39 protein-coding genes and 1 pseudogene (1 of these 40 running past the window's edge) are annotated in these 57,671 nt (G+C 73.7%); 22 read left to right on the top strand and 18 right to left on the bottom strand.

The window, feature by feature from the left end; all coding sequences use genetic code 11:
- The 7 genes from ABTY61_RS15825 to ABTY61_RS15795 all read left to right on the top strand — a co-directional run.
- Nucleotides 1-2,527 carry the 3' portion of an SDR family oxidoreductase gene (locus ABTY61_RS15825; protein WP_350505550.1) on the top strand. The gene continues 1,658 nt to the left of window position 1, outside the view, so the window shows 2,527 of its 4,185 coding nt (coding positions 1,659-4,185); its start codon lies beyond the left edge, outside the window; the stop codon is at nucleotides 2,525-2,527.
- 86 nt (nucleotides 2,528-2,613) lie between these two features.
- On the top strand, nucleotides 2,614-3,939 hold the full coding sequence (locus ABTY61_RS15820; protein WP_350505549.1) for an aspartate aminotransferase family protein: 1,326 nt from the start codon (nucleotides 2,614-2,616) through the stop codon (nucleotides 3,937-3,939).
- A complete protein-coding gene (locus tag ABTY61_RS15815) occupies nucleotides 3,936-4,805 on the top strand; it encodes a TauD/TfdA family dioxygenase (protein ID WP_350505548.1) in 870 nt (289 codons plus the stop codon). The genes ABTY61_RS15820 and ABTY61_RS15815 overlap by 4 nt, the downstream gene beginning before the upstream one ends.
- The gene (locus tag ABTY61_RS15810; RefSeq protein WP_350505547.1) at nucleotides 4,793-5,572 is read left to right on the top strand and encodes an SDR family oxidoreductase; all 780 of its coding nucleotides are present in this window, start codon (nucleotides 4,793-4,795) and stop codon (nucleotides 5,570-5,572) included. The genes ABTY61_RS15815 and ABTY61_RS15810 overlap by 13 nt, the downstream gene beginning before the upstream one ends.
- Before the next feature lie 3 nt (nucleotides 5,573-5,575).
- On the top strand, nucleotides 5,576-6,328 hold the full coding sequence (locus tag ABTY61_RS15805) for a methyltransferase domain-containing protein (protein ID WP_350505546.1): 753 nt from the start codon (nucleotides 5,576-5,578) through the stop codon (nucleotides 6,326-6,328).
- A 116-nt stretch (nucleotides 6,329-6,444) separates the two neighbouring features.
- The gene (locus ABTY61_RS15800) at nucleotides 6,445-7,131 is read left to right on the top strand and encodes an alpha/beta fold hydrolase (protein WP_350505545.1); all 687 of its coding nucleotides are present in this window, start codon (nucleotides 6,445-6,447) and stop codon (nucleotides 7,129-7,131) included.
- A gap of 65 nt (nucleotides 7,132-7,196) precedes the next feature.
- Nucleotides 7,197-7,520 carry a hypothetical protein gene (locus tag ABTY61_RS15795; protein ID WP_350505544.1) on the top strand — a complete coding sequence of 108 codons (324 nt, stop codon included), beginning with the start codon at nucleotides 7,197-7,199 and terminating at the stop codon, nucleotides 7,518-7,520.
- Nucleotides 7,521-7,565: 45 nt separating this feature from the next.
- Here the strand turns inward: ABTY61_RS15795 and ABTY61_RS15790 are convergent, their stop codons facing one another.
- Both ABTY61_RS15790 and ABTY61_RS15785 read right to left on the bottom strand, forming a co-directional pair.
- Complete coding sequence (locus tag ABTY61_RS15790) at nucleotides 7,566-7,793, bottom strand: hypothetical protein (protein WP_350505543.1); 228 nt, start codon at nucleotides 7,791-7,793, stop codon at nucleotides 7,566-7,568.
- Nucleotides 7,794-8,412: 619 nt separating this feature from the next.
- Complete coding sequence (locus ABTY61_RS15785; RefSeq protein WP_350505542.1) at nucleotides 8,413-8,967, bottom strand: TetR/AcrR family transcriptional regulator; 555 nt, start codon at nucleotides 8,965-8,967, stop codon at nucleotides 8,413-8,415.
- Here ABTY61_RS15785 and ABTY61_RS15780 point away from each other — a divergent pair.
- The 6 genes and pseudogenes from ABTY61_RS15780 (at nucleotide 8,917) to ABTY61_RS15755 (ending at nucleotide 14,374) form a co-directional block, all read left to right on the top strand.
- Nucleotides 8,917-10,476 carry an MDR family MFS transporter gene (locus ABTY61_RS15780; protein WP_350505696.1) on the top strand — a complete coding sequence of 520 codons (1,560 nt, stop codon included), beginning with the start codon at nucleotides 8,917-8,919 and terminating at the stop codon, nucleotides 10,474-10,476. The two genes, ABTY61_RS15785 and ABTY61_RS15780, sit on opposite strands and share 51 nt — an antisense overlap.
- Nucleotides 10,477-10,707: 231 nt before the next feature.
- Nucleotides 10,708-10,851 carry a polyketide synthase docking domain-containing protein gene (locus ABTY61_RS15775; RefSeq protein WP_350505541.1) on the top strand — a complete coding sequence of 48 codons (144 nt, stop codon included), beginning with the start codon at nucleotides 10,708-10,710 and terminating at the stop codon, nucleotides 10,849-10,851.
- Between the two features lie 7 nt (nucleotides 10,852-10,858).
- Nucleotides 10,859-10,966, top strand: a pseudogene (locus ABTY61_RS41995) (beta-ketoacyl synthase N-terminal-like domain-containing protein); the annotation flags it as partial.
- Between the two features lie 419 nt (nucleotides 10,967-11,385).
- Nucleotides 11,386-12,729: a GH1 family beta-glucosidase gene (locus tag ABTY61_RS15765; RefSeq protein ID WP_350505540.1), complete on the top strand. Its 1,344-nt coding sequence runs from the start codon at nucleotides 11,386-11,388 to the stop codon at nucleotides 12,727-12,729.
- Between the two features lie 243 nt (nucleotides 12,730-12,972).
- The gene (locus ABTY61_RS15760; RefSeq protein ID WP_350505539.1) at nucleotides 12,973-13,227 is read left to right on the top strand and encodes an NfeD C-terminal domain-containing protein; all 255 of its coding nucleotides are present in this window, start codon (nucleotides 12,973-12,975) and stop codon (nucleotides 13,225-13,227) included.
- Between the two features lie 13 nt (nucleotides 13,228-13,240).
- Nucleotides 13,241-14,374: an SPFH domain-containing protein gene (locus ABTY61_RS15755; protein WP_350505538.1), complete on the top strand. Its 1,134-nt coding sequence runs from the start codon at nucleotides 13,241-13,243 to the stop codon at nucleotides 14,372-14,374.
- Between the two features lie 171 nt (nucleotides 14,375-14,545).
- Here the strand turns inward: ABTY61_RS15755 and ABTY61_RS15750 are convergent, their stop codons facing one another.
- Together ABTY61_RS15750 and ABTY61_RS15745 are read right to left on the bottom strand one after the other, a co-directional pair.
- The gene (locus ABTY61_RS15750; RefSeq protein WP_350505537.1) at nucleotides 14,546-14,752 is read right to left on the bottom strand and encodes an NAD(P)-binding protein; all 207 of its coding nucleotides are present in this window, start codon (nucleotides 14,750-14,752) and stop codon (nucleotides 14,546-14,548) included.
- Between the two features lie 302 nt (nucleotides 14,753-15,054).
- The gene (locus ABTY61_RS15745; protein WP_350505536.1) at nucleotides 15,055-17,310 is read right to left on the bottom strand and encodes an MMPL family transporter; all 2,256 of its coding nucleotides are present in this window, start codon (nucleotides 17,308-17,310) and stop codon (nucleotides 15,055-15,057) included.
- Between the two features lie 142 nt (nucleotides 17,311-17,452).
- Between ABTY61_RS15745 and ABTY61_RS15740 the strand changes: the two genes are divergently transcribed.
- The 7 genes from ABTY61_RS15740 (at nucleotide 17,453) to ABTY61_RS15710 (ending at nucleotide 37,622) form a co-directional block, all read left to right on the top strand.
- Nucleotides 17,453-18,124, top strand: a complete 672-nt coding sequence (locus tag ABTY61_RS15740; protein WP_350505535.1) for a TetR/AcrR family transcriptional regulator — start codon at nucleotides 17,453-17,455, stop codon at nucleotides 18,122-18,124.
- 524 nt (nucleotides 18,125-18,648) lie between these two features.
- Nucleotides 18,649-21,207, top strand: coding sequence for a hypothetical protein (locus tag ABTY61_RS15735; RefSeq protein ID WP_350505534.1), 2,559 nt, complete (start codon nucleotides 18,649-18,651; stop codon nucleotides 21,205-21,207).
- Complete coding sequence (locus ABTY61_RS15730; RefSeq protein WP_350505533.1) at nucleotides 21,200-25,918, top strand: DUF6603 domain-containing protein; 4,719 nt, start codon at nucleotides 21,200-21,202, stop codon at nucleotides 25,916-25,918. The genes ABTY61_RS15735 and ABTY61_RS15730 overlap by 8 nt, the downstream gene beginning before the upstream one ends.
- Before the next feature lie 101 nt (nucleotides 25,919-26,019).
- Nucleotides 26,020-27,192, top strand: coding sequence for a Kelch repeat-containing protein (locus ABTY61_RS15725; RefSeq protein ID WP_350505532.1), 1,173 nt, complete (start codon nucleotides 26,020-26,022; stop codon nucleotides 27,190-27,192).
- A complete protein-coding gene (locus ABTY61_RS15720) occupies nucleotides 27,189-30,491 on the top strand; it encodes a hypothetical protein (RefSeq protein WP_350505531.1) in 3,303 nt (1,100 codons plus the stop codon). The genes ABTY61_RS15725 and ABTY61_RS15720 overlap by 4 nt, the downstream gene beginning before the upstream one ends.
- Nucleotides 30,473-35,788, top strand: coding sequence for a hypothetical protein (locus ABTY61_RS15715; protein WP_350505530.1), 5,316 nt, complete (start codon nucleotides 30,473-30,475; stop codon nucleotides 35,786-35,788). The genes ABTY61_RS15720 and ABTY61_RS15715 overlap by 19 nt, the downstream gene beginning before the upstream one ends.
- Entirely contained in the window at nucleotides 35,781-37,622 is a 1,842-nt protein-coding gene (locus ABTY61_RS15710; RefSeq protein WP_350505529.1) for a hypothetical protein, read from the top strand. The genes ABTY61_RS15715 and ABTY61_RS15710 overlap by 8 nt, the downstream gene beginning before the upstream one ends.
- 77 nt (nucleotides 37,623-37,699) lie before the next feature.
- On the opposite strand, the gene ABTY61_RS15705 is transcribed toward ABTY61_RS15710, so the two are convergent.
- The 7 genes from ABTY61_RS15705 to ABTY61_RS15675 all read right to left on the bottom strand — a co-directional run bounded on the left by ABTY61_RS15705 (nucleotide 37,700) and on the right by ABTY61_RS15675 (nucleotide 47,363).
- Nucleotides 37,700-40,333 carry an acyl-CoA reductase gene (locus ABTY61_RS15705; RefSeq protein WP_350505528.1) on the bottom strand — a complete coding sequence of 878 codons (2,634 nt, stop codon included), beginning with the start codon at nucleotides 40,331-40,333 and terminating at the stop codon, nucleotides 37,700-37,702.
- Nucleotides 40,330-41,496 carry a LuxE/PaaK family acyltransferase gene (locus tag ABTY61_RS15700; protein ID WP_350505694.1) on the bottom strand — a complete coding sequence of 389 codons (1,167 nt, stop codon included), beginning with the start codon at nucleotides 41,494-41,496 and terminating at the stop codon, nucleotides 40,330-40,332. The genes ABTY61_RS15705 and ABTY61_RS15700 overlap by 4 nt, the downstream gene beginning before the upstream one ends.
- Before the next feature lie 11 nt (nucleotides 41,497-41,507).
- Nucleotides 41,508-42,653 carry a GNAT family N-acetyltransferase gene (locus ABTY61_RS15695; protein ID WP_350505527.1) on the bottom strand — a complete coding sequence of 382 codons (1,146 nt, stop codon included), beginning with the start codon at nucleotides 42,651-42,653 and terminating at the stop codon, nucleotides 41,508-41,510.
- A complete protein-coding gene (locus ABTY61_RS15690; protein ID WP_350505526.1) occupies nucleotides 42,650-44,005 on the bottom strand; it encodes an MFS transporter in 1,356 nt (451 codons plus the stop codon). The genes ABTY61_RS15695 and ABTY61_RS15690 overlap by 4 nt, the downstream gene beginning before the upstream one ends.
- Complete coding sequence (locus ABTY61_RS15685; RefSeq protein WP_350505525.1) at nucleotides 44,002-45,264, bottom strand: phenylacetate--CoA ligase family protein; 1,263 nt, start codon at nucleotides 45,262-45,264, stop codon at nucleotides 44,002-44,004. The genes ABTY61_RS15690 and ABTY61_RS15685 overlap by 4 nt, the downstream gene beginning before the upstream one ends.
- A gap of 707 nt (nucleotides 45,265-45,971) precedes the next feature.
- Complete coding sequence (locus ABTY61_RS15680; protein WP_350505524.1) at nucleotides 45,972-46,595, bottom strand: LURP-one-related/scramblase family protein; 624 nt, start codon at nucleotides 46,593-46,595, stop codon at nucleotides 45,972-45,974.
- A gap of 189 nt (nucleotides 46,596-46,784) precedes the next feature.
- Nucleotides 46,785-47,363, bottom strand: a complete 579-nt coding sequence (locus ABTY61_RS15675) for a hypothetical protein (RefSeq protein ID WP_350505523.1) — start codon at nucleotides 47,361-47,363, stop codon at nucleotides 46,785-46,787.
- Nucleotides 47,364-47,548: 185 nt separating this feature from the next.
- Between ABTY61_RS15675 and ABTY61_RS15670 the strand changes: the two genes are divergently transcribed.
- Nucleotides 47,549-48,535 carry an ArsR/SmtB family transcription factor gene (locus ABTY61_RS15670; protein WP_350505522.1) on the top strand — a complete coding sequence of 329 codons (987 nt, stop codon included), beginning with the start codon at nucleotides 47,549-47,551 and terminating at the stop codon, nucleotides 48,533-48,535.
- 30 nt (nucleotides 48,536-48,565) lie between these two features.
- Here the strand turns inward: ABTY61_RS15670 and ABTY61_RS15665 are convergent, their stop codons facing one another.
- The 4 genes from ABTY61_RS15665 to ABTY61_RS15650 all read right to left on the bottom strand — a co-directional run bounded on the left by ABTY61_RS15665 (nucleotide 48,566) and on the right by ABTY61_RS15650 (nucleotide 54,066).
- Complete coding sequence (locus ABTY61_RS15665; protein ID WP_350505521.1) at nucleotides 48,566-49,729, bottom strand: alpha-hydroxy-acid oxidizing protein; 1,164 nt, start codon at nucleotides 49,727-49,729, stop codon at nucleotides 48,566-48,568.
- A gap of 17 nt (nucleotides 49,730-49,746) precedes the next feature.
- Nucleotides 49,747-51,864 (bottom strand): trehalose-6-phosphate synthase, encoded by a 2,118-nt coding sequence (locus ABTY61_RS15660; RefSeq protein WP_350505520.1) that lies wholly within the window; start codon nucleotides 51,862-51,864, stop codon nucleotides 49,747-49,749.
- Between the two features lie 40 nt (nucleotides 51,865-51,904).
- Nucleotides 51,905-52,849 carry a carbohydrate kinase family protein gene (locus ABTY61_RS15655; RefSeq protein WP_350505519.1) on the bottom strand — a complete coding sequence of 315 codons (945 nt, stop codon included), beginning with the start codon at nucleotides 52,847-52,849 and terminating at the stop codon, nucleotides 51,905-51,907.
- An 89-nt stretch (nucleotides 52,850-52,938) separates the two neighbouring features.
- Nucleotides 52,939-54,066 carry an NADH:flavin oxidoreductase gene (locus ABTY61_RS15650; RefSeq protein ID WP_350505518.1) on the bottom strand — a complete coding sequence of 376 codons (1,128 nt, stop codon included), beginning with the start codon at nucleotides 54,064-54,066 and terminating at the stop codon, nucleotides 52,939-52,941.
- A gap of 196 nt (nucleotides 54,067-54,262) precedes the next feature.
- Between ABTY61_RS15650 and ABTY61_RS15645 the strand changes: the two genes are divergently transcribed.
- Complete coding sequence (locus ABTY61_RS15645) at nucleotides 54,263-54,889, top strand: hypothetical protein (RefSeq protein ID WP_350505517.1); 627 nt, start codon at nucleotides 54,263-54,265, stop codon at nucleotides 54,887-54,889.
- A gap of 83 nt (nucleotides 54,890-54,972) precedes the next feature.
- Here the strand turns inward: ABTY61_RS15645 and ABTY61_RS15640 are convergent, their stop codons facing one another.
- The 3 genes from ABTY61_RS15640 to ABTY61_RS15625 form a co-directional block, all read right to left on the bottom strand.
- Nucleotides 54,973-55,728 carry a G1 family glutamic endopeptidase gene (locus ABTY61_RS15640; RefSeq protein ID WP_350505516.1) on the bottom strand — a complete coding sequence of 252 codons (756 nt, stop codon included), beginning with the start codon at nucleotides 55,726-55,728 and terminating at the stop codon, nucleotides 54,973-54,975.
- Nucleotides 55,729-55,900: 172 nt separating this feature from the next.
- Complete coding sequence (locus tag ABTY61_RS15635) at nucleotides 55,901-56,281, bottom strand: winged helix-turn-helix transcriptional regulator (RefSeq protein WP_350505515.1); 381 nt, start codon at nucleotides 56,279-56,281, stop codon at nucleotides 55,901-55,903.
- 209 nt (nucleotides 56,282-56,490) lie between these two features.
- Nucleotides 56,491-57,057, bottom strand: coding sequence for a dihydrofolate reductase family protein (locus ABTY61_RS15625; protein ID WP_350505514.1), 567 nt, complete (start codon nucleotides 57,055-57,057; stop codon nucleotides 56,491-56,493).
- Nucleotides 57,058-57,671 lie beyond the last annotated feature (614 nt).

Here is a 57,671-nt window from a genome sequence, read left to right as displayed (position 1 = left end):
CGTGATCGGCCTCGGCGGGGACTCCATCCTCGCCATGCGCACCATCGCCCTGCTGCGGCGCTCCGGACTGCGGGTCGCCTACGAGGACTTCTACCGGCACCCCACGGCGGCCGCCCTGGCCGGGGCGGCGGAGCCGGCGGCCCCGGCCCTCCCGGCGCCCCGCCGCAGCGGCGGCGGGCAACTCGCCCCCGCCCAGCGCTGGCTGTACGGCCTGCGGACCGTCCAGGACGTACGGCACTGGAACCAGTCGGTGCTGCTGCGCTGCCGCACCGCCGTCGACCCCGCCTCCCTCGCGGCGGCCCTGGCGGCCGTCCTGGAACGCCACCCGGCGCTGCGCCGGCCCGTCGGCCCGGACGGCCCCGGCGAACCGCTCGCGGTCGCCGACCTCGACCCGCTCTCCCACTCCCGCATCCCCCGTGCCTCGGGCGCGATCGCCGACACCGTCGCCGGGGTCTGCACCGGACTCCACCGCAGCCTCGACCCGTCGGCCGGACGGCTGCTGCGCGCCCACCTGTTCACCGGCCCGCCCGGCACCGACCAGCGGCTCGCGCTGATCGCCCACCACCTGGTGGTCGACGGGCTCTCCTGGCGGATCCTGCTGGACGACCTCGCCCACGCCTACCGCGCGCTGCTCGACCGGAAGCCGGCCGACCTGCCGCCGACGGCCGACTTCTACCGGTGGGCGGCGACGGCCGCGCCGCCTCCGCCCGCCGTCGAGCCTCCTGCGTCCGTCGGCCCCGGATCCGGCCCGCCCGTCCGACCGGGCACGCTCAGCTGGACCTTGGACGCCGACGCCACCGAGCGGCTGATCGCCCGGTACGGCGGCGGGGCCGGGCTGGAGGCCGTCCTGCTCGACGCCTTCGCCGGGGCCGTCGCCCAGTGGCACGGGGAGCCCCGGCTCGCCGTGGAGGTCGAGACCCACGGCCGGGACACCACCGGCGACCAGGGCGAGTACCTGGACACCGTCGGCTGGTTCACCGCCGTCAAGCACCTCGACCTGGACCCGTCCGCAGGCCCGGAGGAGACGGCGCGCCGGCTGCGCGAGGCGCCCGTCCGCCCGATGGGCGCGCCCGGTGGACTCCCCGCCGACGGACTCCTCGCCGACGGACTCCCCGCGGACGGGCGCCCGACGATCGGGTTCAACTTCCTCGGCACCTTCCGGCTGCCCGAGGAGCCCGCGCTGGACTGGACCGTCGCCGACGAGCAGGCCGGGGCGGCCCGCTGCGCCGGGGGCGACCCGCTGTACCGGCTGCGGCTCACCGCACGGGTGGTGGAGGACCGGCTGGTCGCCGACCTGGTGTACGGCTGGCCCGCGGTGGCGCACCACGCCGCCGAACGGATCGCCGCCCGCTTCGCCGCCGCGGTCGCCGCCGGGGCGGGGACACACCCCGCGCCCCCGCGGCGCTCGCCGCTGTCCACCTCCGGGCAGCTGCTGCACGCCCGGGTGGCGCCCACCGCCCGGGCGGCCGTCCGCGAACCCGCCCGGGTGCTGCTCACCGGCGCCACCGGCTACCTCGGGCGGCACCTGCTGGACGCCTTCCGGCGGCGCGGCGCCGTGGTCACCTGCCTGGTGCGGGCCGACGACGACGCCGGAGCGGTCCGGCGGCTGGCCGGTGAGCGGGCCGCCCACGTCGTCGCCGGGGACCTCGAACGGGACGGCCTCGGCCTCTCCCCGGCCGGGCTGGCACGGGCCCGGGAGGCCCGGATCGTGGTGCATGCGGCGGCGGACGTCCGGCTGGTCGCCTCGCCCGACGACCTGGAGCGCGCCAACCACACGGCGGTGCGCCGCCTGCTCGGCTGGGTCGACGAGCACGCCTCGCGGGCCCGGCTCCACCACGTCTCCACGCTGGCCGTCGCCGGCGGGGTGGACGGCCCGCCGCGCCGGTTCAGCGAGGCCGACCTGTGGATCGGCCAGCGGTTCCGCACCCCGTACGAGCGCAGCAAGTACCGCGCCGAGCAGGCCGTCCGGGCCTGGGCGGCCACCGGGCACGCCGCCTTCCTGTACCGCAGCGGCCACATCGCCGCGCACAGCCGGACCGGCGCCTTCCAGGCCAACCCCGGCGACAACCGGATCTACCAGCTCGTCCACGGCTACCTGCTGGCCGGCGCCGCCCCCAGCCGGCCGGACACCGCCTTCGCGTTCTCGCACGTGGACACGGTGGCGGCCGGGATCGCGGCGATCGCCCTCGACCCGTACGCCGTGCCCGGCGCCTACCACGTCGAGACCCCGTACCCGACGCCGCACGACGAACTGGTGGGCTGGCTCGCCGCGCACGGCCACCGCGTCCGGCTCACCGACGACCGGACCTTCGCGGCCGCCCTCGCCCGGGCCGAGCGCCGGCACCCGACGGCCGTCCGGCTGGCCGCCGCCTGGGCCGAGCAGGAGGAACGCAACGTCCGGGTGGACTGCGCCTACACCACCGCCGTGCTGGACCGGCTGGGCGTCCGGTTCGCCGCGCCGACGCCGCAGTGGTGGACGGCCGCACAGACCTGGGCCGCCGAGGCCGGCTACCTGCCACCCCGCTGAACCCTGCCACCGCCCCGAGCCCCCCGACTCACCGAAGAGCCCACCGAAGAACCCACCGACGAACCCACTGACGAAGGCGGACTCCGTTGTCCCAGCTCTCCCCCGTGCTCAAACAGGCCACCCCCGTCGTCGCCGTGCGCGGCGAAGGCCTCCACCTCTACGACGCCGCCGGCCGCCGCTACCTCGACTTCACCTCCGGCGTCGGCGTGACCAGCACCGGCCACTGCCACCCGAGGGTGGTCGAGGCCGTCCGCGAACAGGCCGGCCGACTGCTGCACGGCCAGTACACCACCGTCCTGCACGACCAACTGCTCACCCTCACCGACCGGTTGGGCGAGGTCCTGCCGCCCGGCCTGGACTCGCTCTGCTACGCCACCGCCGGGACGGAGGCGGTCGAGGCCGCGCTGCGGCTGGTCCGGCACGCCACCGGACGGCAGAACGTGATCGTCTTCGAGGGCTCCTTCCACGGCCGCACCATGGGCGCGGCCTCGCTCACCACCGCCGGGACCCGCTTCCGGGCGGGCATCGGCCCGCTGCCGCCCGGGGTCGCGGTGGCGCCGTTCCCGGCCGCGTTCCGCCTCGGACTGTCCGAGGAGGAGGCGGTCGCCCACGCCCTGCGCGGGCTGGACGAGGTGCTGGCCACCGTCTCCGCGCCCGCCGAGACGGCCGCCCTGTTCGTCGAACCGGTGCTCGGCGAGGGCGGCTACGTCCCCGCCCCGGCCGGGTTCCTCGCCGGACTGCGCGAGCGCGCCGACCGGCACGGCCTGCTGCTGGTGCTGGACGAGGTGCAGACCGGCTTCGGCCGCACCGGCCGGTTCTGGGCCCACCAGCACGAGGAAGCCCACCCGTACGGGGCGGGCTTCCGGCCCGACGTGCTGATCACCGCCAAGGGCCTGGCCAGCGGCTTCCCGCTGTCCGCCATCGCCGCGCCGACCGAACTGATGCGGCGCGCCTGGCCCGGCTCCCAGGGCGGCACCTACGGCGGGAACCCGGTGGCCTGCGCCGCCGCCCTGGCCACCCTGGACGTGCTGCGCGAGGAACGGCTGGTCGAGAACGCGGCCGAACAGGGCGCACGGCTGCTGGACGGTCTGCGGACGGTCGCTGCCGGGGTGTCCGGCATCGGCGACGTCCGCGGTCTCGGGCTGATGGCGGCCGTCGAGTTCTGCCGACCGGACGGCTCGCCCGACCCGGAGACCGCCCGGCGGGTCCAGCAGGCGGCGGCCGACCTCGGGCTGCTGCTCCTGCTCTGCGGGATCCACCTCAACGTGGTCCGGATGATCCCCGCGCTGGTCGTCACGGCCGCCCAGGTCGACGAGGCGCTGGCGCTCTGGTCCAAGGCCGTCGCGGTCGGCGCGGCGGTCGAGGCCGGTGCGGCCGGCGCGGTCGGACCCGGGCGGGGGGAGGCGTCGTGAACGAGCACACCGTGACCGAGATCGGCTGGAGCAGCCTGGAGTTGGAGGCCCGGCGGCAGATGTGGTCGCTGCCGCTGAGCGACGGCGAGCGGCAGCTGCTGTGGGCCGATGCCCGGGCCGGGGGCTGGGGCGCGGGCGAGCCGGTGCGCGCGCGGCTGCGGACCTTCGTCCGGGAGGCCGTCGACTCGGTGGGGCTCGTCCACCTCGGCAACCTGGTCGACCCGGCGCGGCCGGAGCGGGAGGTCACCGAGGCGCTCCCCTTCCTGCTCCGCGACTACGGCCGGATCGTCCCGCAGAACGGCCGCGGCGACCTCATCTCGGTGCTGCGCGACCGCGACGGCGACGGCAACACCGAACTCGGCTTCCACTGCGACACCTGCGACCTGCTCGTCCTGCTCTGCCTCCAACCCGCCTACCACGGAGGTGGGTTGACCAAGCTCGCGAGCGCCCGGCACGTCCACGACCTGATCGGCCGGGAACGGCCGGACGCCCTGACCACCCTCGGCGAGGACTGGACCTTCGACCGGACCGGCCGGGCGGGCCCGCAGCTGGTCGTCACCCCGATCCTCTACCCGAGGAAGGACGGCACGATCGGCTGCTACTACCAGACCCGCACCGTCCGCTCCTCGCCGGACCGCGGCGGGCCGAGTCTGACGGACCGTCAATGGGAGGCGCTCGGCGTGCTGGACGAGGTGCTGTACCGGCCGGAGATCGCCTTCGGCCTGCCGATGGCCGCCGGGGACCTGCTGATCATCCGCAACAGCCGGGTGCTGCACGGCCGTTCGGCGTACATCGACGAACCCGGCCGGTACGCCCGGCGGATGCTGCGGATCTGGCTCAACGAGGGGGAGACATGGACGCCGTGAACCGACCGCTCGGGAAGGTCGCCCTGGTCACCGGCGGCGGCAGCGGGATCGGCCGGGCCTCCGCGCTGGCCCTGCTCGGCGCCGGCTGGACGGTGGTGCTGGCCGGCCGCCGCAAGGACGCGCTGGAGGAGACCGCCGCACTCGCCGTCGACAGTGAAGGCACTGAACCGGAGCGGGTGTTGGCGGTGCCCACCGACATCCGCAGCCCCGAGGAGGTCGCCCGGCTGTTCGACGCCGTCCGCGACCGCTACGGCCGGCTCGACCTGCTGTTCAACAACGCGGGCGCCGCCGCCCCGCGCCGGCCCATCACCGAAACGCCCTTCCAGGACTGGAACCGCGTCCTGGACACCATCGCCACCGGCAGCTTCCTGTGCGCCCGGGAGGCCTTCCGGCTGATGAGCACCCAGCACCCGCAGGGCGGCCGGATCATCAACAACGGCGCGCCCTCCGCACACGTGCCGCGTCCCAACTCCTCCGCCTACACCGCCGCCAAGCACGCCGTCCACGGCCTCACCAAGGTGCTCGCCCTGGACGGCCGTCCGTACGGCATCACCTGCGGCCAGATCGACGTCGGCAACGTCAGCCCGCCGGACGGTGCCCCGCAGCCCGCCGCGATGCAGGCCGACGGGACCATGGCGGTGGAGGCGACCATCCCGGTCGAACGCTTCACCGAGGCCCTGCTGCTGATGGCCTCGCAGCCGCCGGGCACCACCATCCAGTCCCTGGTGGTGCTGCCGGCCACCATGCCGTTCCTCGGGAGGGGGTGAGCCGTGCTGGTCAGCGCCCGTTCCTTCGCCGAGTACCGCGCGATGTTCGCGCTCACCGACCGCGACCTCGACCAGCGCGTCCTGGACTGCCCGGGCGGGGCGGCGAGCTTCGTCGCCGAAGCCGGGCGGCGGGGGATCGACGCCGTCGCCGTCGACCGCGAATACGCCGTGCACCGGGAGGAGTTGGGCCTGCTGGTCGAGCGGGAGAGCAGGTTCAAGCGGGAGCTGCTGGTCCAGGAGACGGCGGGCTTCACCCCGTCCTGGTACGCCGACACGGACGACCTGATCCGGCAGTGGAGCGCCAACGCCCGGCTGTTCCGGGCCGACATCGCCGCCCGCCCGGAGCGCTACGTCGCCGGGGCGCTGCCCGAACTCCCCTTCCCGGAGGCCTCCTTCGACCTGGTGCTCAGCTCGCACCTGGTCTTCTCGTACGGCAACCGGCTGGGCGAGGAGTTCCACCGGGCCGCACTGCTCGAACTCGCCCGGGTGGCGCGGCGGGAGGTCCGGCTCTTCCCCTTGATGGTGTACGACACCCGCGAGCGGTACGGGGGGCTGGAACGACTGCGGGAGGAACTGGCCGGGGCCGGGATCGGGAGCCGGGTGGAGCGGGTGGCGTACGAGTTCCAGCCGGGGGACGGCGAGATGCTGGTGCTCTCCTGCGCCGGGTACCGCGCACCGCCCGCGGCGGCGCCCCCGGCCACCGCCGTCGACCCGGTGCGGTGGCGGCACCGGGAGGCGGCACGGCCGGGGGAATGAATTGCCGCGAGCAGTCATCGGCCGGATACTCGCCGTAGTGGGCCGCGGTGGTGGATCGCCGCGGTGGACAGCCGTAGGTGGATCGCCGTGGAGCGGTACCGACGAAGGAGAAGATCATGGCCGGCAAAGCCAGCATCGTTTTCGCCCACGGGCTCTGGGCCGACGGGTCGTGCTTCAGCAAGCTCATCCCCGCGCTCCAGGCCGAGGGCCACGAGGTGTACAGCTCGCAGCACGGCCTCGACTCGCTCGAGGGCGACGTCGCGTGCGTCACCCGGGCCATCGAGCACGTGCCGGGCCCGGTCGTGCTGGTCGGGCACTCCTACGGCGGGACCTTGATCACCAAAGCCGGCGTCCACGACCGGGTGGGCGCCCTGGTCTACATCGCCGCGCTCGCTCCGGACGAGGACGAGACCTCGCAGGGCCAGCAGGAGAAGTTCGCCCCCATGCCCGTCTTCGGCCAACTCGACATCGCCGACGGCCGCATCTGGCTCCGCGAGTCGGGCCTCGGCGACTTCTGCGGCGACCTGCCGGCGGACGAGCAGAAGCTCGTCCTCGCGACCGGCGCCGTGCCGGTCGTCGACCTGTTCAACCAGCAGGTCCCCGGCACCGCCTGGCGCACGAAGCCGAGTTGGTACATCGTCGCCAACCACGACCGCACCGTGAACCCCGACCTGGAGCGGGCCGCTGCCGAGCGCATGGGCGCCAAGACCTTCGACATCGACAGCAGCCACGTGCCGATGCTCTCCCACCCCGACTTCGTCCTCGACGTCATCCGCGACGCCGCGAAGTCCCTGGAGCCGTAGGGCCCGTCCTGGGCCGGCGGCCCCGGAACCTGGTGCCGGACGGCATTGTCCGACAAGATGCTCCGGTGGCGAACTTCACCCGTATCTGGACGATGACCCGCACCAACTTCCACGCCGCCGACCCGGTCGAGCGGTGGACCGCCCGCGCGGCCTGGGCCCTCCTGACCGCGACGGCCTGGCTGCTGGTGATGTTCACGACCGTCTTCGGCGCCGAAGTCGCCGGAGTCCCCATGGGCACCGTCGGCCGACTGGCGGTCGTCCTCACGGTGGCCGTCCCCGTCGTCTCCGTGCTCGCCGTCACCTCCCGCCCGGACGGCCGCGCGGGGGCGCCGGCCCTGACGATCCTCCTCCTGCTGGCGGCCGTCGTCCTCGTCGTCACCTTCATCTGAGCGGGGCCGGAGGCGTACGCCCGGTGGTGAGCGCCTGGCGCACGCTCATGTGTGTTCGGCCAGGGCGGCCTTCTGGATCTGGATCAGGAACTCGGCGTTGCCCCCGGTCTGCCGGAGCCGGTCGACGAGCTTCTGCAGCTCCGCGAGGACCATTCGCTCCAGGTCGACGGCCGTGGCCGGGCGGGGTTCAGAGGGTTCGGGCGGCGCCGAGTCGTCCGGGGCGGCTGCCCCGGCCTCCGATTCGGCGCCGAGCAGACCGGTGGCTTCGCTCATGAGGAGCCTCTTCCGTGGGACGGGCGGTCGTGGGGTCGCGGTCCAGGTGCCGGGTGTGCTCCGGAGGGCGCGGGGAAGCGCCCGGGGTCGGATGGCCTGCGCTCGACACCCCCGTGGGACAGATCGATCAACCGGGCACAACGGAACGGGACTTCGGAGATGGGGGGTTCATCGCCGCCCCGCGTGCGCGGCGGGGCTTGGGGCGAGTGGCGTCTCGGCGGACGGTGCCTCATGGGAGCGAGCACCTGGGTGTCCGACTCATCGTAGCGACGTGTGACCCGCCAGGGCGACGGTATCGCGGCGGAGGGCCGTCCGCTTCATACCTGCTCGGGCCGAAGGTCGGTGACGTGTCGTCAGCTATGGAGGCGCCCGTTGTGTCGGTGGCCGGGGCCGTCACCGCGGCGACACCGGTGGTGAATCGGCCGAGGACGCGGCGGAACGTGGTGGTGCCCACGGACAGGGCCTGCTCGCTCACGCGCGTCTCCCGGCGGTCCTCGGTTCCTGCGGTCTGGCCGGCTCAGGCTTCCAGGAGGTTCTGGGGACGGCCCTAAGGGGGGACTGAGGCGGGCCGTCCCCGCCCGGTGCGGCAGGGACGGCCGGCCCAGTGGGTGGCGGTCGGTCAGGCGACCTTGGCCCGCAGGCCGTCGCAGAGCACCGCGAAGATGCGCCGGGGCAGATCGGGGTCGCTCTGCTGGCGCTGGGTCGCGATGATGGTGCCCGCGACGAGGGCCATGATGTCGACGGTGTGGATGTCGCCGCGCACCGCACCGGCGGCCTGGGCTCGGGTGAGCAGGGCGCCGATGGCGGCGCGGAGTTCGATGCTGGCCGGGGTGCCGGGTTCGGCGATGTCGATGCCGGCTCCGGCCATCGCGTCGACCAGGTCGCGCTTGGTGCGGCCCTCCTCCACCATGTGGGCGAGGAAGCCGTAGAAGGCCTCGGGGGGCTCCTCGGCCGCTGCCAGCTTGCGGGCCTCGGCGGTCAGGTTCTCGACGCGTCGCAGGAACACCGCCTCGTAGAGTGCCTCTTTGGTGGCGAAGTGCCGGTACACCGTGCCGGCGCCGACGCCCGCGCGACGGGCGATCTCGTCGAGGGGCACCAGCTTGCCCTCTTCGGTGAAGGCGGCCTGGGCTGCTTCCAGGACCTTCGCCCGATTGCGGCGCGCATCGGCCCGCAAGGGCCTGGCGTCCGTCGTCTCCTTGGCCTTCTGCTGGCCATGCTGCTGGCGATGCTCGACGCCATGATCGTCAGCACGGCGCTGCCCGCCGTGGTCGGCGACCTGGGCGGCTTCGACCAGCTGGCCTGGGTGGTGGCCGTCTACCTGCTCACCTCCACGGTGTCCACACCGATCTGGGGCAAGCTGGGCGACCTCTACGGTCGTAAGCCGCTCTTCCTGGTGGCGATCGTCATCTTCCTCGTCGGCTCCGTCCTCTCCGGTCTGGCGCCGAACATGACGCTCCTGATCGTCTCCCGTGCCGTTCAGGGCATCGGGGCCGGCGGTCTGATCATCGGCGTGATGACGATCATCGGCATCCTCGCCAAGCCCGAGGAGCGCGGCCGCTACCAGAGCTACATCGCCGCACTCAGTGCGGTCGCCACCATCGGCGGGCCGCTCGTCGGTGGTGCTCTCACCGACCACCTGTCCTGGCGGTGGGCGTTCTACATCAACCTGCCGATCGGTCTGGTCGCGCTGCTGCTGATCTCGGCGAAGCTGCGGCTGCCGCACACCCGGGTGAGCCACAAGATCGACTACCTGGGCGCGCTGCTGCTGACCCTGGTGACCACCGCGGCCGTGCTGATCTCCGTCTGGGGCGGGACCACCTACGACTGGACCTCGCCGCAGATCCTGCTGCTCGCCGTGGTCGTAGTCGTCGGCATCGTCGTCACCATCGCGGTCGAGCGCCGCGCCGCCGAGCCGATCCTGCCGCTGCAGCTGTTCTCCAACCGGGACTTCACCGCCAGCCTGGCGCTCGGCTTCCTGGTCGGCATCGCCCTGTACGGGTCGATCACCTTCCTGCCGCTCTTCCTGCAGAACGTGCAGCACGCCTCCGCCACCAGCAGCGGTCTGCTGCTGCTCCCGGTGCTCGGCGGACAGCTGGTGACGTCCGTCTTCAGCGTGCGGGCGCTCAAGGGGCCGGGCCAGTACCGTCCGTTCTCCGTGATCGGCGGTGCGGCGCTGGCGGTCGGCGCCCTGCTGCTGGCGATGCTCGACGTGAACTCCGGCCACCTGGTGACCGCGCTGTCGATGGTGGTGTTCGGCATCGGTCTGGGGTTCCTGTTCCAGAACGTCCTGGTGATCACCCAGAACAGCGTCACCCCGAAGGACATCGGCGCGGCCAGTGGCGCCCTGACGTTCTTCCGCTCGGTCGGCGGCACCTTCGGCGTCGCGCTCTTCGCGGCGGTGTTCAACAACCGACTGCACGACGGCCTGGTGTCCAAGGTCTCGGCCGACCAGCTCGACGAGCTCACCGAGAACGGCGGACGACTCGGCTCCGACGCGCTCCAGGCGCTGCCGGAGGCGGCTCGCACCGCCTACGTCGAGGCGGTGGCACACGCCAATCAGGGCGTCTTCGGCTGGGCCCTGGTGTTCGGCGTGCTGGCCGTGATCGCCGGGCTCCTGCTGCGCGGAGCCCGCCAGGAGAAGGCGGCGGAGAAGACCGCGGACGCCACCACAGCCCGGGCCTGACGCACCCCCCGAGCAGAGGGCCCGAAGGCCCGCGCCCGCCACGACGTGTTCCGACACGCCGCGGCGGGCGCGGGCCGTTTTCCCGTTTCCGGCCGGCGGCGTCTCCCCGCCCGTCCGGCCCGTCGATTCAGCGGGTCTGGAAGCGCCCGTTTGGCCGACTCCGTAAGGCTTCTGTCCCATCTGACGGGCTGAGGAGGCACGGGCCAGGCGGCGAACGATCACGACCGGGAGATGCTCGACGCGCTCAAGTGGGCGACGACCGAACTCCACCGCACCAGAGAGCGGCTGGCCGACGCCGAGGCCTGGCGTCACGACCCTGTGGCCGTCGTCGCAGCCCGTACCGCCCGAGTACGAGGGCTTCATCGGCAACGGTAGTGCCGCGAGCATCGCCTCCGGACGGATCGCGTACACCCTCGGACTGGAGGGGCCGGCGATCACCGTCGACACCGCGTGCTCCTCCTCGTTGGTCGCGATCCACCTGGCCGCACGGCCGGAGCCGGAAAGCGGGCAGAGCACGAACGTCGGGGGACCGGACAGCAGTCCCTCAGCGGCGGGCGGGATGGTACCGGGCTGATCAGTCACCGGGATCTACCGTCTCGTCGGTCTTAAGGCACGCGGCGCTTCGGGAACGTGCCCGAGCAACTCCGCGGCGCCCGCGCGCGGACGCACGGGTGCCGCGAAGCCGAGCGACCATCGTCGGCGTGCTGCCTAAACCGGCCCTAACTGGGCTCTTGGCCTGAGGCCGATTCGTGGCCCGGGAGAGGCGGCCGGCGTCAGTCCGCCTGGCCGATCGTCGGGCGGGTCCGGGGCCGCTGGAGGGCGCGACCTGTCGGTGGTGGGTGTCCTCTGGTGTTTCGGTTCTCCGTCAGTAACATGAGTACTCCTCATGTTCTCTGCCGGGAGGCTGCCATGCCGGACCGCTACGACCTGCCGGCGGGGTTCCGCTGGGGTGCCGCCACCGCCGCCTACCAGATCGAGGGGGCGGTGGCGGAGGACGGCCGCGGCCCGTCCGTCTGGGACACCTTCGCTGCGCGGCCCGGCGCCGTGCGGGACGGACACACAGGTGCGGTGGCCTGCGACCACTACCACCGCTACTCCGAGGACATCGCCCTGATGAAGGGCCTCGGCCTCGACGGCTACCGCTTCTCCATCGCCTGGTCCCGCGTCCTGCCCGCCGGCAGCGGCCCGGTCAACCCGGCCGGCCTGGCCTTCTACGACCGCCTGGTCGACGCGCTCCTGGAAGCCGGCATCACCCCGCTGCCCACCCTCTTCCACTGGGACCTCCCGCAGGCCCTGGAAGACGGTGGCGGCTGGCTCAACCGCGAGACGGCGTATCGATTCGCCGACTACGCGGCCGTCGTCGCCGACCGCCTCGGCGACCGCGTCCCCGCCTGGATCACCCTCAACGAGCCCTTCGTCCACACCGTCTTCGGCTACGCCCTCGGCACCCACGCCCCCGGCCGCGCGCTGATGTTCGAGGCCCTCCCGGCGGCCCACCACCAGCTCCTCGCCCACGGGTTGGCCGCCTCCCTGCTCCACGAGCACGGCCTGGAGGTGATGCTCTCCAACAACCTCACCCTCGTCGAGCCGGCCACCTCCTCGGCCGAGGATGCCGCCGCCGCAGCGGCCTACGACGCCCTGCACAACCGCCTGTTCACCGACCCCGTCCTGCTCGGCCGCTACCCCGACCTCTCCGCCCTCGGCGTCCCCGACGACATCTTCGGCGCCGTCCGCCCCGGCGACACCGACCTCATCCACACCCCCGGCCTCGACGGCCTCGGCCTCAACTTCTACAACCCCACCCGCGTCGCCGCCCCCACCACCCCGGGCCTCCTCCCCTTCGACCTCGTCGACATCCCCGAAGCCCCCCACACCGCCTTCGGCTGGCCCGTCGTCCCCGACGCCCTGCGCCAACTGCTCCTCCGGCTAAGGGACTTCTACGGCAAGGCCCTCCCGCCCATCACCGTCACCGAGAACGGCTGCTCCGTCGACGAGTCCACCATCCCCGACCAGCCCCGCATCGACTACCTCGCCACCCACCTCGACGCCCTCGCCACCGCCATCGCCGAAGGCGTCGACGTCCGCGGCTACTACACCTGGTCCCTCCTCGACAATTTCGAATGGGCGGAGGGGTTCAATCAGCGCTTCGGCCTCGTCCACGTCGACTTCGCCACCCAGCGGCGCACGCCGAGGGCCTCCTACGCCTGGTACCGCGACCTGATCGCCGCCCACCGTGCCCGGTGCGGGAGGTAGGTCGAGTGAGAGAACTCGCCGTGGCCAACCGTTTTGACACTGCGTCAGTACTGATGTGTGTGCCGTGGAGGCCCCGGTGCGGCCGAACGCACTCGTGCATATCCCTTCGACAGCGTGAGCGTCACGTGACACCCTGGAATCAGCGTTGCTTCGGTACGGTAAGCCGGTCGTGCGCCTGTGCGCCGCCGACGCGAGCTGCTGCCAGGGTGGTCGCGCGACGTTCGACAAGAGAAGGGGTCGCCGATGGTGTCGGACCAGGCCGTGATCGGTTGCCCCGGGGTGTTGGTGATCGGCACCAGGGGAGCCGCCGGCCCTGGTGAGGTCCTGGTGAAGATCAGGGGCGGTTCGGAGTCCTTCCTCGCCTGGTCGGAGGGGCCCCTGCCGAAGGGGACGCCCGTCCTGGTGATCGAATCGCGTGGTACGCGCCAGGTCGACGTCATCGAGTGGACCGACCCGACCGACGACCCGTGGGCCGACCGTGCCGACGGCATTCGCTGAGGAGACAACCAGGATGTTCGGCTATCGTGTTCCCGCCCCCGACGAGGCGATGCTGATCTCAGGCGGACAGCGGGGCCTTGCGGGTGCGCCGTTCCGTGTGGTGACCGGACACGGCACGTTCGTGCTGCCGGTCTTCCGTAAGGTCCGCTTCCTGACTCTGGCGATGTGCGAGGCGGAGGTCGCGGAGACCTGCGTCACCAAGCAGGGCATTGCGCTGACGGTACGGGCGGTGATCGCGTTCAAGGTCGGCAACGACAGCGAGAGCATCGTCAACGCCGGCCAGCGCTTCCTGTCCGACCAGGATCAGATGTCCGTGCTGACCGGCCGGATCTTCGCCGGACACCTGCGTGCCATCATCGGCTCGATGACGGTCGAAGAGATCGTCACTGAGCGGCAGAAGCTCGCCACCGAGGTCCTGGACACCTCGAAGGCTGAGATGGCGAAAATCGGACTGATCGTGGACTCGCTTCAGATCCAGTCGATCGATGACGGAGATACCGGTTACATCGTCGCGATGTCGGCCCCGCATCGGGCGGCCATCCAGCGGCAGGCCCAGATCGCCCAGGCGCAGGCCGCCCAGGCCGCAGCGGAGGCGGAGCAACAGTCTGCCCGGCAGCAGGCCGAGTACGCTCGGCAGACGGCGGTGGTGAAGGCGCAGTACAGCGCCGAGGTGGACCAGGCGCAGGCGCAGGCCGCCCAGGCCGGCCCGCTGGCGCAGGCACACGCGCAGCAGGAGGTGCTGGCGGCACAGACCGAGCTGGCCCAGCGTGCGGCGGAGCTACGCCAGCAGCAGCTGGTCGCCGAGATCGTGAAGCCGGCGGAGGCGGAGGCCGAGCGGATCCGGGTCGTGGCGCAGGCCGAGGCGGAGCGGATGAAGATCCAGGCCGAGGCGGCGGCCTCGCATGACCGGGTGGCGCTGGATCGGATGCTGATCGACCAGTTGCCGCAGATCGTCAAGGAGGCGGCGGGCGGGCTCGCGGGCGCCAACGTGAACGTGCTCAATGGCACCGACGGCTTGGGCGAGATCGCGGCGGGCCTGGTCAGCCAGGGCCTGACGATCCTGGAGTCGGTCCGCAGCGGCCTGGGCACGCAGCAGGGCCGCGTTCATCAGAACGGCGAGCGGGCCGGGCTCGAGCCGGGACAGTAGGCGGAGTTTCCGGCCGCAGCTACCGGGCCGCCGCGCCCCGGGTGCGGTTCTCGGCGGTGAGCCGCTGAGCGCGCTGCTGCGGGTGCCGTGCGTTTCCGCGGTGGCTTCGAGGTAGCCGAGGATCTCGGGCTGGGTGGCGAAGGACCGGCTCCAGGGACGCGGGGCGAAGGCCTACAGCACGGACGGCACGTCGCAGCCGCACCCGGGATAGGTGTTGTCGCGCCAGGTGCCGCCGAGGCGGCCGGCCTTCTCCAGCAACACGACGTCGTCGATTCCGGTCTGGTGCAGTGCGATCACGGCGGCGATTCCGGACATCCCGGCGCCGATGACGACGACCTCCGTCCGCTGACAACTGCCGTCAATTCCTTCGCCGGTCACCAAGTCCCCTGCCTGCGTGGGTGAATGCCTCGGCCCGGCGTCTGCCGAGGCCGTGCGAGCTCTTCCGAGGTTCGTACGGGTGCCGGGCCTCCTGCGGCACCTGCCCCTTCGGGCCGTGCCGGCCCGGACCGTGCGGCGGCGCCCGCGGACTCCTCACGGGCCGCCGGTCGCCGGCGCCGCCCGGGTGTCCTGTACGGCCGGTACGCAGAACGCAGGGCCGGCGACGAGGTGAGTGGCGGGGCGGCGCGTTCCGCGGCAGCGGGCCGCGGGTGTCGTGGGGCGCCCGCGGCCCGCTGCTGGGACTAGCCGACCACCGCCGGGGAGCGGGGCGCCTCGGTGGCGGCCTTCGGCTGGTAGAACTCGGTGTGTCCTTCGACGTGGAGGTGGGGCAGGCGGCGGTCCAGCCAGGTGGGCAGCCACCAGTTGCCGCGGCCGAGGAGGTGCATCACGGCCGGTACCAGCAGCAGTCGGACCAGCGTCGCGTCGATCAGGATGGCCGACCCCATGCCGACGCCGATGACCTTGATCGGCAGGTCGGGTGCCGGGACGAAGGCCGCGAACACGGCGACCATGATGGCCGCCGCCGCGGTGATCACCCGCGCGGTGCCCGCCAGTCCGCTGACGATGGATTCCGCGTTGTCGCCGGTGCGCAGCCAAGCCTCACGCATCCGACTCACCAGGAAGACCTCGTAGTCCATCGAGAGGCCGAACAGGACGGCGAAGGTCAGCACCGGGACGAAGGCCGGCAGCGGGGTGGGGCTGTCGATGCCGATCAGGCGGCCGGCGGTGCCGCCTTCGAGGACGAGGGCGACCACGCCGTACGCGGCGCCGACGGAGAGCAGGTTCATCACCGCGGCCTTGAGGGCGACGGCGAGGCTGCGGAAGGCCACCAGGAGCAGGAGCATCGACACCGTGACCACGCCGCCGACCAGCAGCGGGATGCGGCGGGCGATGTTGTCGGTGCTGTCGATCGCGCTGGCGGTCGCCCCGCCGACGTGCACCCGGACGTCGGGGCCGACCGCGGCCGGGATGACGTGGTCGCGGAGGTCGCGGACCAGGGTCTTGGTGGCGCTGGACTGCGGACCGCTGTCCGGGACGACGGTGAGCAGCAGCGAGCGGCCGCCGGAACCGGGCACCGGAGGGGTCACGGCCGTGACGCCGGGCACCGCCTTCAGCGCGGTGGGCAGCGAGGCCGTCGCGTCGGCGGGGGTGCCCGGTGCCAACTCGGCGACCAGGACCAGCGGTCCGTTGCTGCCCGGTCCGAAGCCGGCGGCCACCGTGTCGTACGCCAGCCGGTTCGAGCGTCCGGCGGGGTCGTTGCCCGCGTCGGGAAAGCCGAAGCGCACGCCGAGGAACGGCGCCGCGAGCGCCAGCAGGACGACGACCCCGGTGAGGGCGCCGAGGATGCGGTGGCGCTCGACGAGCCTGCTCCAGCGCAGCCAGCCGGCGCCCGCCGGGCTCTCGCCCCGGGTGGCGCGGCGCTGGGGCAGGGGCAGCCGGAGGCGCTCGATGTGTCGGCCGAGGTAGCCGAGCAGGGCGGGGAAGAGAGTGGCGGACGCGGCGATCACGACGAACACGGAGAGGATCGCCGAGACCGCGGCGCCGCGCATGAACGACAGGCCCATCGCGAACAGCCCGAGCATGCTGACCACCACGGTCATGCCGGCGACCACGACCGCGCGGCCCGCGGTGTCCAGCGCGGCGACGGTGGCGGCCTCGGGTTCGAGCCCCTCGGCGCGCCACTCGCGGAACCGGGTGACCAGCAGCAGCGCGTAGTCGATGCCGACGCCGATGCCCAGCATCGCGGCGAGCGAGGTCGACCAGTCCGGGACCGGCATGAGTGCGGCGAGTACCGGCAGCAGGGCGCTGCTGACCGCGAGTCCGCCGAGCGCGGTGAGCAGCGGCAGGCCGGCGGCCACGACCGAGCCGAAGGTGATCACCAGGATCACGGCGGCGGCCGCGATGCCGATGCCCTCCGAGCCGATCGCGCCCTGCTCGGCCTGCTGGACCGTCATGCCTCCGAGGTGGACGCGCACGCCGCCGTCGACGGGGCGGGCGAGGTCGAGCAGCCGCTGGGTGTCCGCCTTCGGCATGTCGGGGGCGACGGCGACGTCCAGGTGGATCTGCCCGAGGGCGGTGCGGCCGTCGGCCGACACCTTGCCGCGCGGGCCGTACGGGTCGTCGATGCCGCTGACGTGCGGCACCTCGGCCATCCGGGCGAGCAGGGCCTTGACCCGGTCGCGGGTGGCGGCGTCGGTCACGCTGACGTCGGAGGTGAGCACCAGGCTGATCGATTCACCGCCCAGTCCGGGGAAGTCCCGTGCCAGCAGCTGCTGGGCCTGCTTGGAGTCCGAGCCGGGCGCGGTGTAGTCGGCGCTGTACTTGGCGCCGAGGCCGGCCGAGAGGCCGAAGGCCGCGCCGGCGGCGAGCAGCCAGAGCAGCACCGTGCGGCCCCGGTTCCGGAAGCTCCAGCCGGCTATTCGGCCGAGCGGGCCGGGTCTGTGTGGCCCGCTCTCCCCGGCGGCTGTCCGCCGCTCCTCGCGCAGTCCCTGGGACATGTGGTCCTCCGTACGTCGTCAGGGGCCCCGTCCCCCCGGCAAAGCGTTACGCTTCATAACGCGTCTTATGGCGCGTAACGTTTCCCTCGACGGGTACGGATTGTCAACGCGGTGACTGGCGCAGCGAGCCGATGGAGATGCGATGACGGGCGGGTCGACGGATGAGAGCAGGGGGCGCAGCCGCCGTGAGCGGCTGCGCGCCGACACCGTGGAGGAGATCAAGCACGCGGCCCTGGCCCTGATCGTCGAGCGCGGCGCCGCGAACCTCCGCTTCACCGACATCGCCCGCAGCATGGGGATGACCCCGCCCGCGTTGTACCGCTACTTCGCCGACCGGGACGAGCTGCTCACCGCCCTGGTCGCCGACTCGTACGACAGCCTGTCGGACGCGTTGACGCAGACGCGCGGGACCGTGCCGGCGGACGACCTGGACGGACGCTTCGTGGCCACCTGCACCGGCTACCGCACCTGGGCGCAGCGGAATCCGGAGCGCTTCGCCCTCATCTTCGGCTCCCCCGTGCCCGGGTACGCGGCCCCACCGGACGGACCGACCGTGGTGGCCGGTCGGCGGGCGATGGAGCACATGCTCGAACTCGTCGCCGACACGGCCGAACGCGGCCGGCTCGGCAGCCCGCTGGTGCCGGACGCGGCGGAGGCACTGATGCTGGCCTGGGCCACCGTGCACGGCTTCGTCACTCTTGAGGCACACGGCCACTTCCACACGCTCGACCAGGACGCGCGGGACCGCCTCTTCGCAGTCCAGGCGGGGGTTGCCGCGCGCACCGCGGGCCTGTCGCCGGCCGTGGGCCAGTGACGATCGAGGCCCGCGCGGCAGGCGGCCATGGTCCGGGCGGCGGGGACGGCGCCATCCGCGACGACTGCGCCTTTCCGACGCGCCTTTCCGACGCGCCGGCCGTCCAGTCTCGGTGCGATCGCCGAGCACCGGCGCGGCATCGTTCACCATCGGTGATCACTCCGGCGCCGATGCCGATCTCGCCGTGGAGGTAGACCAGGTTCCGGCTTCCTCGGCGGCACCCTCCGGGACGTCTTCCTCGGATCCGCCGCACAGGTGCGCAGCCGGATCAACACCAATGCCCTTGCCGCGGTGCGGGAGAGCCTCGGCTGGAGCGGGTCGCGAACCGGCGTGAACAGAGCATGAATCGTTGCCGCTCGGACCTCGTCCGATCGTGATCGAACGGGGAATTACCCTTTCAGGGAATTGACTTGACGGTTCGTTGGAACTGTCACGGCCGGTCGGTATGGTTGTCGCGGCGCGCCGGAGACCGGATGGCGGCGCCGGTGGGCCCGACGTGTGGACGGCAGACAGGAGTCGCCGCCGTGACCGATCCCCTTCCCGACCTGCTGCTGTTTCCGCACTGCGATCTGCACATGGCGCTGACCGGCACGCCGCCGCTCACCCTGACCCTGGCCACACGGACGGTGCGCAAGCCCGCGACGGACGGCTTCGACGTCGTTCCCGTCCGGTCGGCCGACTGCGAGGTCGAGTTCTTCGCCCCGTTCAACGACAAGGGGCACCGGTTCGACGGGGTGCCGACGTACCACAAGGAGACCGGGGTGGTCACGGCCACGGCCCCCGGGGTCTTCCTCTTCCAGGCCCACACCGGGGACCAGTACCTCGTCGGCCGGCTCCAGGTCCACCGGGCGGTCGTCGGCTGGTGGTTCGGCAACGACTCCCTCACCACCGCGCTCGACGCCACCGTCGCGCACGCCCAGCCGTCGCTGTACGCGAAGTTCAGCGACGACGCCGGTGTCGGCACGGACCTGATCGGCGACATCACCGGGCACGGGTACGTCCAGCTGGTGCCGGCCGACTCCCGGCAGCTCGCCGTGACGCCGACCGGCCGGGTCCGGGGCGTGACCGCCACCCAGCCGGGCGCCCCCTGGATGCTCTCGGGCCTGTTCCCGGGCCTGGGCGGGGCGCAGCTCCTGCCGGTGCAGGTCGTCGACTACGGCGCGCAGCACGCGCTGACGCAGGAATGGGGCGCCAGGGACTTGACGGGCCTCGACCGCAAGCACAACGTGCTGTTCCTCGCCGAGGGGTTCCGCGAGCAGGAGCGCGCGAAGTTCGACTCCATCGTCACCAGGACGATCCACGAGCTGTTCGAGAAGCCCGCGCACGAGCCGTACGGGATGCTGCGGGACGGTTTCAACGCCTTCACCTCCTTCACCCCCTCCCAACAGCACACCGTCACCTGCGGGTTCCGGGTCGCGGCGGGCGCGGAGACGGTCGAGGCGGGCCGGGCGAAGGGCGTCGGCTTCCCGATCCCGTCCAATGCGATCGGCGGCGGCACGCTGTACACCCTGGAGGAACTGGTCCACCTGGTGGGGCTGCCGATGCGCGGGGACCAGCGGGCGAACCTCCGGGCGACGTGGAAACAGCAGGACCTGGACGTCGACCCGGCCAAGGTCAGCGATGGCCTCATCACGGCCTGGAAGCAGCACCAGTCGGTCGGGATCCTGCACGCCCGCGACACCCTCTTCGGCTTCCAGCTGGGCGGCCGTCTCGCCGACCGTTCCTCCGGAACGGGCCTGGTGCGCAAGCCCGCCGACGACGGCGTGGGAACCCCGGGGGTCAAGGAGTTCGTCGCCAGGCTGTACGAGTTCTACCAGAGCGGGCCGACCCGGAGCGTGACCTTCGACCCGCGCCGGCACCCGCCGGAGCTGTACATGAGCGCGGGGGTGGTCAACCCCGCCAACACGCTGCTGCGCTACGTCCGGAGCCTGAGGGCCGCCGACCCGGCGGTGGCGGTCGGCGACCAGTGGCAGCCCGACGACACCAGGTACCAGCCCAGCCGGGGCCTGATCGCCATGATCGTCAACGACGGCGTGGACGGCGGGACCAACATCAACGGCCGGACCGTGACGGCCCAGACGGTCAACAAGTCCCAGGGGCTCTCCTACGTCTACGCCGATGCGACGGACCGGCGGGAACTGCGCCGCGACCCACCGTCCGACATCGCCGTGGACATCGACGGCATCATCGGGACGGTCGCCCACGAGTTCGGCCACAGCTTCAACCTGTCCGACGAGTACGAGGAGTTCGACGGCGGAGGCAGCGACGCGAACCGGACTGCGGACCTGTTCGGCGACAACGTGTCGGTGTTCGGATTCCTGCGGATCGGCCCGGGCACGGACCCGCAGGACCGGCGGATCGACGCGGACAAGGTCAAATGGCTCCAGCTGCCCCGCATCCGCACCGCCGCGGTCCTGCTGGCCGACTCGGTGAACGTGACCAGCCCGGTCCAGGGCATCAAACTCTCCATCGGCACCCGCGACACGGCGCAGTGGCAGCAGGCCCAGACGCTCTTCACCGAGGTGCGGCTGCGGGACTTCGGCCTGACGGCGTACGGCCGGCAACTCCCGCTGGACACCAGCCCCGCCCACTACCTGGACGGGCTGGTCGTCGGCAAGGTCCTCCCGGCGGAGGGCGCGATCATCCTCACCAGGGCGGGCAGCACCCCCTTCCCGACGTTCCGGACGGGATCGATCGTCTTCGTGCCGCTGAAGGACAGCCAGCACCAGCCGCTCCGCGTGGTGGAGCCGGAGGTCCTCACCTTCCTCCGGAACAACCCCGGTCCGCTCAACCTGGACCCGGACACCAGGAAGCGGAACCCCGACGAGGACACCCCCGTCGACATCCCGGGCTTCAGCCCGCCCTGCAAGAGCGCCCGGCTGATCGGGATCTACGAGGGCGGCGACACCTACTCCGCCTCCCACTACCGGCCGACCGGTCGCTGCAAGATGCGCAGCAGCGCCCAGGACTTCTGCCACGTCTGCGCCTGGCTGATCGTCAACCGGGTCGACCCCGCCTTCCACGCGCTCCTCGACAGGAAGTTCTACCCGGAGTCCAAGGAGGAGGCGAAGAAGCATGAGTGAGCCGGGCACCTTCGAACGGATCCTGGCGGAGGTCGGGCAGGCGCTGCTGCCGCTGCGCGACGCGCTGGCCACCCCGGCGGCGTTCGCCGGGCTGCTGCGCCGCCTGGGCTGGAGCGTCACGGACATCCCGCAGCCCTTCGTCGACCTGCGCAACGCCGTCGAGACGCTCTACGACAGCCTGCACACCCTGCTGGGCGACGGCGGGTTGAACGTCGACGGCACGGTCGGCGACGGCGGGGCCGCCGCGTCGGCCTCCTTCTCGCCGGACGACGTGAAGCGGGCCCTCGGCGCCGTCCAGGCGCTCATCAAGGGCATCCACGCGATCACCGACGCACCGGCCTCCGCCATCCCCGACGCGCTGCGCGCGGACGGCTTCCTCACACTCTTCCCCGGCCAGCTCCTCGACTTCCTGATCGTCACCTACCTGCAGCGCTACCACCCGAACCTGGGCTTCGCCCTGCGCAGCCTCGGCGTGGTCAAGGCCCGGTACACCCCGGCGGCCGGCTCCCGCCCGCCGTACGTGCACCTCGGCCTCGACCTCGGCGACCTGCCCCGGGCGCTCGCCGACCCCTCACAGGTGCTGAAGGACGCCTTCGGCTGGGGCACCGCCGACTTCGACCACCCGGCGCTGCTCTCCCAGCTCGACAACCTGCTGCGGACCGTCGGCGCCAACGTCGAGACCCGGCCGGTCCCGCCGTCGACCGCGCTGGCCGTCCAGGGCTCCCCGCCGGACCCGTTCGGGCCGCCGCCCACCACGCTGGCCGCCGTCCTCTTCCAACGCGTCCGGCCCTCGGCCGGGATGGCCGCCGCGGTCCGGCTGCTGCCGCTGCCCGCCGCCGACAGCGCCCCGCCGGGCCTCGCGCTGCTGCCCTCGTTCACCGGCCGCCAGGGCTTCCGCTTCGAGCTCGGGCCGGACATCGCCGTCACCATCCGGGGCGACCTGGACCTCCAGGGCGGCGTCGCGCTGCTGGTGCGCCCCGGCCGGGGCGTCGAGATGGTGCTCGGCTTCGAGTCGCCCACCGGACCGGTCCACGCCAAGGGCTCGATCGACGTCCAGGTGGAGCGCTCCGGCCCGACCGGCCGGCCGCAGGTGCTGTTCGGCCCGGCCGACGGCACCCGACTCCAGCTGCGCCGGATCTCCGGCGCGGGCGGGGTCCGGCTGGTCGGGGACGCCGTCGACTTCTTCGCCGAATTCGGCCTGGAGGGGCTGGAGTTCGTCCTCTCGTCGGCCGGCGCGGACGGCTTCGTCGGCGCCGTCCTGCCGGCCGGCGGGTTCACCGTCGGCGCGGACCTCACCGTCGGCGTCTCGTACCGGCAGGGCTTCTACTTCCGCGGCACCTCCAATCTGGAGATCCAGCTCCCGACGCACCTGGAGCTCGGCCCGCTGGAGATCCAGGGCCTGACGATCTCCGCCTCGCCCGGCCCGGACGGGCTGCCGATCGGCCTCGGCGTGTCGTTCCGCGCCCAACTCGGCCCGGTCACCGCCGTCGTGGAGCAGATCGGCCTCTCCGCCGACATCGCGTTCCGGTCCAAGGGCGACGGCAACCTGGGCCCGGTCGACCTCTCCTTCGGGTTCAGACCGCCCAAGGGCGTGGGCCTGGCTGTGGACGCCGGGCCGGTCAAGGGCGGCGGGTACCTGTACTTCGACCCCGACCACGGCGAGTACGCCGGCGCCCTCGACCTCGAGTTCGCCGGACTGGTCGAGCTCAAGGCGATCGGCCTGATCAGCACCCGGATGCCCGACGGCGGCGACGGCTTCTCGCTGCTGATCGTGATCACCACCGACTTCGGCGCCACCGGCATCCAACTCGGCTACGGGTTCACCCTGTTGGCCGTCGGCGGGCTGATCGGACTCAACCGCGGGATGAACCTGAAGGCCCTGGCGGAGGGCGTCCGGACCGGCTCGGTCGAGTCGGTGATGTTCCCCCGGGACGTCATCGCCAACGCCCCCCGGATCCTCTCCGACCTGCGCCGCTTCTTCCCGCCCGAGCAGGGCCGGTTCCTGATCGGGCCGATGGCGAAGATCGGTTGGGGGACCCCGACCCTGGTCAGCGTCTCGCTCGGGGTCGTCGTCGAGATCCCGCCCGGGAACATCGCCGTCCTCGGGGTGCTGCGGTGCGTCCTGCCCAGCGCGGACCTGCCACTGCTGGTGCTCCAGGTCGACTTCGTGGGCGCGCTGGAGGTCGACAAGTCGAGGCTGTGGTTCTTCGCCGAACTCTTCGACTCGCACATCCTCACGATGACCATCGACGGCGGGATGGGCCTGCTGGTCGCCTGGGGCGACTCACCGGACTTCGTCCTGACGGTCGGCGGCTTCCACCCGTCCTTCAAACCGCCGGCCCTGCCCTTCCCGGTCCCCAAGCGGCTCTCGGTGGACATCCTCAACCGCCCCGGCCAACTGATCCGGGTCTCCGGCTACTTCGCGGTCACCAGCAACACCGTCCAGTTCGGCGCGGCGGCCGAACTCCGTCTGGGCTTCGGCGGGTTCGGCGTCGAAGGACACCTCTCCTTCGACGCGATGTTCCGCTTCTCGCCGTTCGCCTTCACCATCGCGATCTCCGCCGGGGTCACCCTGAAGGCCTTCGGTGTCGGCGTCTTCGGCATCGACCTGCGCTTCGAACTCGAGGGCCCCTCGCCGTGGCGCGCGCACGGCCGCGGCTCCATCTCCCTGCTGTTCTTCGAGATCTCCGCGGACTTCGACATCTCCTGGGGCGAGGAGCACAACACCACCCTGCCACCGGTGGCCGTGCTCCCGCTGCTGGCGGGCGAGTTCGCCAAGACCGAGGGCTGGCAGACCCGGTTGCCCTCGGGCGGCACCAACCCCCTCGTCACCCTCCGGCAGCTGCCCGACACCGACCAACTGGTGCTCCACCCGCTCGGCACGCTCTTCGTCCGCCAGCGCGCGATCCCGCTGGACGTCCGCCTCGACCGGATCGGCGCGCAGCGGCCCGGCGACGGCCGACGGTTCGGCATCGCGCCCGCGCCGGACAGCGGGCTGGTCCGGGTCTCCGTCACCGGCGACAAGTTCGCGATGGCGCAGTTCCAGGACATGGACGACGCCGCCAAGCTCTCCCGGCCGGCGTACGAGAGCCAGGACGCCGGACTGGAACTGACGGCGGCCGCCGGCACCCTGCTCTCGCCGCGGGTGGTCCGCCGCAGCGCCCGGTACGACCTGCACATCATCGACAGCGGGGTGCCCACGAGCGCCGCCGCCGCCCGCCGGGTGGTCCCGATGGCGGCCCGCACCGCCGCCCCCGCGCCCAAGCGCTTCCACAACGTCAGTCCCGCGGTGTTCAACCAGCTGCTCCAGGGCAGCAGCACCAGCCGCTCGCCGGTCTCGCAGCGGGAGTCCAGGCTCCGTCAGCCCTTCCCGGCGGAGGAGACGGTACGGCTCACCGACCGGCGCTACGTCGTCGCCAACCTCCGCAACAACGTCCAGGCCCACCCGCCGGCCGGCGGCCTCGCCGCCGCGACCTTCCGCAGCCGGACCACCGCGCTGGACGCCCTCGCCGACTGGATCGGCCAGGACGGCAGCCTCGCGGACCGGCTGCACGTCATCCCGGAGGAGGAGGCGGTGGGCTCGCCGACCGCGCCGGGGAGCTGGACCTCCGCCGGCAGCCTCCCGTCCGCCGCCCGGGGCATCGAGGCGGTCCGGCTGACCAGCGGCAGGGTGCTGGTGGCCGGGGGAGCGGACGCCACCGGCGCGGCACTGGCCACCGCCGCCCTGTTCGACCCGGTCGCCGCCGCCTGGACGGCCGCCCCGCCGCTGGCGGCCGCCCGCCGAGGGCACACCGCGACCAGGCTCGGCGACGGCCGGGTGGTCGTGGTGGGCGGCCGCTCCGCCGACGGCCGGGTGCTCGGCACGGCGGAGGTCTACGACCCGGCCCCGGGCACCTGGGCAGCCACCGCCGGCGCGCTGACCACCGCCCGGCACGGGCACGCGGCGACCGCCCTGCCCGACGGCAGGCTGCTGGTCACCGGGGGCACCGGCGCGGACGGCCGGGCGCTGGCCACCGTGGAGCTGCTGGACCCGGTCGCCCGGACCTGGTCCGCCACCGGCCCGCCGATGACCGACCCCCGGACCGGACACCAGGCCGTCCTGCTGAAGAACGGCAAGGTCCTGGTGGTCGGCGGTGCGCTGCCCACCGGCGGGCCGGAGGCCGCCCTGGCCCACTGCGAACTCCACGACCCGACGACGGGCTCCTGGGCTCCGACCGGCAGCCTGCTGACCGCCCGCAAAGGCCACCAGGCCACCCTGCTCGCCGACGGCCGCGTCCTGGTCACCGGCGGCGACGCGGTGGCCGGAGCAGCGGCCGGACCGGTGGCCGACCCGGGCGGCTACGACCCGCACAGCCTCGCCACCGCCGAGGTCTACGACCCGGCCACCGGCACCTGGACGGCCCTCGGCCCGATGCCCGGCGGCCGCCGCGCCCACCGCTGCCTGGCCCTGCGCTCGGGCCTGGTCCTGGTCGTCGGCGGCACCGGCGGCCCGGCCTTCGCGGCGGGCCACCGCAACGTGACCGTCCTGGACCCGGCCACCGGCACCTGGACGGCCACCGGGCACCTCGCCGCCGGCCGGTCCGACTTCGCCGCCGTGGAGCTGACGGACGGCCGGGTGCTGGTGGCCGGCGGCACCGCGCTGGCCGGCGCCGCCGCCCCCGGCCCCGACCCGACCGAACTCGCCGCCACCGCCGAGTTGTACGTCCCCTGACGGCGGAAGCCCTGACGACGGAAGCCCACGACGGAAGCCCACGACCGAAGCCCACGACCGAAGCCCACGACGGCAGCCCTGACGACGGAAGGTTCGACACCATGACCAGCCCCACCGCGGTGGCCGCGGCGAAGTGGACCGCCGCCCACGACCTGGCCAGGGCCACCGCCTGGTACGGGCAGCACGACGGGCCGGTCGTGCTCAAGGGCACCACGAAGGTCCTGGTCGTCGGCGGCGCGGACGCGAGCGGGGCCGCCCTCGGCCAGGCCGCCGTCTACAACCCGGCCGACGACACCTGGAAGGCCACCGCCACCCAGCCCTCGCCCCGGCGCCTGCACACGGTGACCGCGCTGGCCGACGGCAAGGTCCTCGTCACCGGCGGCATCGGCGGCTCCACCGCGCCCGGCCTGGCCTCGGCCGAGGTCTACGACCCGGTGGCCGACACCTGGACCCCGGCCGGCACCATGAACCAGGCCCGCTGGGGCCACAGCGCCGTGCTGCTGCCGAACAACCTGGTCCTGGTCGCCGGCGGCACCGCCGTCCGGGCCGCCGGGACCACCCGGGCGCTGCGCTCCGCCGAACTGTACGACCCCGCCGCCACCACCGACGCCACCCGCTGGACGACGGTCGGCGACATGACCGACGCCCGCTCCGGACACCCCGCGGTGGTGCTCAAGGACGGCAGGGTCCTGGTGGTCGGCGGCACCGCCTCCGTCGGCACCGACCGGGACCCGGCGCTCGCCTTCTGCGAGCTGTACGACCCGGACCACAAGACCTGGACCCCGACCGGGAGCCTGCTCCACCCGCGCGCCCTGCACCAGGCCACCGCGCTCTCCGACACCACCGTGCTGGTGACCGGCGGCCGGGCGCCGGGCGCCGGCGACGACGGCACCTTCGACCCGCTCAGCCGGCGGACGGCGGAGAAGTACGACCTCGCCACCGGCGCCTGGACGGCCCTGAAGGACATGCCCGCCGGGCGCGCCCAGCACCGGGCCGTCGCCCTCGGCCCGGGCCTGGTCCTGGTGGCGGGCGGCACCGGCAGCGACGCCGACGAGGCCGGCTACCGCAGCGTCGTCCGCTACGACGCGGCCACCGACACCTGGACCGCCCAACCGGGGCTGCCCACCGGCCGGTGGGCCTTCGCCGCCGCGCTGCTGCCCGACAACCGGGTGCTCGTGGCGGGCGGCGCCGCCCGCTCCGGCCTGGCCGCCGCCGACCCGACGGCCACCGAACTCACCGCGGCCACCGAACTGTTCGACGGGAGCGGCGCATGACCGCGAACGGCTACTCGTTCCTGCCCTGGCTGCGCTCCGGCCTCTCCACCCGGATCACCGGCGACCCGGGCACCTCGCCCCGCGCCACCATCCCGGTCAAGCTGCTGCTGAGCGGCGAGGCCCTGGACGGCACCCCGCTCAGCCGGCCCGTCGAGCGGCCGGTGCAGCTCTACGGCCCGGGCGACGTCGTCGGCGTCGAAGCCCGCGCGATCTCCCGGCGCGAGCCGCTGCCGGGCACCACCAACATCGAGCCCAACCACCTGGCGCACATCGAGTTCTACGACGAGGACTTCCCCTGGCGCTACAGCCCGGCCGGGGCCGACGGCTCCACCGACCGCCTCGCCCCCTGGCTGGCACTCGTCGTCCTGGCCGCGAAGACCGACGCGACGGGCGCGCCCGCGGAGTTCGAGGAGGGCGGCGGCGGCGCCCCGCTGCCGTTCGTCACCGTCAAGAACCCCGCCGCGCTGCCCCCGCCGGACCAACTCGGCGCCTGGGCGCACGTCCACGTCCACGGCTCGCTGGACGACGCGGTGGTGGCCAGGGAGCTCTCCGGCCCCGGCGACCCGGTGCTGCAGGCACTCGCCGAGGTGCTGCGCACCGACCCGGACCGGGCCTGCTCCCGGCTGGTCTGCCCGCGCCACCTCCAGCACGACCGGACGTACGAGGCCTTCCTGGTCCCGGCGTTCGAGACCGGGCGGCTCGCCGGGCTCGGCCTGGACCCGGCCCTCGCGCCGGGCGCGCTGTACCCCGCCTGGGGCCCGCACTACCCCGACCGCAAGGGCGAGGGGCAACTCCCGTACTACCACCGCTGGTCCTTCACCACCGGTTCCACCGGTGACTTCCACTACCTGGTCACACTGCTGCGGCCGCGCCGCCCCGACCCGCAGGTCGGCCGCCGGGACCTGGACGTCCACCGCTCGGCCGGCCCCGGCCTGCCCCCGATCACCACCCCGGCGTCGATCGGCGGGGTGCTCCGGCTCGGCGGCGCGCTGCAGGTGCCCCGCCCGCCCGGGCAGCCGCCCGACGACTGGGAGAACTGGGACAACTGGTACGACCAGCCGGCTCCCGCCGCGCCCTACCCGCACCCCTTCCAGCAGGCGCTGGCGAACCTGGTCAACCTGGCCGACGCCTACCAGGACCGCACCCCGGCGGCCGCGCACGCCGCGCTGCCCGGCCCGCAGGCCAGGGCGCTGTCGGCCGGCGTCGACCCGGTGATCACCCCGCCGCTGTACGGCCGTTGGCACGCGCTCACCTCCAGACTGCTGATCGACGACGCCGGTCACCCGCTGCCCTCGCCCGCCAACCGCAACTGGGTGCACCGGCTCAACCTCGACCCGCGCAACCGGGTCGCCGCGAACTTCGGCACCCGGGTCGTCCAGGCCCGTCAGGACGAGTTCATGGACGCCGCCTGGGCCCAGATCGGCGACGTCCTGGAGGCCAACGCACGGATCCGGGCGGCCCACCTGGCCCGCGAGGTCGGCCACCGGCTCCAGGTCAAGCACCTGGACCCGCCGGCCGCGCCGGCCGGCGCGGTGGCACCGCCGCCGACCGGCAAGTACCTGACCCTGACCGCGCCCGCGCACCCCCGGGTCACCGCCCCCGCCGCCACCTCGGCGGCCGGACGGCTCGCCGGGACGGACGGCGGCACGGGGCTGGACGGCGGCACGGGCCAGGACGGGGGGACGGAGCAACTGGCCGTCGGCTTCCAGGTCGCGGCCAGCCAGGTCGCCGCCGCACCGCTGTCCGCCCCGATGCGGCGGCTCACCCGCCCCGGCAGCCGGCTGATGCGCTCGCTGACCTTCCCGCCGGAGCAGCCCCGCGAGGCGCTGGTGCCCCGGATGGACGCCGCCACCGGCGCGGTCACCGCCGCCGCGCCCAAGGTCAAGCCGGCCGCCCTGGTGACCCCGGGCCAGCTCGACCGGGCGCTGCACCCCGGCAGCGGCAGCGGCGTCCGGGCGGCAGCGGGGCCCGCGGGGTCCACCAACCCCGTCGGCTCCCTCCCGCACAGCCCGGACTTCGTCATCAAGGAGATCGGCGACCCCGCCCCGCCGACCACCGGCGGCACCGTGGACAGCCCGGAGGCCCAGCGGTTCAAGGACGCGCTCAACGAGCTCTACGACGGCTGGGACGCGTCCGCGGCCGTCGGACAGTCCGCCGTCCGGGAGCGGCTCGGCGTCGCCGGGACCACGGACGCGGTGCTGTCCCGCCTGCGCTCCGACACCACCGTCCCGAGGAGCCTGCTCGGTTCCGTCGACGTGCCCGACCGGCTGCGCGCCTTCGCCGAGCAGTTCATCGAGGCGATGGCCTACCCCGTGATCGACCTGCCGATGTACCAGTCGCTGATCGACCTCTCGGTGGAGGTGTTCGCACCCAACCTGAACCTGATCCCGGCGAACTCGATCACCCTGCTGGCCAACAACCGCCGGTTCATCGAGTCCTTCCTGGTCGGCCTCAACCACGAGATGGCCAGGGAGATGCTCTGGCGCGAGTACCCGACCGACCAACGCGGCACCCCGTTCCGGCAGTTCTGGGACCCGCGGGCGGTCCTCTCGCCGCCCGGCGAGACCCCCGAACAGCGCCGCGAGCGGCTGTACGACATCAAGCCGCTCCACCGCTGGGGCCCCACCGCCCTGCTCGGCCAGAACGACAACCGGCAGCAGCCCGGCACCACCCAGAAGGAGGACCTGGTGCTGGTCATCCGCGGCGAGCTGCTGAAGAAGTACCCCAACACGGCGGTGTACGCCCACAAGGCCGTCTGGCCGCTCGACGCCGACGGCAACCCGGTCACCACCGGGGAGCGCGTCCCCGCGCCGCTGCCCGACGAGGACCACCCGACCGCCGAGCTGATCCGGCTGCCGCTCTACGAGGCCAAGGTCGAACCCGACGTCCACCTGCTCGGCTTCGACCTCGACGCCGCCGAGGCCCGCGGCAATCCCCCCGGCGACCTCGGCTGGTTCTTCGTCCTCAAGGAGCGCCCCGGCGAACCGCGCTTCGGCGTCGACGAACCCGAGGGGCCGCTGCCGCCGGTCGAGGTCTGGAACGACCTCACCTGGCAGCACGTGGACCCCGACCACCTCGGCTTCCTCGAGTTCACCGACGCCACCCACGTCCCGCTGGCGCCCCTCGACGGCTCCCCCCACGACCTGGAGAAGCAGCAGCAGCGCAGCGAGGACGTCGCGCTGCCGCTCTGGTACTCCCGGCTGAGCTCGGCCGACCTCGCCTACATCCTCTTCCGGGCGCCGGTCATGGTCGCCATCCACGCACAGGAGATGCTCCCGGTATGGCCGACAACGCCCTGAGCGACGACTACCCGGTCCTGCTGGGCCCGGTACGGATCGAGACCAGGTTCACCGCGACCGAACTGCTGGTCCGCGTCTTCCCCGACGAGTGGTCGGTCGACTCCTTCGAACCCCGGCCCACCGAGGCCGAACTCGCCGCCCTCGACGCCTACTGGACGGCCCTGTGGCGCACCGGCGGCAACCCCGTGGGCGACCGGGCCGCCTGGCACGAGCTGGTCGGCCGGATCGTCGCCGGCCGGGCGACCTGGCTGCTGCGCGACCACCGGCCGGCCGACCCGGCCGACCGACCGATGCCGGTACCGGCCGGCACCACCGTGCTGGTCGTCCGCAGCGACACCGCGCTCCCCGCGGACGACCGTCAGCCGACCGTCGACCACTGGACGGCCGTCTGGCGCGCGCACGGCGACCGGGCCGCACTCCGGGCGGCCGACGCCGCGCTGCTCGCCGCCGTCGGCCCGACCAGGGCGGCGGCGATCAGCGCCCGCCGGCCCGCCGGGATCGAGACGGCCCCGCTCGACACCGGCAGCACCCCGCTGGTGGCCTTCCTGGTCGTGCCCCGCCCGCCCGCCGACGGCATCGCCCCCAAGTCCTGGACGGTCGCGGCCAGGGCGGGCCTGCTGCCCGACCACTTCCGGGTCCTGGGCTGGGCCGGCGGCCGCAAGGTCCTCGACATCGACGGGCAGCCCGTCCCGGCGAGCCTCCCGGTGAGCCCCGACCCGGCCTCCACCGAGCTGACGGTCGACGAGACCACCGGCGTGCTGACCGTCCCCGACGAACTGCGCTGGCTGACCGACTTCGGCCGGGCCGTCACGGTCGGCATGGGCTTCCGGATCCCGCTGACCGCCGACCTCGCCGGCGGACTCGACCGGCTGGTCGTGCTCGGCCTGCGCCGGCAGTCCACCCCGGACCGGTCCGCCGCCGACCTGACCGCCCTGCTCACCCGTCAGCTCCGCAGCCCCGCCGGGCTCAGCCTGCTGCCCCAGGGCACCCCCACCAACAACACCACCCAGGCACCCGCCGGCCTCGACCGCCGACAGGAGGCCGACGCGGGCCTGCGGTCCGCCGCCGGACTGCGGGCCGCCCCGGCCGGGACGGACTGGACCGCCCGCACCGACGGCCAGTGGTTCGCCGAACTGCTCGGCATCGACCCCGCCGACCTCGCCGGGATGCCCAACGCCGACGGCACCGACCAGCGCGACGCCCGCGCCGCCCACACCGCCCTGTGGCCCGCCACCTGGGGCTACCACCTGCAGACCACGCTGCACCCGGTGTTCAGCCGGGCCGTCGTCGAGCAGACCCGGCAGTTCCACCTCCGCCACGTCTCCGGCCGCGGCCCCGTCCCGGCCGTACGGATCGGCCGGCAGCCCTACGGAATCCTGCCCACCACCGCGTTCTCCCGGCTCGCCTGGCCGGACACCGCGCCCACCGCCGCCCACCGGCGCGGCCTGCACACCGTGCTCCAGGCCGCCGCCGCCGACTGGCAGACCGCCGCCGGCCAGGTCGCCCACCTCGGCGGCCGGGCCGACGACGCACACCAGCACCTGCTGGACATCCTCGCCCTGCACCCCACCTCCGCCGAGTACCACCAGCGGTACGCCCAGAGCGTCGAGGACGTCTTCAACCGGGAGAACCTCGGCGCGCTCGGCTCGACCGTGCTGCCCGCCCTGGAACGGCTGAACATGCCCGGCCCGATCCGCGCCCTGCTCACCCGCCTCGGCTACCCCGGCAGCGGCCCCGCCCAGGACCCGGACCTGATCCGCCGCCTGTTCGTCGACACCCAGCACCCGCTGCTCGCCCCCGCCGTCGACGACCGCCCGCTCTCCGAGACCGACCCGATCCGGCCCTACACCGCCGACGGCGCCAACTACCTCCAGTGGCTGGCCGCACACGCGCGCACCGACCTGGAGACCATCCGCACCGAAGCCGGCTTCCCCGCGGACGACCGGCCGTCCGCGCTGCTGTACCTGCTGCTGCGCCACGCGCTGCTGCTGGGCTGGGCGGACGCCGCCACCGAACTGGCGATCGCCGCCGGGGTCGCGAGCCCCGCCGAGACCGCCGCGGCCGACCCGGCGTTCATCCACATCAGGATCCCGGCGCCGGGCCGGACCATCCCGAGCGAGAGCCGGTTCCGGCGGCTGTACTCGCCCTCGCCGGAGATCACCGGAGACCCGCGCCGCCTGGTCGTCGACCACATCCCGCGGGTCCTCGGCACCGCCCCCGGCACCGCCCGCCTGGCCGAACAGGCCGCCGCCCTCGACCTGTTGGCCACCCTGCCCACCGCACGGCTGGAACGCGTCCTGGCCGAGCACCTGGACTGCGCCACCTACCGGCTCGACGCCTGGCGCCTCGGCCTGGCCAACGAACGGCTCGCCGAACTGCGGTACGGCCCCGACGGCACCGCCCCCGCCGGACGCGGCCTCCACCTCGGCGCGTACGGCTGGCTGGAGGACGTCCGCCCCAGCGGGACACAGCTGACCCCGGTCACCCTGACCGGCCCGCTCGCCCAGGTCTTCCAGGGCGGCCGACCACTGGTGCACGACGACCGGAACGGCGGCCACCTGCACGCCCCGTCCCCCGGCCAGGCCCGCACCGCGGCCGTCCTGCGGGCCGGCTACCTCGCCAACGGCTCACCGCAGAACCCCGGTTCGTTCGCGGTCGACCTCAGCTCCGGGCGGGTCCGGACCGCACTCGGCCTGCTCGACGGCATGCGCCAGGGCCAGTCCCTGGGCGCCCTGCTCGGCTACCGGCTGGAACGCGCCCTGCACGACGCCCACCAACGGGCCGAGGTCGACTTCCTGATCTCCGCCCTGCGCCTGAAGTTCCCGCTCCGGGCCGGCCGGATCGCGCAGACCGTCCCGCGGCAGGCCGACCAGCCCGACCCGGCCAAACCCCTCGCGATCGAACAGGTCGAGGCCCACAACGTCGTCGACGGCCTCGCCCTGGTGCGCCAGGTGACCCGCAACAACGTCCCGGCCGCATACCCCTTCGGCCTGGACGGCCTCCCCGCGGTCAACCCCGACCAGCAGGCCGTCGTCGACCAGGCCGTCCAGGACCTGCTGGACGTCCACGACGCGCTCGCCGACCTCGCCGTCGCCGAGGGCACCCACCAGGCGCTGCTGGGCAACCACGAACGCGCCTCCACCACCCTCGACGCCTACGCCAAGGAAGGCCTGCCCCCCGAACCCGCCGTGGTCACCACACCCCGCAGCGGCACCACCCTGACCCACCGCCTCGGCCTGCGGCTGACCCCCGGCCTCGCACCGGACAACGGTGTGCCGCCGTTCTCCCACAACACCCCGCGCGCCCAGGCCGAGCCCGCCGTCAACGCCTGGCTGCCCGCCCTGCTCCCGCCGCCCGGCGACGTCGTCGCCCTGGTCACCTGGACCGACCCGGTCACCGGACTGGCCCGCCGCCGCGCCGTCAGCCAGGCCGACACCGGCCTGCAGCCGATCGACCTGCTCTGGGCGCTGCGCCCGGTGGGCGAGAGCACCATGTCCGACCTCGACGACCGGATCGTCGGCGTCGTCATCGCCGCCGAGAACCCGCGGCCGGACGCCGAACTGACCATCCGCTACACCGAGCGGGTCACCGGCCCGCTCGCCGGCCAGGTTACCGGCACGGCCCCCGACACGGTCACCTTCTTCGAACTCTCCCCGCTGATCGCCGCGTTGCGCGCGCTGCTGACCACCGCCCGGCCGCTGCGCCCCAGCGACCTGGTGCCCGCCGCCGGGCCGGCCCCGGCCGACCGGGCCGCCGACACGGCCGTCTCGCTGCCCCGGGAACGCCCGGCCGCGGTACGGGCCTCGCTGGACGCCCTGCGCAAGGACGTCGAGAGCTACCTCGCCACGCTGGCGCCGCTCTACCCGGCGGACGCCCCGCCCCAGCGCCCGAAGATCCTCGCCGGCATCGACACCCTGCTCACCGGGTACGCCCGACTGGTCACCACGGCCGGCGGCTTCGGCATGGTCCGCAGCGGCTGGAGCGAACTCGCCATGTGGCGCCGCGGCGTCTTCACCGACGTGCTGGCCGCCGTGGCCGAGGCCGCGACCCGGATGGCCAAGGCGCTGGCCAAGGCCGACACGCTGCTGGCCGGCTACGACGCCCTGCCGGCCGACACCTCCGACCCGGAGCGCTTCCGGCTGCTCCAACAGGCCGAACGGCTGATCGCCACCAAGCCCACCGCACCGCTGCCGCCCCGGCCCGCACTGCTGCGCCTCGTCGTCGCCGAGCGGCGGCAGGCCTTCGACGGCAGACTGCGGTCCCTGAACGCGGAGGCGAGGACCCTCACCACGACCCTCGGCGGTCTGCTCGCCGAGGTCGCCGCCGAACTCCCGCTGACCGACTTCGACCCGACCGACCTCAGCCTCCAGCCCTTCCAGGACCGGGTCGTCCGCTACGGCCGCGACCTGCTGGACCGGGCGAACGCGCTGCGCACCGAGATCCTCGCCCGGCTCGCCGCCGCGGACCGGGCACTCGCCGACCACGACGCGGCGGTCACCGGGCCGGACCGGGTCGGGGCGGCGATCGAGGCGCTCAGGGCGCTCATCGGCCAGGACGTCCTCGCCGTACCGGAGTTCACCCCCGACCCGCAGCTCGCCGCGGACTGGAAGAAGGCCCTCGGCGACAGCGACGGACTCGTCCGACACCTCACCCGGCCCCCGTTCGGACGGGACTTCCCGGTCGACGACTGGGCGCACGGCATCGCGCGGGTCCGCGAGAAGCCCCGGCTGTGGGAGACGGCCGTCCTGCTGAGCGACGCCCTGCGCGGGCCCGGCGGACTCCTCGGCGACCTGCTCCGGTCCGCCGAACCGCAGTTGACGCCGATCCAGCTGCCGTACCGGCCGGACGACCACTGGCTGGCCATGGAGTTCGCACCCGGCACGACCATCACCGAGGACAAGGTGCTGTTCACCGCCCACTACGCACCCGACCCGCTGATCCCCCCGCCCACCCAGGTCGGCCTGCTGTTCGACGAGTGGACGGAAGTCATCCCCGCCGACCGCGAGACCACCGGGATCGCGGTGCACTACCAGGGGCCGGACTCCGAACCGCCGCAGGCCATGCTGCTGGTCGTGCCGCCGGTCCGCACCGGCAGCTGGAACACCGACGACCTGATCGCCGCGATCGGGGAGACCCTCGACCTGGCGAAGTCCCGGGCCGTCGAGCCCGAGCACCTCGACGGCACCGCGTACGCCCAACTGCTGCCGGCCACCGTCATGTCCGCCACCCGGCAGCCGATCACGATCTCCACCGACCTCGCGATCGCCAACCAGCGCTGGAAGGCCGCCCATGACTGAGCCCCGCATCGACGACCTGGCCCAGGCGCTCGCCGACCGGGCCCGTCCGGCCGTCGGGATCTGGAACCGGCTGGAGGGCCGACCGCGCACCACCGACTTCGAGCGGGCGCTCCGGGCCGAAGTACGGGACCCCCTCTGGCTGTTGACCCGGCAGTGGCAGCTCGGCGAGTTCCGGGGCAGCGACGCCGGCTCCCCGGTCACCGCGACCTACTCGATCGCCGGCGCCCGGCCCAGCCGGTTCCGCCCGGCCGGTGGGGCCGCCGAACCGCTCCCGCCGGACCGGCCGCTGGAGGCCCTGGCCGAGCGGCGCGCGGTGCCGTTCACGGCGGGCGCCGACCCGATCGCCTTCGACCTGCGGCTGGCGATCGGCCGACGGTGGCTCAAACTGCTGGGCCGAGACCCGCTGTTGGGCAGCGTGGCCTTCGACTTCCGCGGCCAGTACGTCCGGCTGTACCCGGTCGCCCTGCCCGACCCGACCCGGGACGGCGACGCCCCCAGGGTCGCCCACCCGGAGGTCTGGGCGACCCTGCAGGCCGTCGCCGGGCGCCGGATGGACGGCTACCTGCTCTACCGGCACATCAAGGGCGGCGGCCGCGCGTCGGACGGCATCAGCGACCTGCTGCACCTGCACCACCCCGCGCTCGACGCGCTCGGGGACGGCCTGGTCGCCTGGTTCGACGACCTGATCGACCAGCCGCAGGCGGACGACGCCTGGGACCCGCGCCGCCTGGAGCACCGGTTCTCGGTGGCCGGCACCGACCCCTCGGGAGCCGAGAAGGTCCTCACCGCGCAGGAGTACCACGGCGGCGAGCTGGACTGGCACGCCTTCTCGATCGACCCGACCGGCCCGGTCGGCGGCACCGAGCCGCCGCCCCCGCCGATCAAGCGCACGGTGTTCCCGGTGCCGCTCCGGTACGCGGGCATGCCGCTGCCGCGCTGGTGGGCGATCGAGGACGGCGGCACCAACTTCGCCGCGGTGTCGCCGGACAGCACGGACCTGGCCCGGCTGATCTTCCTGGAGTTCGCGCTGGTCTACAGCAACGACTGGTTCCAGCTCCCGTGCGAGCTGCCGGTCGGGACGCTGGCGTCGATCCAGGGCCTCGCGATCACCGACGTGTTCGAGCAGCGGCTGTGGATCACCCCGGCGGGCACCGGGCGGGAGGAGGACTGGCAGCGCTGGTCGATGTTCACCCTCGACACGATGGGCGCCGGTCCCGCCACCGCCGCGGACACCGGCCTGCTGCTGCCCGCGAGCGTGCCGAAGATCGCCGACGGTCCGTCGCTGGAGGAGGTGTCGCTGATCCGCGACGAGAACGCCAACCTGGTCTGGGGCATCGAACTGACCGTCCCGCAGGCCACCGGCGAGGGCCGCCGGGGCAGCGAGGCCGCCTCCGAGATCCAGGCCCACCACCTGCGACTGCACCCGCCCGCCCCACCGGACGGGCCGCTGGCGCCGATCGCCTACGAGGCGATGAACTCCGTCCCGGAGCACTGGATCCCGTTCATCCCGGTGCACGTGCCCGGCGACAACCGCACCGTCCAGCTCCAGCGCGCGGCGATGCCCGATGTCGTCGGCGTCCTGCCGCCCGTCCAGCCGAGGACCTCCCTGCTGCGCGAGGGGCTGGACGCGACGCCGCCGCACGCGTACTTCGTCAACCAGGAGGAGGTCCCGCAGTCGGGCACCCGCCTCACCGTCGCCTACCACCGGACCAGGTGGCGCGACGGGCGGGTCTGCGTCTGGCTCGGCGCCCGACGCGGCGCAGGCCGCGGCGAGGGCTCCAGCGGCCTCGCCTTCGACCTCCTCGTCGACACCCCGACGAAGGCGCCGCACTGACGGAGGCGCCGCACTGCCGGGCGACCGGCCGCGCTCGGTCGGGGGCGTGGTGCCCCGGCAGAGCGCGGCCGGCGGGGTTACGCGGTGAGCTGCCGGCGGTCGACCACCGTGCGGAGCTTGCCGCTGGTGGGCGTCCGCTCGAAGGCGGCGGAGTCGGCGGTCTCGACGGTGAAGTCGAGCAGGCCCTCGTCCACGGCCGAGCCCAGCTCGGGAACGGCGGTCAGGAACGCGGCGCGGGCGGCCGGCCCGTCCTGGGCGTACCGCCTGTCGAGCCGGACGGCGGCGCGCTCGCGGGCCCCGCCGGTGTCCAGGAGCAGTTGCAGCTCTCCCCGGTAGCCGAGTTCCTCCTGCGCCACCGCGATGAAGCGCCGGACGTTGAGGAAGTAGGTGCCGACCCGGACGACGTCCCCGTAGCGGCCGAGGAGTTCGATGCGGGGGGTGTGGCTGCCGCAGGGGCAGACGCCCTCGACGGCGCGGCCGAGGTCGCCGATCTGGTAGCGCTCCAGGCGCTGCCCGGCCCGGGTGCGGCTGGTGAAGACCAGGCGGCCGGGCTGTCCGGCGGGTGCCGGGCGGTCGGCCTCCGGGGCCAGGATCTCCAGGGTGTGCAGGTCGGTCAGGACGTGGTGGACCGAGCCCTCGGAGTGGGTGCACTGGTAGCCGAGCGGCCCCAGGTCGGTGCTGCCGTACGCGGCCGAGCGGATCAGCTCGACGCCGAACTCCTCGGTGAGCAACCGGCGTTGCTCGGCCGTGAAGTGCTCGCCGCCGTAGAACACCTTGCGGATCCCGCCGTACGCGCGCAGCACGGCGCCCTGGTCGTGGAACAGCTGCCAGAGGTAGGACGGCATGCCGAACACGGTGTCCGCCCGGTGGGTCACCAGCGCCTCGGCGGTGGCGGCGTGGTCGGGGCCGGCGGCGATCGGGAGCTGGGTGGCGTTGAGGCGCTCCAGGATCGAGAAGAAGCTGATGAAGCTGCCGTACATGCCGCCGCAGTAGAACAGGTTGGCGGCGCGGTCCCGGGCCGGGTCGAACCCGGCGGAGAGCAGGCCGTCGGCGCAGGCCCGCATCTGGGTGTCGTAGTCGGCGTTGGTGAACACCGACAGGGCCGGGGCCCCGGTGCTGCCGCCGCTGCGGAAGTGGAGGTGGGCGTGCTCGGGCGCGAGGGTGCGCAGCTGCTCCTGCACCCCGGCCTTGTCCAGCAGCGGGCCGCCCGGCGCGGCGGGGACGAAGGCCGGGGCCGCCAGGTCGTCCAGACAGGCGGTGCTGGCGAAGGCCTCGTCGGTGCGGACGCTGACGCGGCGGCTGTAGCGCTGCAGCGCGTAGACGCCGTCGTGGGGTTCGCCGTGGTAGCTGTCGAGCATCCCGCCGACGGGGGTGACCCGCAGCACGCCGGCGGCGAGCACCGCCTGCGACAGCCGGGCGACGTCGGCCCGGCTGCCGCCGATCGCGGCGGTCTGCAGGTACCGGCGCATCGGGCGCAGCACGGTCATGACGCTGGCGCGGGGCAGCGGCTTGACCCAGACACTGCGGTGCAGCGGCGAGGCGGCCAGGGCGGGGCGGGTGTCGGCGAGGACCCGCCAGGACCCGTCCTCGGCGGCCAGGACCCTGGTGAGACCGAGGTGCTCCTCCAGCCGGGCGATCAGTTCGGTGGTGGTGATCTCGGCGTGCTCGGCCGGTTCGAGGTCGGGCCGGGGCAACTCGGCGGAGGCGGCGGCGAGACGGGCCGCGAAGCGCTCGGCGAAGGCGAAGACCTCGTCCTCGCTCTCGCTCTCGCTCCGGGGGTCGGTGTCGAGGTAGATCACCTGGGGGCTTGAGCAGGCCTGCTGCTCGAAGCGGCAGACGTCGGCGGCGAGCGCGTCCAGGGTCGCCCGGTCCGACCAGGCGTCACGGGTCAGGTAGGCGAAGGAGATCCGGTGCCCCCACTCGACCAGGCGGCAGCCGGCCGGGACGAGCTCGGAGACCGAGCGGACGGCGTCCTCGCCGCCCCAGACCGCCACCGCGTCGGCGGCCCCGCAGATCAGCCGCAACCACTCGGTGCGCGCGGAGGGGAAGCGGAGCGCGATGATCCGGCGGGCGAGGGCGCCGGTCGGGTCGGCGGCGGCCAGCTCGGCGAGCAGGTGCTGGGCGAGCGGGGTGTCGGCGCTGCTGGTCTTCAGCACGTTGAGGTTCCCGGTGAGCAGGCCCTCGATCACGCTCAGCGGGGCCACGGCGGCGGCGTTGCCGGGGGCGATGTGGACCAGGAGGCCGACCGGGGCCCATGCCTCGAAGGTGGTCTCGCGCGCGTCGGGCCGGGTGAGCCGCTCGGGGCGCAGTCCGCCGAGTTCGCGGCGCAGCTTGCGTTCCAGGGCCGGGCGGGCGATCGCACCGGCGATCTCGGCGAGCGTCACCGCCGCTTCGGCCGGGTCGACGCCGCCACCGCTGCCGTGGTCGCTGCTGTCGGTGAGTTCGGCGAGCAGGCGGGCGCGGACCGGGCTGCCCGGCGTGCCGAGGGCCTCGGCGAGCTGCTGGCAGGCGCTCAACACCAGCTCGGTGGGCAGGGGTTCGGCCAGGACGCGGGCGGCGAGCCCGGGGAGTTCGGCGAGCCGGCGGGCGGCCTCCTCGTCGTCGACGAACGAGCCCTGCCAGAAGTGGGCTCCGGCCGTTGCGAGTTCGGGGTTCTTGGCGGCCACGGGGGTCTCGGCGGCCACGGGGGTCTCGGGGGCTTCCGGGTTCACGACATTCCCTTCAGGAGTTCGGCGGCGGCTGCGGCGCAGTTGCGGTTCCGGCTGACCCCGGCGCGGCCGTGGACGGTGAACCACGGGGTGGGCAGCGGGCAGGGGCATTCCTGCGCGGGGTGCAGCGAGGCGAGGTCGCCCATGACGACGCTCTGCGCCGGCACCGAGGTGATGTACGGGGAGACGAGGTGGAGGAAGCCGCGTTCGCCGTACGGCAGCGGCTCCAGGGTGCGGGTGTCGCGCACGGCCGCCCGCGACCAGACCGGGACGTGCAGGCGGTGGTGCCCGCACTCGATGTACGGCACGCAGTGCTCGACCGAGCCGAAGGTGTCGCGGATGCGGTCCGAGGGGATGCCCAGCTGCTCGGTGACCCCGGCGTAGAACTCCTCCTTGCCGATCTGCCGGTCGGTGTGGCCCTTCCAGCCGCCGCCGAGCAGGACCAGGGAGCCGGCCGGCAGTTGGAGCGGCGGCAGGCCGAGGGCGCGCATGCGCTCCAGGGTGAAGTGCAGGAACGCGGGGAAGCCCAGGATCCGGACCGGCAGGCCGTCCTCGGCGTAGCGCCGCAGCGCCTCGATGCAGCCGTGGACGTCGAACTCGTGGCCGCTGCCGGTGTGCCGCAGCGCGTGGGTGGTGTGGTTCGCCGGGGCGAAGTCGCACAGGTAGTTGTCGGTGAACGAGGTGCCGAGCTTGAGCTGCGGGGCGGGCTCGTAGCTGTACAGCAGGTAGTTGACGGGCTGGTCGGGCGTGATCCAGCCGTAGTGGTCGAAGATCCGGGCCACCATGCGCTGCGCGGAGCGGATCGTCCAGGTGTCGAAGAACATCTGCGACTTCTGGCCGGTGGTGCCGGAGGAGGTGAGGTGCAGGAACACCTCCTCCCGGGGGATGGAGAGCACCTCGTGCCGCTTGAAGAAGTTGGCGTGCACCAGGGGCGTGCGGACCCCCTCGCCGAGGGTCGGCGCCGGGGTCTCCACCGGGGCGTCCAGCAGCGACCGGAGGAACGGCGAGCGCTGGGCGTGCCAGGCGTGGGACTCGGCCATCGCGGCGGCGAACAGGGCGTCGGTCTCCGGCCCGGCCGCGTACGGGGCGGCCAGGTCGCACAGCTGCTGGACGTGCGGGAGCGCGGCGGGGTCGGGGACCTCGACCGGCGCGAGATGGGGGTTCACAGGAGGGGTGTTCACGGGGAATCCTCGGGAAGGGGCAGGTAGGTCGAGGTCCAGGCGGTCAGGTAGGCCGCCAGGTACGGCTGGAGCTGGGCGCTGACGGCTGTGGTCCGGAAGTCGATCTGACGGCTGGTGCGGGACAGCACCACGTAGTCGTGGAACCGGTCGCCGATCCGGCGCATCGCCGGGTAGACGGCGCTCGGGATGAACCCGGCGGCCAGGAAGGCGTCGAGCCCGGCGGTGTCGGCCAGCGGCAGCAGCGTCTCGACGTAGTCGGCGCCGGCGCGGGTGACGGCCGCCATCAGCGGCTCCAGCGCCCCGGTGACGGCCGCCGGGGACGGGTGCACCGCGATCAGCGAGCAGCTGGCGGCGGCCCGGTCCAGGTCGGCGTACGCCTCGAAGGCGCCGTCGGGCGGGGTGAGGACGGTGTTCGGGAGGTGCAGCGGGAAGAAGCGTTCCGCCGGGTCGGGGAAGAGCTCCAGGAACCGGCGGCGGATGAAGCCGGGGGCGCTGATCAGCTCCATCGGCGCGGTGACCGGTGCCGTCCGGTGGGCGGCCCGCGCGGGGCCGTCCGTGGTCCGCGGGCGGCCGTAGTCGACGCCGGTGCTGCGCCGGGCCGCCTCCAGCAGCGGGACCAGGGCACCGGGCACCGGGTCGACGCCCTGCCGCCGGGCCAGGACGCCGTCGGCGTGCCGGGCGAACAGCGCGAGGCTCTCGCACCCGGCCACTTCGACGGCGTTCGGCATCAGGCCCAGGGCCTGGAAGCCGTTGCGGGCGAGGACCTGTTGGGGACCGGGGGTGACCACCCGGGCGGTGGCGTAGACCGAGTCCAGCGCGCCGGTGGCGAAGGCGTCCGCGCAGACCGAGGCGGTCAGCCGTCCGGCCAGCCCGCCGCCGCGCTGCTCCGGGTGGACCGCCAGGCCCACCAGCTTGCCGATCCGGCCGCCGGGGTCGGTCTGCACCGCCACCGAACCCGCCAGCTGGTCGGCGTCCTCGGGGCGGGCGGTCAGCCAGTGGGTGTGCGGGTCGTCGATCAGTCGGCGCATCTCCTCGGGGTCACTGCCGAGCGCGACCGGGTAGCCGTGACCGTAGACGTCGAAGTAGAGCTGCCGGAGCTGTGCGACGTCCTGCGGCACCGCCGGGGCGATCGTCACGGTCATCGCACGTCCCCGATCGACTGCGGTGCGGCCGCTTCGGGGCCGGACGCCTCGGGCGCGGCAGCTTCGGGCGCGGCCGCTTCGCGCCGGCCGGTCCACCACAGCGCGGCGGCGACCGGCAGCACGCCGAGCGCCTGCACCAGGCACAGCGTCCGCGGCGAGAGGTGGTCGCCGAGCAGGCCGAAGGCCAGCGAGGACACCGGGAAGGTCGCCCCGAGCAAGGCCTGCATGACCGCGAAGAAGCCGGGCCGGTCCTCGGCCGGGACCAGCCGTTGGAACAGCGCCACGAACCGTACGCCGATCACCCCCACGGACCAGCCGGCGACCGCCATCGCTCCGACGGCCGGGGCCTGTCCGGCGGCCAGGCCGGGCAGGGCCAGCGCGGCGGCCATCAGGCCCAGGCAGCCGGCGCCGACCGCGGTCGGCGTGCCCGGGAGCCGGCCGCCCGTGAAGGAGCCCACCAGCGTGCCGGCGCCGAGGGCCGCCTCCAGGGCGGCGACGGTCGAGCCGTCTGCGTGCAGCACCGTCCGGGTGTACAGCGGCATCACCACGAACACCGCCGTGGTGAACACGTTCGCCGCGGTGAAGCAGAGCAGCACCCGGCGGATGAACGGCAGTTCGGCGAGGATCCGGCGCAGCGGCCGCCGGGCGGCGAACGGTGCGCCGTCCCCGGCCGCGGTGTCCGGTGCGTCGTCCCCGCCCGGTTCACCCGGTGCGGCCGGTGCGCCCGGGGCGGTGGGGAAGCGGGTCGCCCCGATCAGGGCGGCCGCCAGCAGGTAGGCACCGGCGCACCCGGCGACGATGCCGGCCAGGCCCGCGCCGTCGACCACCAGCGGGCCCAACAGCCCGCCGGCGAGGCCGGCCAGCGACTGGGTGGCGAGTTCGAAGCCGGTCGCGGCCTCGATGTCGGCATCCTCCACCAGCTCGGGGACGGACGTGGTCAGGCACGGGTCGAAGACCGCCTGGCAGCCGGCCAGCAGCAGTGCGGCACCGTACATGACGGCCATCGGCGGGGTCGCGGCGTACGTCCAGCCCGCCGTGCCGAGCGCGACCAGCCCGGCGACGGCCGCCGAGGCGCCCAGCACCGTGCGGTGCGGGCGGCGGGCGATGAGCGAGGCCACCAGCGGTGCCAGTGCGACGGCGGGCAGGGTGCTGACGGCGAGGAAGGCGCCCGAGGCGAGGCCGCGGTCCGAGCCCGCGGCGTAGCCGACCAGCCACCACACGGCGCCGACCTGGAACATCCGTCCGGCGGCCTGGGTGAGGACCTGCGCGGCCCAGACGGCGGCGAAGCTCCGGTTGCGCAGGACGAGCGGGCGGCGGCGGGCGGTCGCCCCGGTCGCCTCGGCGGCCGTCATGAGTGCGGCCGTTCGTCGAGGACGCGGATCAGCTTGCCGGTCCGCGCGTTGACCGCGAGCTCGTGCGGACGCACCCAGGTGACGGACAGCGGGTGGACGTGGCCGGCGGCGACCGCCTCCGGGTACAGCGGCCGCGCCGTGTGGACACCGGCCGTGACGGCGGCGGCCAGCTCGGGGAGCCCGGCGGGGTTCCGGTCGCAGGCCAGCCGCAGGACCAGCCCGTCCCGGCCGTCCCAACGGCGGATCACCAGCTGCACGCCGATCACCCGGCCCGTCGGGTCGGCGGCCCGGACGAGGTCGAGCACGTCCTGGGTGTACAGCGACACCGGCCCGACCCGGACGCCCTCCTGGGCCCGGCCGAGGATGCGGAACCGCCCGTTGGCGACATCGGTCCATTCCGCGCGGTCCCCCACGGGGTAGCGCAGTACGGGCATCAGCCGTCGCCGCAGGTCGGTCACCACGACCCGGCCCGGCACGCCCTCGGTGTCGATCGGCTCGCCGGTGTGGTCGTCGAGGATCTCCACCACCGTCTCCGGGGTGAACGCCCGGTGCACCCGGGTGTCCGGCCCCGGTACCGGCCGGCCGAGCAGCCCGGCGTCGACGGCGGCGTAGCCGATCGAGGAGACACGGGCGTTGGGGAACACTTTGCCCAGCAGCGGCTGCTGGTCCTGGTAGAGGCCCTCGCCGCCGAACAACAGCAGCTCGACCGAGGGGAGTTCGCGGCCGGAGGCCAGCAGGTGGTCGGCCAGTGCGCACAGCGTCGTCGGGGTGCCGGCCACCACCTCGACCTCGAACTGTTCCAGGGTGTGCGCGGTCGACTCCAGGGGCGCGGCCCCGCCGATCGGCAGTCGGACGTTGGAGACGGGGGAGCGGTGGAGCGAGTCGAGGATGAAGGTGTAACTGGCGTACAGGTCGCCCGCGTAGAAGAGGTCGGCGACCCGGTGCCCGGGGCGCAGCCCGGCATCGACCAGTCCGGCGCCGAAGGAGGTGGTGAACTCCCGCCACTCCTCCCGGCTGTAGAACGAGAACTTCGGCGAGCCGGTGGTGCCACCGCTCTTGAAGACGACCGCCTCGTCCAGCGGCCCGGTCAGCAGCCGGTTGCCGCGAGGCGTGTTGGCCTGCCAGAACTCGGTCTGCGGGACGACCGGGAGATCGGTCAACCGCGCGGCCGAGGCGGGTAGGCCGGCGTACAGGTCGGCGTAGAAGGGCGAGTTGTGGCGGGCGAAGCGTATGAGTTCCGCTATGGGTTGGACGGGCATCAGTTCCTGCTTTTGGGCGTGCGAGGGCGGAGCGAGGTCGCGCGGGACGCGACTTCGCCCGACGGGTCGGGGGCGATTCATGGGGCCGGTGGTCGGCGGAAATCGATTCCGCTGCGACTCATCCGGTCACGGGATGGAGAAAGGACCGCGCCCGCGCACCGGCTCAGTGGCGCGCGGACGGTTCGCCAGTTGATGCGACATCGGGGTTTGTGGGGTCACCCGCTCGCAGAAACCAAGGCTATCACCCGCATATGCCTTTGGATTCCAAGCTGACCCACCGTCAGAATGGTGCGGATACGACCCGAGTCCTTGCCGTCGGTGCGGCCCCGGTGAAAGTCGGGCGGGGAGTGAGATGGATCTCGCGATTGAGGGATCGAAGGCGTTCCGCGGTCCGATCGATCGTTTTCCGCCATTTCATTAGTTGAATTGACGACATTTCATGTGGGGGCTGCCTGATTGCGGCTCGGATGTCGGAAATGACACCCACCGTTCGGCGGGTTCGGCCTCCGCCTTTCGGCGGGGCTCCCCGGCTCCTTCACGGTCCGACGGGCACGACAGGCCCGACAGGTCCGACCGGCCTTGACGAGCCCGCCGGGCGATCGGCGTCCCGACGGCAGCAGTCGGCCCTCCTTGCGCCTCCGGGGAGGAGGTGCAAGGAGGGCCGGGTGAAGTCCTGCCGCCCGCCGGTCCACCGGCGGACCGGTGGCTCAGTCGTCCAGGACCATGGCCTCGGCGCACGCGGCGATGGTCAGCAGCAGCGCGTCGTCCTGGCCGGGGACGATCTTGACCGAGTAGTGCTCGCTCAGCAGCGACCACTCGCGGGAGACGTGCGCGATCTCCTGCTCGCCGTAGGTGATGGCGTACTGGTGGTCGGTGATGTTGCCGGTGACGTGGATCTCCGCGCCGTTCTCGAAGGTCACGGTGAACTTGTAGACCAGCGGGGAGAAGAGCGCCTTCTTCACGGTGGCGATGGTCTGCTCGCCGCGCTTGATGTAGCGGATGTCACGGAGCGTCATGATCTTCTCGGAGATCCGGTACAGCTCGTTGCCCTCGACGTCCTGGAAGGCGATCGCACCGCTGAAGCTGAACATCTTCTCGTCGACCTGGAACGCGCGCTCGCCGTTGCGCTTGATCCAGAAGTCGTGGGTGGGGGAGAAGAACTTCTCGTCGATGTCGTAGACGACGCCCTCCGGCACCGGCTGGTGGCCGTTCACCAGCTTCTGGCCCAGGTCCATCAGGAAGTTGTCGTGGTGCTCGCCGCGGCCCTGCTGCGGCGTGTCGCTGAACAGTTCCTGCGCGATGCCGAGCAGGCCGCCGAACTCGTTGCTCATGTTCTCTTCATCCCCTATGAGGTGCGTTTGCGGGGCTGATCCTAGGAACCGGATCAGGCTTGCCGACAGACCTGACCGGGGTCTGTTGCACAATCTGCACAGGGCGCGGGCAAGGTCGTTGCAGGAGGAATCCACGCAGGTCAGCAGGGGTGCCGGGGAGGCACACGAACGGCCCGGCAGGGGGCGGCGTCAGGCCGCCAGGGTCTCGCAGAGGTTCTCCACCCGGCGCTGCCGGAGCACCTGCGGCTGGCCGTCCGGGTGGATCAGCAGCGTCACACCACCGCTGAACAGGAAGTCGCCGGGGGCGTGGTACGGGTTCCCGGGGTGGATCGCGGCGCCGATGTGCGAGGAGGCCGGGATCCGCCACAGCCGGCTGCCGTCCGGCAGGTAGTCGAGCGTGCCCCGGCCGCTCTGGTCGCGCTCGACGCTGCGCCCGCTGTCCAGGTCGGTGTAGCGCAGCACCAGCGGGCCCCTGAACTGCACCCTCGCCGGTGAGCCGTCCGGGTAGCGGGCGGCGGTCCGGATCTCCTCACCGTCCGTCACGATCCCGACGTGCAGGTGGAAGTCACAGAGCGTGCCCGCCGGGTAGTCCCGGGGCTGGCTCCGGTACGGCTGCCAGCCGTCGTCGTCACTCCCCGCGGCCCCGGCGGCCGGGGCCCCGGCCAGCAGCAGGGCGGCCACCGAGGCCAGTGCGGCGAGCACGGCGGACGGACGGCGCAGACGGCGCAGACGGTTCGGGCGTGCGGACGTGCTCGGGCGTGCGGACATGGCGGCCCCTCCGGACGGACGACGGCGACGGACGCGCACCCCCTGCCGGGCACGGCGCGCAGTGGCTATCCTCGGACGCCGGGACGGCGCCCGCGATGCTTTCGGCCCCGGCCGAAACCCACCGGTAGCGCCCACCGTCGGCGCCCACCGGACACGCCGAGGTGTCGGGGGAGCGGAGGAGGCCAGTGCTGCGCATCCACTTCACCGCCGAGGACCTGCTCGGCGTCCGCTTCGCCGACGGCCCCGTGCCGCTGCTGGAACTCGGTCTCGCCGTGGCGATGCTGCAACGCCCCGACGGCGGCCCGGGTTTCGCCCGCCGACGCCGCGCCCTCGGTACCGCCCGGGTCAGGGCCGCCATGGCGCCGCTGCGGCAACTCGTCCCGCCCAGCGGCGCGGGCCCGCTCTTCCTCGACCCGCCCAGCCCGGACCTCGACCAGGGCCTGGACCTGGTCCGCCGTGCCACCGCCACCCAGGTGCGGGCGGACCTGACCCGGATCACCGCGGCCGGACTGCCCGTCACCGCCCTGCTGCGCCGCCTCGGCGACCAGGACCAGGACGCCTGGCGGTACCTGGAACGGGCGATGCGCGCCGCCTACCCGGAGCTGGTCGGCGCCGCCTGGCCGCAGCTGCGGGCCGGTTTCGACACCGACCTCGCCTGGCGCGGTCGGGTCCAGCGCGAACAGGGCCTGCGCGGGATGCTCGCCGGCCTGTACCCGGGCAGCCGCTGGCGGGGCGTCGTGCTGGAGCTCCCGGCCCGCCGCGAGCTCGACGTCCGACTCGACGGAGCCGGCCTGCTGCTCATGCCCTCCGCCCAGTGGACCGGCGGCCCGCTGGCCGGCCGGTACTCCGGCGGCACCCTCCTGGTGTACCCGGCGCTCACCCCGCTGCCGTACCTCCACCTCCCCGAGCCCGCCTCCGGGACGGCCGACGACCCGATCGCCACCCTCCTGGGCCGCACCCGCGCCGCCGTCCTGCGCCTCACCGTCGGCGAGCCGACCACCAGCCGGCTCGCCGCCGAGCTCAGGATCAGCCTGCCCACCGCCTCCGAACACACCCGAGCCCTCCGCAACGCCGGCCTGATCACCACCGCCCGCGCCGGCCGCGCCGTCCGCCACACCTGCACGCCCCTGGGCCACCACCTGCTCACCGCCGGGGCGACGCGGGACCGCTGACGCGGCGGAGCACCTGCCCGGGAGCCGGGGTCAGAGCCGGACGAGGGCCGCAGGGGTGAGGTCGGCGAGGGTGGGGTAGCCGTCGACGGCCATCAGGAGGTCGGCTTCGGCGAGCAGGCTGCGCAGGACGTGGACGACGCCGGCGGTGCCCTCCAGGGCGAGACCGTAGGCGTAGGGGCGGCCGACGCCGACGGCGGTGGCGCCGAGGGCGAGGGCCTTGACGACGTCGGCGCCCGAGCGGACTCCGGAGTCGAAGAGGACGGGCAGGCCGTCCGCGGCCTCGACCACGCCGGGCAGGGCGTCGAGGGCGGGCAGGCCGCCGTTGGCCTGGCGGCCGCCGTGGTTGGAGCAGTAGACGCCGTCGACGCCGCCGTCCTTGGCGCGCCGGACGTCCTCCGGGTGGCAGATGCCCTTGAGGAGGATCGGCAGGTCGGTGAGCGAGCGCAGCCAGGGCAGGTCGTTCCAGGTGAGCGGGTTGCCGAAGACGCGCACCCACTCCAGGACGGCCGCGCCCGGGTCCTCCTCCGGGGCCTTGGCGAGGCGGGCGCGGAAGACCGGGTCCGAGGTGTAGTTGGCCAGGCACCGGCCGCGCAGCTGGGGGAAGTTGGCCCCGGCGAGGTCGCGCGGGCGCCAGCCGGTGACCCAGGTGTCCAGGGTGACGACGATGCCCCGGTAGCCGGCGGCCTCGGCGCGGTGCACGAGGCTCTCGGCCAGGGCGCGGTCGGTGGGGGTGTAGAGCTGGAAGAAGCCCGGGGTGTCGCCGAACTCGGCGGCCACCTGCTCCAGCGGATCGACCGTCAGGGTGGAGGCGATCATCGGCACGCCGGTGCGGGCGGCCGCGCGGGCGGTGGCGAGGTCGCCGTGGCCGTCCTGGGCGCACAGGCCGATCACCCCGATCGGGGCCAGGAACAGCGGCGAGGGCAGGGTGTGGCCGAACAGGTCCACGGACAGGTCCCGCCGGGCCGCGCCGACCATCATCCGCGGGTAGAGGCCCCAGCGGTCGAAAGCGGTGACATTGGCCCGCTGGGTGGACTCGTCCCCGGCCCCGCCCGCCACGTAGGAGAGCACCGACGGCGTCAGCGCCGACCGGGCCCGGGCCTCCAGGTCGGCGAACGTCATGGGCATCGTCGGCAGCACGCCGCCGAGCCCGTTGAGGTGGATCTCGTTCTGGTAGTCGCCGAATTGCGGGGTCATCCTGCTCGACCTCTCTTTCAGGGGTGGGGTTCCCGGTGGGTGCTGCTCCGGATGGTGCGGAGGATGTGGTGGGCCCAGTCGGCCGGGCGGGTGTGGCCGAGGAGGGTGGAGAGGCGGGTCATGCGGCGGTGGCGTTCGGCCGGGGGGAGGTCGAGCGCGCGGGCGAGGACGGCGGTGAGGTCCTCGGGGGAGCGCGGGTCGGTGAGCAGGGCGGCCTCGCCGAGTTCGGCGGCGGCGCCGGTGTGGCGGGAGAGCACGAGGACGCCCGGGTCGGCGCGGGGGTGGGGGAGCAGGGCGGCTCGGGCGGCGACGAACTCCTTGGCGGTGAGGTTCATGCCGTCCTGGAGGGAGGTGATCCAGAGGACGTCGGCGGTGAGGTACTGGTCGATGACCTCGGCGGTGGAGAGACGACGGGGAAGGTAGTCGACGGGTTGCCAATCCCCTTGCTGCCAGCGGGTGTTGGCCTCGGCGATGCGCTGTTCGAGCCGGTTGCGGGTGGTGTCGTAGGCGGTGATGCCGGGTTCGGGCGGCGGGCAGACGAGGCGGAAGGTGAGCCGGCCGCGCAGGTCGGGGCGGCGGGTGAGCAGGCGGTCGACGGCGTCGACCTTCTGGACCGGGGCCTTGGCGTAGTCGAGGCGTTCGACGGAGAGCACGACGCGCTGGTCGGCCGGGCGGTGGCGCGGTGCGCGGAGCCGGTGCGGCGCGCGCAGGCGGACGAGCCGCTCGACGGCGGGCCGGTCGACGCCGAGCGGGTGGACGGTGGTGCGCGGCGGCCGGGGGAGGCCGGTGAGGGTCCGGCGGAAGTGCTCGGCGAAGGCCTCGGTGTGGAAGCCGGCCCAGTCGAGGCAGGCGAGCGAGGCGCGCAGTTCGGCGGCGACGGGGAGGGTGGCGAAGGTTTCCGGGGCGGGGAACGGGGTGTGGTGGAAGAGCCCGGTGCCGAGGTCGGGTCTGGCCCGGCGGAGCAGGCCGGGGACGAGCCACAGGTTGTAGTCGTGGATCCAGACGGTGGCGCCGGGGGCGGCCTGGGCGCTGATGTGGCGGGCGAAGCGGGCGTTGACGGTGCGGTAGTCGGCCCAGGAGCGCTCGTCGAAGACGGCCCGGTCCGGTTCGGACATCAGGACCGGCCAGAGCGTCTCCTTGCAGGCGCGGTGGAAGTAGCCGCTCCAGGTGCCCGGCTCCACGGGGACGGCGGCCAGCGGTGGGGCGGAGGCGGGGGGCGGGAGCGGGGCCTGACGGTCCCGGCCGGTGCGGGCGGTGACCCAGACGCCGGGCAGCTGGTCGGCGAAGGCGCTGGTCAGGGTGGGGAGGATGCCGTTGGGACTGCTGGGCGGCTGCCAGCTCTCGCCGTTCCAGTGCAGGGGCGGGCGGTGGTAGGCGACCACGAGGGAGTGCCGGCCGGCGGGCGGGGGTTCCGGTGCCGGGGGGAGCCAGCCGAGCGTGCGGAGCGCCGCGTGGATGCCGGCCGCACCGGGCCGGCCGGGGTGCTGCACCCGGGGGTCGTCGGCGAGGGCGCTGAGCAGCGCGGGTTCGGCTCCGGCGACGACCACCGCGTGGGTGCCGGCGCGGAACAGGGAGAGGTCGTTGAGGGAGTCGCCGGCGACCAGGATCCCGTCGGGCTGCCAGCCGAGCTTTCCGGCCAGGGCCCGGAGGGCGTTGCCCTTGGAGGCTCCCGGCGGCAGGACGTCGAAGTAGCGGTCCGCCGAGTACTCCCAGGCGCAGCCGAGGGCTTCGACGGCCGCGGTGAGTTCGGGCGTGAGCCCGTCCGGGGGGAGGTGGTAGGAGCACCGGCCGTGCTGGGAGACGCCGTGCTGGTAGGCGAGTCGGGGGAAGCGGCGCAGCGCGCCGCGGATCCGCTCCGGTCCGGGCCAGCCGGTGCGCAGCTGGTCCTGGACGGTGTCGACGGGCGTGAGGTCGGTGCCGTCGATGACGGTGGCGCCGACGTCGGCGATGATCCACCGGGGGCGGGGGACGAGCGGATCCCGGAGGAGTTCGCGGATCGAGGCCGGTCCGCGTCCGGTGGCGAAGACCGTGGTCACCTCGGGGTGGCGGGCCAGGTCGTCCCGTAATCGCCGTCGGTCGTCCCGGGTGCCGCCGAGCAGGGTGCCGTCCAGATCGGTGACCAGAATCTTCGACATCCGACGGACGCTAACACGGTCACGCCCGGTGGTGAAGCGTTCACGTCATGTTGGTGGCGGCGCCGAGGAGGCGGTCGAGCTCCGGCGCGCGCAGGGCCGCGCTGGAGCCGGGGCCGGTGGTCGCCGCCGCCCCGCAGACGGACGCCGCGGCGAGGCAGTCCGGCAGGCTCCAGCCGCCGAGGAGCCCGTGCACCAGACCGGCGTTGAAGCAGTCGCCCGCCGCGGTCGCGTCGACGACGGCGGCCCCGGCCGCGGTCCGGGCGGCCGGGACGTCGTGGCGCTCGCCGTCCCGGACGGCCGTGGCGCCCCGCGCGCCGCGGGTGACCACCAGGGTCGGCACCAGCCGGGAGAGGAGGCCGACCGCCTCGTCCAGGCCGTCGGCGCCGGTGAGCCGCAGGGCTTCGCCGTCGTTCGGCGTGAAGACGTCGACCAGCGCGAGGACTTCGCGGACGGCCGGGTCGGCGAGGCTCGCGGGCGCGTCGTGGCAGTCCATCACCACCAGCGTGCCCAGCCGCCGCGCGGCCCGGCACGCCGCTGCCGTCCCCTCGTCCCACCGCAGTTGGGGCAGCAGCAGGACGCGCGGGCGGAAGCGTCGCAGCAGCGGGACGAGCGGCTCGGGCTCGACCGGGTCCTGGAAGCTGACCATCGCCCGGTCGCCGTCGGACGCCAGGGCGACGGTCAGGCTCCGTACGGGGAACGGGTGTCGGCGGAACGCGGCCTCGTCCAGGCCCTCCTGTCGGGCGCAGGACAGCACCTGGGCGCTGAACGGGTCGGTGCCGAAGTCCGCGCTCCAGACCACCCGCCGGCCGAGCCGGTGCAGCGCCATCGCCGGTGTGTACGCACCGCCCGGCACCAGGCCGAAGCCGTCCGCGAACACCTCCGTGCCCGGCCGCACCGGCCGGTCCAGGCCGTGGAACACCAGATCGGTGAAGTACGGCCCCGCAACCAGGACTTCGTACGGCGGTAAGGATCCGTTCGTCTCCATCCGGCGAGCATACGGCGCCGGACCGGCACTGGGATCGGCACCGGCACCGGCATCGGCCCGATGCCGGCGCCGGTGCGGACGGGTGCCGGTCAGCTCAGGGTGCGGACGGCGGCGGCGTCGTACGGGCGGAGCTCGGCGAAGCGGTCGCCGAGGACCTTGGCGGCCCACTCGGGGTCCTGGAGCAGGGCGCGGCCGACGGCGACGAGGTCGAACTCGTCGCGCTCCAGGCGGTCGAGGAGGTTGTCGATGCCCTGGACGGAGGAGCCCTCGCCGGCGAAGGCGCCGATGAAGTCGCCGGCCAGGCCGACGGAGCCGACGGTGATGGTGGGGCGGCCGGTGAGCTTCTTGGTCCAGCCGGCCAGGTTGAGGTCGGAGCCGTCGAACTCGGGGACCCAGTAGCGGCGGGTCGAGGCGTGGAAGGCGTCGACGCCGGCCTCGGCGAGCGGCGTGAGGATCGCCTCCAGCTCCTCGGGCGTCTCGGCGAGGCGGGCGTCGTAGTTCTCCGACTTCCACTGCGAGTAGCGGAAGATCACCGGGAACTCGGGGGAGACGGCGGCGCGGACGGCGGCGACCAGCTCGGCGGTGAACTTCGTCCGGGCGACCGGGTCGCCGCCGTAGGCGTCGGTGCGGCGGTTGGTGCCGGCCCACAGGAACTGGTCGAGCAGGTAGCCGTGGGCGCCGTGCAGCTCGACGCCGTCGAAGCCGATCCGCTCGGCGGCCGCGGCGGCCTCCGCGAAGGCGCCGATCACGGCGTCCAGGTCGGCCCGGGTCATCGCCCGGCCGGTTCCCTCGGTGCCGTCCAGCCGGATGCCGGACGGGCCGACGGCGGGGGCGTCGGCGAACGGCGGGTCGCCCTGCTTGCGCACCATGCCGATGTGCCACAGCTGCGGCACGATGGTGCCGCCCGCGGCGTGGACGGACTCGGCGACCTCGGCCCAACCGGCGAGCTGCTCCTCGCCGTGGAAGCGCGGGATGCGGTCGCTCTGGCCGGCGGACTCGTGGCCGACGTACGTGCCCTCGGTGACGATCAGGCCGACGCCCGCGGCGGCGCGGCGGGCGTAGTAGGAGCGCACGTCCTCGCCGGGCACCCCGCCCGGGGAGAACTGGCGCGTCATCGGGGCCATGGCGATGCGGTTGGGCACGGTCAGCCCGTTGATCGTGACGGGCCGGGAGAGGATCTCGGCCGCGCGGGAGGCGGAGGGCTCGGTGACGGTCATGGGGTTCCTCGCGGGTTGCGGTGGTGTGCGCCGGGACGGAAACGGTCGCGGGTGCGCGAGTGCAAACCGGCCGGAGGGCCTCGGCATTTCGCCGATCGCGGGTGACCTGCTGTGATCCACGCCACTCTCCGCCCCCGGGCGGCCGGGTTCGGCGGACGGCCGGGCGCGGGGCACCGAGTCGGGGGACCATACGGGCATGGACAGTGGGACGGTGGTGCGGACCCGTCGCGCCTTGCACGCGGTGGCCGAGCTGGTGCTGGCCGGGCCGCAGCACCGGGACAGCGGGACGATCCGCCTGCGGGCCTGCGCCGGAGGCTTCGGGACGGTGGCCGAGCCGTGGCTGCGGGTGGTCGGGGCCGAGCTGGTGGGGCGCGGGCGGGCGGTGTCGCTCGAACGGACCAGCTGCGCCTCGCTCGGCGCGGCGCTCGGGCTCGGCGTCGGTGCCCCCGACGGGGTGTACCAGGACGGGCCGGGCGTCGCAGCCGACCACGCGATCGAGGTGGACCCGGCCGCAGCCCGGTGGCTCGCGCACTGCTTCGCCCTCGGCGAGGTGGCGCTGCGCGCCCTGTTCCCCGAGGCGGAGCCGGTCATCTGGCCCGAGCACTTCGACATCGCGGTGACCGTCGGCGCGGTGAACTACGGGCTCTCGCCGGGCGACGCCTTCCAGGGGGAGCCGTACGCGTACGTCGGCCCGCACGCCCCGCGGCAGGGGGAGTTCTGGCACGCGCCGTTCGGCGCCGCCCGGACGGTCCGTGAACTCGGCGGGGCGGGCGGCCTCATGGACTTCCTGGAGCAGGGCCGCCGGCTGGCCGGCGGAGCCTGACGGAGCCGCCGGCCGCCGCCGACCACCGGAGGCGGCCGACGGCGGCGGGGAGTCGTCAGCGGGGAATGGTCAGCGGGGAGCCGTCAGCGGTGGTGCCAGGTCACCGAGAAGTCGGTGCCGTCGGTGAGCGGGGAGGTGGTGGCCTTGGTGACGCCGTTCTTGGCCATGTCGATGAGCGACGGCTTCGCCGCACCGAGGCTCTGCCCGTTGACCTTGGCGTCGGTGAAGCGGACGACGTCGAAGTCGGCCAGCGGGAGGACGCCGAAGAGACTGGACGGGGCTTCGGCGATCACCTCGGCGGAGGCCAGCGCGGCGTTCTTCAGCGACTTGTCGATGACGTGGGACCAGCCCCGCGTGGTGTCGGACAGAGTGAGGGTGAAGGCGCCGCTGCCGTCGGTGGTGACGCTCGCGGTGAAGTGGTCGCCGGGGCGAACGGTGTCCTGGAACGTGGACGGGTAGGCCGGGTACATCTCGTACCAGGAGGAGTACACCGGGGAGCCGCTGGAGCAGTCCGCCTCGGTGCCGATCTGCTCGACCGTCTTGCTGCCGTCGCCGTCGAGCCCGATCCAGAAACCCGACCAGGCATCGGACTTGGCGCAGCTGACGGCCGGCTGGACCCAGTCGGCGCTGACGCTGGTGAACCGGCCGCCGGTGGCGGAGTACCCGGCCCAGTTGCTGCTGGTGCCGTGCAGGACGGCGTCGCCGTGGTGGTGCGCGGCGATCGGGGACTGGACGGGGAGGGCGGCCGGGAGGACGGCCGGGACGGCTGGCGATCCGCTGCCGAGCAGTGCCAGCAAGGCGGTGGCGGTGACGAGGGCGCGCCGACGGGCTTTGGACATGGCTGATCCCAGGGGAAGGGGGACGGGGTTGACCAAGCGTCGACAAAGCTAGTGGCAGCGCTCCGGGGTGAGCGGGCACCGAGGGCCGGCGGAGCCCGGAATCCCCTGGTCGGCCCAGTACCGGCGTCCGCGATGCCGGTGGCCGTGCCCGGCGCGACGCCCCGGCGGGGCTTCAGCCGTCAGCGGCGAGCGGCTCGGGCTCGGCGTCCAGCGCATCGAGCACTGCGTCGCCGTTCGCCCTCGCCCACTCGGTCAGCACGTGGATCGGATCGATCAGCGTCGCCCCGAGCGGGGTGAGCTCGTACTCGACGCGGGGCGGCACCTCGGCGTAGGCGTGGCGGCGGACGAGTCCGTGCGCCTCGAGCCGTCGGAGGGTCTGGGTGAGCACCTTGCGGGAGATGCCACCGATCAGCTTGATGAGCTCGCCATGGCGCACCGGGCCCTTGCTGAGGCCGTAGAGCACGACCACGGTCCACTTGTCGGCGATGAGCTCGACCGCCAGACGCGCCGGACAGTCGGAGAGAAAGGGGTCGCCGGGACCGAAACCGCTCATGGCGCCCAAGGTACCTGGCGGTTCCTGTCGAAAACCCAGCCTGGAATCGCTCCCCACCGACAAAGCACAGGAGAGTCATGCGAGTCATCACCCAGCAGACGCTCGGCGGTCCTGTCGAGCGCGTCGTCGACGCGCACCGGGTGCTCGACCGCGGTCACCTCCAGGGCAAGCTCGTGCTCACCGTCTGATCACCCCGGCAGCTGAGCTGCTCAGTGCCTCGTCTCGTACCTGGTCAGGACCACGCCGCCGGGGAACGTCCGGGTCTCCACCAGGGTCAGGTCCACCCAGCTGTCCAGCGCGGTGAAGAACGGTGTGCCGCCGCCCACCAGGACCGGATGGGCGGCGAGCACGTACTCGTCGATCAACCCGACGCGCATGGCCGCCCCGGCGAGGGTCGCGCCGCCGATGGTCATCGGGCCGCCCTCCTCGGCCTTGAGCCGGGTGATCTCGGCGATCGCGTCGCCGGAGACCAGGCGGGCGTTCCAGTCGACCTCGTCGATCGTCGAGGAGAACACCACCTTCGGCGTGTCCCGCCAGTTCCGCGCGAACTCGATCTGCGCCGGGGTGGCGTCGGGCTGCCGGTCGCCGGTCGGCCAGTAGGAACTCATCGTCTCCCATAGCTTGCGCCCGTACAGCGACAGGCTGCTCGCCTGCTCGTGGCCGAGCCACCACCGGAACAGCTCGGGGCTCGGCGGTCCGCTCCAGCCGATGTCGTCGCCGGGCGCGGCGATGTAGCCGTCCAGGGTCAGGTTCATGCCGTAGATCAGCTTCCGCATGGCCCAGCCTTCCGTCCGTGGGTGCCGGCGTACCGACGAGCGCGGCGCGGAAACCCATCGGCGCGCGATCCGGGCCCGCCCGAAGTCCTCGTGCTCTGGGCTCAGCGTCGTGTACCCGGCCGACCCGGGCAAGCCGCCTTGCCTCGCCCTCGTTCTCGCCCCGCGCCGCCGAGCCGTGGGGCAGACGGGCCGGGTTTTGCCTCGGGCCTCGGGGAGGGGTAGTGTTCACTGGTCGCTCGGCAGGGAGCACCGGACACGCGTCTGCGCGGACGGTCCCGGAGCGGCCAATCCCTTGAAACACCACTTCCGGTTCGTACCGGTCGTTTCGCTTTTTCGCGTCTCGGCTCGGTGCTGATTCGGTGTGTGCGTTTATCGGATTGCGGCTGGATTCGCTTTTCGGAGCGGGGGTCGGCTAGAGTTTGAAACGTCGGACAGGGCGTCAAACCCCGGACGGCAGAAGCGAGTTGGATGACGAAGCCCCGGAAACGGAGCGGAAAACATCTGATAAGCTGGAAACACGAAAGAACGAAGCGCCCGGAGGGCCCGCTGGAAGGCGGTCCGAAGGAAGCGTCCGTTCCTTGAGAACTCAACAGCGTGCCAAAAGTCAACGCCAG

The sequence above is a fragment of the Kitasatospora sp. NPDC096128 genome, from assembly GCF_040303105.1.
Classification (GTDB): domain Bacteria; phylum Actinomycetota; class Actinomycetes; order Streptomycetales; family Streptomycetaceae; genus Kitasatospora.
This window is presented reverse-complemented; position numbering and strand designations above follow the sequence as displayed.

Excerpts from the sequence above, each read along its gene's own strand:
- ABTY61_RS15810 (WP_350505547.1), top strand. The coding sequence starts at position 4,793 with ATGGACGCCGTGAACCGACCGCTCGGGAAGGTCGCCCTGGTCACCGGC.
- ABTY61_RS15800 (WP_350505545.1), top strand. The coding sequence starts at position 6,445 with ATGGCCGGCAAAGCCAGCATCGTTTTCGCCCACGGGCTCTGGGCCGAC.
- ABTY61_RS15790 (WP_350505543.1), bottom strand. The coding sequence starts at position 7,793 with ATGAGCGAAGCCACCGGTCTGCTCGGCGCCGAATCGGAGGCCGGGGCA.
- ABTY61_RS15775 (WP_350505541.1), top strand. The coding sequence starts at position 10,708 with ATGCTCGACGCGCTCAAGTGGGCGACGACCGAACTCCACCGCACCAGA.
- ABTY61_RS15765 (WP_350505540.1), top strand. The coding sequence starts at position 11,386 with ATGCCGGACCGCTACGACCTGCCGGCGGGGTTCCGCTGGGGTGCCGCC.
- ABTY61_RS15760 (WP_350505539.1), top strand. The coding sequence starts at position 12,973 with ATGGTGTCGGACCAGGCCGTGATCGGTTGCCCCGGGGTGTTGGTGATC.
- ABTY61_RS15755 (WP_350505538.1), top strand. The coding sequence starts at position 13,241 with ATGTTCGGCTATCGTGTTCCCGCCCCCGACGAGGCGATGCTGATCTCA.
- ABTY61_RS15745 (WP_350505536.1), bottom strand. The coding sequence starts at position 17,310 with ATGTCCCAGGGACTGCGCGAGGAGCGGCGGACAGCCGCCGGGGAGAGC.
- ABTY61_RS15740 (WP_350505535.1), top strand. The coding sequence starts at position 17,453 with ATGACGGGCGGGTCGACGGATGAGAGCAGGGGGCGCAGCCGCCGTGAG.
- ABTY61_RS15730 (WP_350505533.1), top strand. The coding sequence starts at position 21,200 with ATGAGTGAGCCGGGCACCTTCGAACGGATCCTGGCGGAGGTCGGGCAG.
- ABTY61_RS15725 (WP_350505532.1), top strand. The coding sequence starts at position 26,020 with ATGACCAGCCCCACCGCGGTGGCCGCGGCGAAGTGGACCGCCGCCCAC.
- ABTY61_RS15720 (WP_350505531.1), top strand. The coding sequence starts at position 27,189 with ATGACCGCGAACGGCTACTCGTTCCTGCCCTGGCTGCGCTCCGGCCTC.
- ABTY61_RS15715 (WP_350505530.1), top strand. The coding sequence starts at position 30,473 with ATGGCCGACAACGCCCTGAGCGACGACTACCCGGTCCTGCTGGGCCCG.
- ABTY61_RS15710 (WP_350505529.1), top strand. The coding sequence starts at position 35,781 with ATGACTGAGCCCCGCATCGACGACCTGGCCCAGGCGCTCGCCGACCGG.
- ABTY61_RS15695 (WP_350505527.1), bottom strand. The coding sequence starts at position 42,653 with ATGACCGTGACGATCGCCCCGGCGGTGCCGCAGGACGTCGCACAGCTC.
- ABTY61_RS15690 (WP_350505526.1), bottom strand. The coding sequence starts at position 44,005 with ATGACGGCCGCCGAGGCGACCGGGGCGACCGCCCGCCGCCGCCCGCTC.
- ABTY61_RS15685 (WP_350505525.1), bottom strand. The coding sequence starts at position 45,264 with ATGCCCGTCCAACCCATAGCGGAACTCATACGCTTCGCCCGCCACAAC.
- ABTY61_RS15680 (WP_350505524.1), bottom strand. The coding sequence starts at position 46,595 with ATGAGCAACGAGTTCGGCGGCCTGCTCGGCATCGCGCAGGAACTGTTC.
- ABTY61_RS15675 (WP_350505523.1), bottom strand. The coding sequence starts at position 47,363 with ATGTCCGCACGCCCGAGCACGTCCGCACGCCCGAACCGTCTGCGCCGT.
- ABTY61_RS15665 (WP_350505521.1), bottom strand. The coding sequence starts at position 49,729 with ATGACCCCGCAATTCGGCGACTACCAGAACGAGATCCACCTCAACGGG.
- ABTY61_RS15660 (WP_350505520.1), bottom strand. The coding sequence starts at position 51,864 with ATGTCGAAGATTCTGGTCACCGATCTGGACGGCACCCTGCTCGGCGGC.
- ABTY61_RS15655 (WP_350505519.1), bottom strand. The coding sequence starts at position 52,849 with ATGGAGACGAACGGATCCTTACCGCCGTACGAAGTCCTGGTTGCGGGG.
- ABTY61_RS15650 (WP_350505518.1), bottom strand. The coding sequence starts at position 54,066 with ATGACCGTCACCGAGCCCTCCGCCTCCCGCGCGGCCGAGATCCTCTCC.
- ABTY61_RS15645 (WP_350505517.1), top strand. The coding sequence starts at position 54,263 with ATGGACAGTGGGACGGTGGTGCGGACCCGTCGCGCCTTGCACGCGGTG.
- ABTY61_RS15640 (WP_350505516.1), bottom strand. The coding sequence starts at position 55,728 with ATGTCCAAAGCCCGTCGGCGCGCCCTCGTCACCGCCACCGCCTTGCTG.
- ABTY61_RS15635 (WP_350505515.1), bottom strand. The coding sequence starts at position 56,281 with ATGAGCGGTTTCGGTCCCGGCGACCCCTTTCTCTCCGACTGTCCGGCG.
- ABTY61_RS15625 (WP_350505514.1), bottom strand. The coding sequence starts at position 57,057 with ATGCGGAAGCTGATCTACGGCATGAACCTGACCCTGGACGGCTACATC.